Source organism: Acidobacterium sp. FHG110202_01, from assembly GCF_059115305.1.
In genome coordinates this window covers 1-57,671 of the sequence record NZ_JBZYWJ010000008.1, presented here as the reverse complement: position 1 = coordinate 57,671, position 57,671 = coordinate 1, and the positions used below count along the sequence as shown (strand labels likewise).

The following is a 57,671-nucleotide window of genomic DNA, read 5'->3' as shown; positions in this document are numbered from 1 at the left end:
CCGAGTATCTGAGCTCCTACGTCTACCGCCAGGCCTTTGAAGAAAACTACGCCGTCGCCATCAATTCTGAAGTGAAGTCGCAGCTCTTCGGCATGCACGCGTTGAATGGTCTTGCCGAAAGCCTTCGTTTCGACCGCTACCAGAGCTTCCAGAACACGACCACCAACGCGGAAATCCGTCTCATGCACCTGCCCAGCCTGCAGCTCGAAGCTGAAGATCACTATGTTGAAGGAACTCCGCTGATGTGGGGAGGCATCGCCTCCGTCGCTGCCCTGTCGCGCTCCGAGCCTTCGAACAGCGCGAATACCACGACCTTCCACGCGCACTATGTGCCGCGCGTCGATCTTTATCCGCATCTCGCTTTGCCTTTTCATCTTGATGGCTGGACCTTCCGCCCTGAAGTTGCCGTGCGCGACACGTTTTATGGCAAGAGCCAGAACCCCGCGCCTCTCGGCATTGTGCCCAGCGTGCGCGATGCGAGCCTTGACCGCAAGGATTTTGAAGCCGGCATCGACGTCCGCCCTCCCGCAGTCATGCGCGACTTCAGCGCTCCCTGGCTTGTCCGGATCTTCGGCGGCGATCTGCGGCATTCGATCGAGCCGGATTTCCAGTACCACTACGTCACCGGCATCAACAATTTTGATTCCATCCTGCGCTTCGATGACGTAGACATCGCCAGCGACACCAGCGAGCTCGACTACTCCGTTACACAGCGGCTCTTCCTGCGCCACTTGCATCCGCACCCTTGCAAAGGCGATGAAGCACTTGGCCCGGACGACCTGTGCGGCGGAGGCACAGTTGACTGGCTTTCATGGCAGCTTGCGCAGAAATACTTCTTCAACAACTTCTTTGGGGGAGCCGTCACCACCGGCACGCGCAATGTGCTGGCAAGCACGGTTGACCTGACCGGCATTGCCTTTCTTACCGGGCCGCGTACCTTCTCGCCACTGATTTCACGCCTGCACATGCGCACCACATCAGCCACAGATGTGGAGTGGGACCTCGACTATGACCCTCGCCTGGGCCGCATTACCGCGAGCAATGTCTACGGCACATACAAGAAGGGCAACTATACTTTCAATCTCGGCGACTACCACCTCAATGCGCCGGAAGGCTCTGCATCTCCTTCGCAAAGCCCGTCGTCGAACATTACCTCGAATTACAACCAGCTGCGCTTCACCGGAAGTTATGGCAATTCCACCAAGCTGGGCCTCGGCGCGGGTGGCACCCTCGGCTATGACTTCGTGCAACACCAGGTGCAGTATGGAGCGGTACAGGCAACCTATAACTGGAACTGCTGTGGCTTGAGCTTTGAGGTGCGCCGTTACTCGCTGGGAGCAGTGCGCGATGACACGCAGTATCTCTATAATTTTTCACTGGCCAGCGTCGCCTCCGCCGGAAGTCTGCGGCGCGTCGAGCGCATCTTCTGATCCGGCTGCAATGAGATAATCAAAAGATAGATTTCTCCCACTCGGGAAAGGTGGTTTTCTTGTATCGAGCCCGTTTCTTTTTTGGCTGCCTCGTCGTGCTTCTGGCAGCCGGGTGCAAGGCGCAGGACAATTCCAATAATCCCAAGATCGACCGCCGCATCGAAGTTCTGGTGCGCTCGCAGCTCAACGTTCCTCAGGACTGGCAGGTCAGCATCGGCGCACGCACCAAGAGCGACATCACTGGGTTTGATACCGTGCCGATTACATTCTCGTCATCGTCTGACCCGACCAAGCAGCAGACGCTGAACTTCCTGCTTTCAAAGGACGGAAATACCCTGGCGCGTCTCTCCAAATGGGACCTCAGCAGGAACCCTTCCGATCTGATCTCGACTCTCAACCGCCCCATGCGCGGAACCGCAGAGGCTAAAGTCACCATCGTCAATTTTGACGATCTCGAATGCCCTTACTGCGCCAGAATGCACGCGCAGCTCTTTCCGGACACCATGAACCGTTACAAGGGCCTGATCAAGATCATCTACAAGGACTACCCGCTGATTGAAATCCATCCCTGGGCGTTGCGCGCCGCTATCGACGCCAACTGCATTGCTGTGCAGAACCCTACGGCCTATTGGAACTATGTCGACTACCTGCATACGCACGGCGACGACGTCACCGGGCCGCAACGTGACCCCGCTAAGTCAGCCGCTACCCTTGATAAGCTTGCCCGCGACGAAGGCCAGCGTAGCCAGCTCGATTCCGGCAAGCTCGATGCCTGCCTCACAAAGCAGGACGATTCCATCGTGCGCGCCTCGCTGAAGGAAGGCGACTCTCTCGGTGTCGACGGCACGCCAACATTGTTCATCAATGGCGAGCGGCTTTCCGGCGCTCTGCCTGAATCTCAGGTATGGATGGCGATTGATCGCGCACTGAAGGCGGAAGGCGTTACGCCGCCCGCTCCGGAGAAACCGGCGGCCTCTGCCGACAGCAAAGGGCAGGGCAAATAGATGCTCAACTTTTCAGTCGCAGGTACAAAGATTATTCTGAAATTACTGGCAAGCGCGCATTCCGCCTCGCCAAGGAGATAAGTGTTGCAATTTTTATTGAACGGCGCCCGTAAACCCATTCACTCCACATTTTCGTTTCAGCAGATTGCCATTCTCGGCGTTGCTGCTCTGTCAGTGGCCGGAGTTGCCGGCTGCCATCGCAGCCATGGACCAGATGTGGTCGCCACCGTCAATAGCAAGCCGATCATGCGCTCGGAGATGAATACGCTCTATCAGAACAACCTCGGCGATTCGCAGCAGCAGCCGCCTTCCAAAGAGCAGGCTGACATTGTGCGCATGAACATCATCCGCCAGCTCATTGACGAGGAAATCCTGGCCCAGCGCGCCGCCAAGCTGAACCTTACCGCGTCCGATGAGGAAGTGGACAACCAGATCAACGAATTCAAGGCGCCTTTCACGCAGGAAGAGTTCAACAAGCGCCTCGCCGACAAGCATCTGACGGTTGACGACCTGAAGCGCCAGATTCGCCGCTCGAAGACCGAAGAGAAGCTTCTCAACCGAGAGGTCAATTCCAAGATCAACATCGCCGACGCCGACATCACGAACTACTATAACGCGCATAAGTCGGAATTCAACTTGATCGAGCCGATGTACCATCTCGCGCAGGTTATCGTGACCGGCCAGCCCCTCCCGCCGCAGCAGCAGACAGGCAACCTGCAAAACAGCAAGGCGACGAACGACGAGGAGGCAAAGAAGAAAATTGAGACCCTGCACAACCGTCTCGAGAGCGGCGAGGACTTCGGTCTGCTGGCGCAGAACTTTTCCGAGCGGCAGGACACCGCTTCCAACGGCGGTGATATGGGTTTCGTTTCCGAGTCGCAGCTGCACTCAAATCCTGAAATTTATGCCGCGATTCAGAAGATCAAGCCGGGACAGATCACCGACGTAATCCCGATGTCCGATCCGCAGCACAAAGTTGTGGGCTACGCCATCTACAAGCTGCTCGACCGCGAAGCTGCCGGCCAGCGCGAGTTGAACGATCCGCGCGTGCAGCAGAGCATCCGCGGCCAGTTGCGCGACGCACGCCAGCAGTTGCTGCGCAACGCATATCTTGAAATGCTGCGCGACCAGGCGCGCGTAGAAAACTACTTCGCAGAAGATATCTTCAAGAACGGCGAAAAATAATTCGGGGGGGATGCTGCCACATGATCCGCTACGGAATCCTCGGCTTCGGCCATCATGCCAGCAAGCGGCTCATGCCCGCATTCGTTGCAACGCAGTCATCCACCGCAGCAGGCCTCTGGCGGCGCGATCCCGCCAAGGCTGCTGCGAATGCCCGCGACCATCACATCCCGCACATCTTTCCCTCGGCGGAAGCGCTCTGCTCTTCACCTGAAATCGACGCCATCTTCGTCGTCTCGCCCGACGCGCTGCATCTTTCGCATGTCCTGCTGGCCGCGCAACACGGCAAGCCTGTTATCTGCGAAAAACCTCTGGCGATGAACGCAGCAGAAGCTGAGAAAATGCTCTTCGCCACCCGCGCTGCCGGCGTTGTCTTTGGAATAGCGCAGAACATGCGTTACAACGCGAGCGTGCAGCTCATTCGCGAATGGATCACCGAAGGCCGCATCGGCGCGCCCGTGCTGGCGCATTCGCAGTTCTCCTACAACACGGAGCGCAGTCCGCGCGCATGGATTTACGACCCGACGCTCGCGCTCGGCGGTCCTATCGGCGATGTTGCCATCCACTGCCTTGATGCGTTGCGCTTCGTATTCGGCACAGACATCATCAGCGTCAGCACACTGGCGCACAAGGATGCGAAGTCGGGCGCGGTTGAATCGCATGCTATCGTGGCGCTCGAATTCGGCAATGGCGCGATGGGTTCTGTTTCAGTCACCACGCGTGCCGAATATCGCAGCCTGATCGAAGTCACCGGCGAAACCGGAATCATCGTCTGCGAGAACGGGCTCACAGTCGATCACCCTGTCGATGTCGTTCTTTACCGCGAAGGAAAAGTGGCTGCGCACCAGCGCGTCTCGAATGCCGACGCCTACAGCCGCATGCTCGACAGCTTCTCTGCCGCAGTAGAAGGCCGCGGCGACTACCTTGCGTCCGGCGAAGACGCGCTCCACAACCAGCGCGTGCTCGACGCAGCATATGCAAGCTGGCACAGCGGATCGAAGCAAATCATTCCATAATTATTGGAGCCGGGAACGATGCTGGAATCGCTCCCGGCACTACAGCTTAGAACGACAAGCTGATCTGTCCTGTAATCGCCCTTGGCGTCACATAGTGCGTTCCGCTGAAGGTCGAGAGAAAGTTATAGAGCGCGTATTTGTTGGTCACGTTGACTGCCGTGACTCGCGCCCCCCACTTGAAGCGGTCGCCGCCAAAGAGATTATCGTCGCCCATCGCCATATCGAACAGGCTGCGCGGCTGGATGCGCGGCGGGTTCTTGTCGTCATTCTCCGTGCCCGGCGCAGGTATCTTCACCAGATTCGATGAATACTGTGACGGCGCGCACGAGGTCAACGGCGCCGAAAGCGTCGCCTTCACGCCGGCACACATCAGTCCCGCCTGTTGCTGCTGGTCCGCCGTGAGTCCCGTCAGATCGACCGGCGTAGTCGTGTCTGTGGCAAACGGAACAGACCCGGCGACGAGGCCGCTGTCATATCTCCAGTTGAAGCTGTACCAGGTAGTCTTGCGCCACGGCATCTGGTACTGGATGTGCGTCGTCTGATTGAAGCGCTCGTCGTGATCGATGCGGAAGGGCGTGCCGCTCTGCCCGACAGTCGCACCTGCGCCTGCAATCTGCGGCGGGAAGAAGCGCGCGGCCACCGAAGACATCACCACAAACGCGCTGATGTTATGGAAGTTCGGTACATCCGCGCGCAGAGTGAAGCCGGGGATCTTCGAGTTGTGCCAGTTGATGGGGAAGGTGATCGGTGTATTGCCCAGCACGCCGAAGTCAAACGCATTGTGCGTGTACTTCCAGATATACTCGCCGCTGATAACAAGATACTTGCCAAAGGCCTGCTGCAGCCCGGCATGGAATTCATTGCGGAAACCTGGAGTGAGCCTGCCTATGACACCCGGCGTGCAGGCAAGCAGCGGCGAGAGCACCGCGTCTCCACATCCGATGCTCGAGAGCACAAGGTTTTCATTAAACGGAGTCTCCAGCGTGCGTGCATACGAGATGCGTAGCACTGTGTTTGAAGGCTTGATGTTGTATGCAATGCCTGCGCGGGGCTCCGCCTGGCGTTCGCGCGTCAGTCCGTTATACAAATCACCGCGCATGCCCACACTGAAGATCCAGTTTCCCTTCGTGATCTGGTCTTCCGCATACAGGGCCAGCTCTTTCACGTCCGTATGACCAAAGAAGCGGTAGAGGCCTCCTCCGCGCGTCAGATCATAAGGCAACAGGTCAGAATCGAAATCAGGATTCGGCTGGTCACCCGCAGCCGTGCACTGCGACGGATCGCTGAACCCGTTCACCGGATTTCCATCCGCATCAAAACACGGTGCGTTGAGCCCGGCATCTACGATACCCAGGTTGTCGTGCTCGCGCAAAAAAGTATGCTCGTACACCACACCTGCTTTGAAGTTATGAATGCCCTTCACATACGAGATGTCCGAGTGTGCGCCTGCATTCAAGAGCGTCCTGTACTGCCCAATGCTCTCCTGCTGGATCGGCCCCAGGTCGGCAAAAGGATTGCCGCTGGGATAGTAGTTATAAGCGTCCTTGCGCACGTAAGCGCCAAGGTTAAAGACAGAGTTATTGCTCACCAGACGTGTATATGTTGGTGAAATGTTGAATGTCTCAATCTTCGACTTCTGATCGGTTGCGCCGACGTTGTTTCCATCCTGATCAAGCACATTCAGGTTGTCGTAGGCATTCGGCGTCTGGAACCACGAACGCGAGTAGTTCAGGTTCAGATGAACTGAATCCGCCTGCGTCAGACTGTAGTCCACGCGGTCAAAGATATTTTGCTCGTTGCCTCTATCGTGAAAAACCTTGAACTCCGGCGGATCAAGAAAACGACTTGTATTCAACCCATTGGCCGAAATGAAGTTTCCCCAGTTGTCTCCGCCATATCCGAGATCAAAGCCGCCGTTCACGGAGCCGAAGGTTCCATAGGAAGTATTGATACTGCCAGTTGGCTTCTTCAAGCCCTGTCCCGAGCGCGTCGTGACTTTGATCACAAGGCTTGTCTTGCCACCGTACTCGGCTGGGGGAGCGCCGTCGATCACTTCCAGTGACTGCACCGAATCTGATGGAATCTGGTTGGAGAACACCTTGCTCTGTTGATCGGTAATGGGCTGCCCGTCTACCGAAAACGAGTTCGAAGCGTGATCGCCAAGACCGTGGAAAAGGCCGTTCGAATCTGCCGCAACACCGGGAGAAGCGAGCGTCACCAGCGAGCTGACCGACGACGACTGGCTTTCGAGCGGAAGCTTCTGGAAGAGACCGCGGTCGATATCAGTGTGCATGGTCGTATCGTTCTCAACCAGGTCTTCACCGGTCACTGTCACCGTCGTGCTCGAAGCCTCGCCGAGTGACAGGCTGAAGTTCGCGCTGACAGGCACGACCGAATTCACGTCCACATCTTTCGAAGCATTGGCAAAGCCGCTCACCGTAACCGTAAGGTGATAGGGATTGAAGGGGACGTTGGGGAATTGAAAATGACCAGCCGTATCTGTTGTTGTCGTGCGTTCATATTGGCTCACAGGGTTATGAATCACGACTGTGGCGCCGGACACTACCGCGCCCGACGGATCGGTCACAGTGCCATTGATGGTGCCCGAATTGCCCGTTGACTGGGCCCGAGCCACACAGAAAAAGACTGAGAGAAGAAGAGTAAATACAACGCTACGCCCAAAAGCGTGCATGGAATACGACCTCCGGAGATGTTATGGGACCTGGGTTAAAACCTGCTTAGGCAAAAACAGGCGATACAGGCGGAGGCCGGTTGGCCAGCTTCAAAAGAAAGCGCTGGCGCGGGAGATCAGTATTTCTTTCTGCGAAGAAAAGATGAACAACCTGCTGAATAAAAACAGCCAGTATGACCAGCGCAACTGCCTGCACCACATGGTGCGCCGTGACGCACAGTGAGCAGCCTTCGCGGTCTACCTGGCCACTGGGATGCGTGTGCACGACCTGGATGAACCCGGCCAGCAGTACAAGAGCAATGCAGAATACCCCGAGCCAACGGGCCCAGGAAGCCTGCGAACGCACTCTTGATTGAAATACACGCATTTAGCATGAATATAGAGCAGAATGCGTTTCTTAGCAAAAAATGAACGAAGTTTGAGGCAGTTGAATGAGAGATAATTCAGACTTTCGTTACCGCAAAACCGGAAGGAACACCCTTCGGCGCGGTTTGTTGCGCCGAAGGGGCCAGACTACTGATTTGCCGTAGTAAAGGTGGCAGTGGACGAGAATGTCGTCCAGTGGTTGCAACCGCTGAAGTACGACACAGACCATGCCTGATAGTCGTAGGTTGATCCCGGAGTCAAACCGGTCAGCGTAAACGAGTGTGCCGTAGAGACCGGCACCACCCAGGGGGTCTTGCTGCCGAAGGCAGTGGTCAGTCCATAATTCACTCCGCCATAAGTAGCGACATTGCTGGTCCAGCTGATGGTCACCGAGGTGGATGTGATGTTGGAGACAGTAACCCCTGAGATGACCGGGGCGCTCGGCGTTGTATTCAGGCCGATCTGGCAGGACAGGGAACCAATATAGTTGCTGTCTCCCGGATAAAAGGAATAGAAGTACTGACTGCTTCCTGCGTTGATGTGTGTTGCGGTTGCCGTCGCTGTCTGTCCGGATGCGTTCAGCGATACACCTACATTGCCATTTGGCTGGATGGCAAAGTTCAATAGAGCGAGGTCCGGATAGCTATCCCCATTGAAGTCGCCGACACTGTATACGCTGCTGTCGAACACGCCATTTGTTGGAACGATCGTGCCCTGGAAGGTACCATCGCCCTTGCCCAGGAACACATCCACCTGGCTGGGAGGGGTGCGTACGTCGGACGGCAAAACTGTTGTGAGCATATCCAGTATGCCGTCTCCATTGAAATCGCCCAGGTACAGACCTGAAACTCCATAAGTGGAGCTGTAGGACACCTCGTTCTGGAAGGCGCCATTACCATTGCCCAACAGTACGCCTAAGGCAACTGATCCGGACTCATATACAGCCAGGTCTGTCTTGCCGTCGCCATTGAAATCGCCCGCAAGCAGACGGGTCGGCGATCCCACCGCAGTGTTAACTGGGCTTTGAAAAGTGCCATCGCCATTGCCCAGCATGACTCGTAGAGTATAGCCCGGAGGGCTCACCGGAGGCTCGGTCAGAAAAGCTATATCCAGCTTGCCATCGCTATTGAAATCGCTTACTGCTATTGTCCCTAGCACACCGTCACTGGTGGTATATATTGTCTGCTGGCTCTGGAAGGTGCCATCGCCATTGCCTAAGAGAATGCTTACACCCTGCGTACTGCTGCTTGTGTCAATCACATCTGTAACCAGATCCGGAATCCCATCACCGTTAAAGTCGCCGACAGTGACGTAAGTATGACCGCTGACGGGATATGTTACCTGGTTCTGAAAAGTGCCATCGCCATTGCCCAAAAACACACCCACACTGCCCTGGGAGCTAGCAGAGGTCGGATTTAATACGGCCAAATCCAGTTTGCCGTCGCTGTTGAAGTCACCGGCTGCAATAGAGCTGGCGTCAATTCCCGTGGCGTAAGTCACTGCCTGTTGGAAAGTGCCGTTGCCATTGCCCAGCAGCACGCTCATGCTTCCTGCTGTATTTACCTGGTTCAGCACTGCCAGATCCAGCTTGCCATCGTTATTGAAGTCACCGGTTACATTTGCTGCAGGAGTACTGCCGGCAGCAGTGGACGCTCCCTCATTGCCAAAACCAAGAGCCGGAGTTGATGCTCCCAGAGCCGCATTGCCCAGCACTCTGTTATTCATTGCATCCAGGAAGTACACATTCCCGCTTGGGCCTGCAGAGGGATTACCGGCGCCGGCCACGGCAGCAGACAAGGTGTAATTGCCCGAGCTTCCCGAAACAGAGATCGTCGACGTGGTGGAATTTTTCCCGGTGACCGTCAGCGACTCGGCATTCGAGCTGCTGCCCGCTATCGCATTGGTTCCAGCAAAGACTGCCTTGATGGAATGCGTGCCGACGCCCAGCGTCAGCTTGATCGACGCTGTTCCGGCTGAGGTCAGCTGCGCCGTGCCGAAGATGGCTGCATCTTCGCAACGGGCAGCCGCGGCATTGCAAAAGAGCACCTTGCCGGGCGAAACCGTCTTGCCCCCGGAATTGACTGCGGCGGTAAATGTCACCGCAGCATTCTTCGCGACCGTAGAAGGTGAAAGAGTGAGCGTTGTGGTAGAGGGTGACGGCGTTGCTGCCCAGCCGGCGAGCGGCGCAAGCAGCAGACTAGAGATAAGAGCGCAGGTACGTATGGAGATCACATTGGCCTCCTGGGGGTTAGAGAAAATGATCACGTCAGCACAAGCGAGTATGTGCCTTCGCCAGATCCCTACCATAGTGCCGAAATCGTAACGTGCAAGTTAAGCAAATAACATCGACCGTAAGCGATCGGCGTTCTTCCGCTACAGCAAGAACCTCGCTCGCGGTTACAGCCCTGTCCAGATTGTTATTACCGAAAGCAGATAAGAGAAGAACCCTTCGGCGCGATTAGCTGCGCGCCGAAGGGGATAGGGCTACTGATTTGCCGTGGTAAAGGTGGCAGTGGGCGCGAATGTCGTCCAGTGCGTGCACCCACTGAAGTACGCCACAGACCATGCCTGGTAATCGTAGGTTGATCCCGGAGTCAGACCAGTCAGTGTGAAGGATTGAGCCGTGGAGATTCCCCCCAAGGGCCAGGGTGTCTTGCTGCCGAAGGCAGTGGTCAGTCCATAATTCACTCCGCCATAGGTGGCGAAATTGCTGGTCCAGCTGATGGTTGCCGAGGTGGATGTGATGTTGGAGACAGTAACCCCTGAGATGACCGGGGCGCTTGGTGTTCTATTCGTATTCAGGCCGATCTGGCAGGAATACGAACCGATGTAGTTGCTGTCTCCGCTATATACGGCATCGAAGTACTGGTTGAATCCCGGCTGGACGTTCGTTGTTGTTGCCGTTGCTGTCTGTGCGAACTGATTCAGTTCCGCATACACAGTATTGGCATTCCAGTTGTCCGTCACAGCGAGGTCCGGATTACCGTCATCGTTGAAGTCACCGACTGCGAACGCAACAGGAGACTTCAGAAGGGTGCCATATGTTACCTCATTCTGGAAGGTGCCATCGCCGTTGCCCTGCAGGATGCCCACCGTATTGTTCGTGGCGCCCCTGCTGGGATTTCCGATCAGATTCAGCGAGGCCAGATCCAGCTTGCCATCCCGGTTGAAATCACCCACTGCAATGTAGGAGGAAGAGGAACCTAAACCATAGGTCTTCTGGCTCTGGAAAGTGCCATCACCATTGTTCAGCAGTACACTAGTGCTCGAACCTGAGAAATTCCATACAGCCAGGTCCGGCTTGCCGTCCCCATTGAAGTCCCCTGTCACAACAGACTGCGGTTCCACGCCGGTAGCGTAGTTGACCCCGGTCTGGAAGGTGCCATCGCCGTTGCCCAATAAAACGCTTGCGCTGCCGTCGGCGGTTGTGGATGCAGAGCCAACGATGGCCAGATCCAGCTTGCCGTCCCCATTGAAATCGCCTGCCGCGAGGGACACTGCAATCGAGGGAATATCAGATTGCAGCTGGCTTTGGAAAGTGCCATCTCCATTGCCCAGCAATATGCTCAGCAGACTCGATGTGACTGAAGTGCCGCTAAGGTTCTCTTCTACCGTAGCCAGGTCCTGCTTGCCATCTCCATTGAAGTCGCCGACAACAACCTGTGCAGGGCCACTGCCCGTGGCATACGTGACCGGGCTTTGGAAGAGGCCATGGCCACTCCCCAGAAACACGCTTACGGTATTGCTTCCATAATTTGTGGCCACCAGATCCGGTATGCCATCTCCGTTGAAGTCGCCGACTGCAACGGAGTTTGAACCGGTACCGTAAGTCACCTGGTTTAGAAAGGTGCCATCACCTTTGCCCAATAGCACACTGATAGCACTGCCGGTAGCCACAGCTATGTCAAGCCATCCATCCCGGTTGAAGTCACCCACTGCAACGCAATTTGGAAGCCCGCTGAGGGCATACCCTGTACCAGGAGAAAAGTTCAGCTCAGGTGTCGATGCTCCCAGCGTTGCGGCGCCTATTTCAGTACCATTAGGAACGCTCAAAAATGAGACCTGTTCGGTGGGTCCTGCAGTCAAGCTGCCGATGCCCGCCACAGTCGCGCTCAATGTGTAACTGCCCGAACTTCCGGAAACAGCGACCGTAGTCGTGGTTGGATATTGTCCTGTGACACTCAGCGGCTCGGCATTCGAGCTGCTGCCCGCGATCGTATTGGTTCCAACAAAGACGGCCTTGATGGAATGCGTGCCGATTCCCGGCGTCAGCTTGACTGCCGCCGTGCCTGCGGAAGTCAGTTGCGCCGTGCGCAGGATGGCCGAGTCTTCGCAATAGGTTGCTGCGGCATCGCAAAAGAGCACCTGGCCGGTTGTGACTGCCTTGCCGCCGGAACTGACCTCAGCTACGAGTATTACCGCAGTATTGTTCGAGACTGAAGAAGAAGAAAGCAACAGCGTCGTGGTAGAGGGTGACGGCGTAGCAGCCCAGCCGGAAATCGGCGCGAGCAGCAGACTGAACATCAGGGCGCAGGTACGTGTAGAGATCACGTTGGCCTCCTTGGGGATAGAGGGAAAAATGAGCACGTCAGCACATGCGAGCATGCGCCTTCGCCGAAATTATGGTCCCTACCGTACCGAAATCGTAACGTGCAAGTTAAGCAAATGGCAGCAACTGTAAACGACGGGCATAATTCCGCTGCAACGAGAACCCCGCCCGCAGTTACAGCCCTGTCCAGATTTTTATTACCGAAAGCAGTCAGAGAAACATGCTTTGGCACAGTTGGCTGCGCCGAAGGGGATAGGTCGTTAGTTTACCGTCGTGAAGCTGGGCTGTGGGTGAAAATGTGGTCCAGTGTGTGCAACTGCTAAAGGACACGGACCATACTTCATAGCCGTGATCGTAGTATCGAAATCGTTAACAAGGCAAGTTAAAAAATGACAGCAGCCGTGAGCGCCGGATATCAAGCACTTACTCCACCACGGCAAGCACTTCACCCGCAATCACGGTCCCGCCGGCTGTGGCGCGTAGCTCAATCACCTTGCCCGCCTTTGGCGACTTCAACTCATTCTGCATCTTCATTGCTTCAATCACCACGATCCCCTGATGCGCCTCAACCGCATCTCCTTTGCTGACCAGCACGCGCACCACTCGACCCGGCATGGGAGCGGTGACGGACTTCGGGCCATCATGGCCGCCCGCGCGGCTGCGGCGCGACTTCAGCGAACGCGGATCATCCACCCGATAAGGAATGCGCGCGCCGGCAAAGTGAATGGCCGGCCCCTCGGCGCTCTCTTCGAGCACACAGCGGTAGGATCTTCCGGCAATCTCAAGCGAAAGCACTCCGGGCCGCAGCACATGTGCTTGAATCGCTATCTCCGGCCCATCCTCAACAGTGGCTCGATAGACACCGTCAATATCAGAAGCGATTAACTCAATCCGGCGCAGCTCGCCGTTCATCTCGATCTCAAGCTTCATGCGCGCAGACCCTCGCGGCGCGCAGCCTGCTTCCATTCGCTCGATCTGTCGTGGTTCGCGGAAGCTTTGTTCCCGTTACCATTCTTCGGTCGCAGGCTTTCAAATAACGCAGCCGCGATCACGGCAATCTGGTCTGTATCCGAGGATAATTCCTGCGAGGTTTTATCCGCGGCCAGCAGCCGGTCGAGATAACCCGTATCGATACATGCAGCCTTGAAATCCGCGTCACGAAGGATGCGGCGAAATAAATTCAGATTCGACCGGATACCACCAATCACATACTCATCGAGCGCACGCAGCAGGCGTGCTATTGCTGTCGAGCGATCAGGAGCGTAGGCAATGAGCTTCGAGAGCATCGGGTCGTACTCCATCGGCACTGTCCAGCCTTCGTAAATGCTGGAGTCCTCGCGAATCCCCGGCCCTCCCGGCTGCAGCAACCGGGTAATCTTCCCCGGAGAAGGAAAGAAACCGTTATCCGGATCTTCGGCGTAGATGCGGCACTCCATCGCATGGCCGCGCAGGTGAATATCTTCCTGTCGGAATGGCAGCGGCTCGCCCTGGGCAATTCGTATTTGCAGATGCACCAGATCAAGCCCTGTGACCAGCTCCGTCACCGGATGCTCCACTTGCAGGCGTGTATTCATTTCAAGGAAATAGAAGTTCCGCTCTTCATCGACCAGAAACTCCACCGTGCCCGCGTTCGTGTACCCTGCGGATTTCGCCAGCCGCACAGCAGCCTCACCCATCCTGCGGCGCAGGTCTTCATCCACCACCGCCGATGGAGCTTCTTCGATCACTTTTTGATGGCGTCTCTGTACTGAGCATTCGCGCTCACCGAGCGACACGCAGTTCCCGTGTTCATCAGCCAGTATCTGAATTTCAATATGGCGCGGCTGCTCAATCAGTTTTTCCAGATACACTTCGCCTGAACCGAAAGCACGCTCGGCTTCGCTTGCTGCTGTCGTGAAAGCCGATGCCATCTCTGGCTCAGAAAACACTGCGCGCATGCCTTTGCCGCCTCCGCCTGCAGCAGCCTTGAGCATCACGGGATATCCAATTTGTGCGGCAACAGCGCGCGCTTCATCAAGCGAGGCCAGGCCGGTCACCGATCCAGGAGTGCGCGGCATCTTCGCTGCATCTGCTGCCTGCCGCGCGCGCGTCTTCGATCCCAGGGCGCGCATGGCGCTTGAAGGCGGCCCAATAAACTTGATTCCGGATTGTTCGCATATCTCTGCGAAGTCTGCATTCTCAGAAAGAAAACCATAACCGGGATGAATCGCCTCAGCGCCGGAGTGATGTGCCGTCTCAAGAATCAAGTCTCGCCGTAGATAAGACTCTGCTGCCGGAGCAGGCCCGAGGCGATAGGCTTCATCCGCTTCAAGTACGTGCAGCGCAGCGCGGTCGGCATCGGAATACACCGCGACAGTAGCGATTCCCAATTCGCGGCACGCTCTCACAATGCGGAGAGCGATTTCTCCGCGGTTGGCAATAAGGATTTTGCGGAAGCTCATTCCAGTGTGGATTCTAGAGAAAGGTTGCATAAATGCGAAAGCCCCCAAACCAGGGGGCTTTCGCATTCACTTGTCCGATCAGGAAGAACTTACTTCATATTGCCCTGGCCATCCATAACGATGCCGCCGGGCGCGTTGTTCTTCTTCTCTTCGTTGGTCTTGCGCGTGCCGATGGCCTTGGAGCTCCACTGCACTGCCTGGTCTACGTCTTCCTTGCGGGCCTGTTCATTGCCGCACTCAAGATCGGCCTTGCGGCGGTACATCAGGTTCATGTACGCCATGGCGTCGTCATAGTTGGGGCGAATGTCGAGCGCTTTCTGCAGGTATTGCATGCCTTCAGTGACCAGCGGTGTATTCTGCACCGAAAGCTTCTTGCAAACATCCTTCGGCATCTTGGGGTTGCCATCACCCTGGTCCTGCTGGCCGACTGCAGCGAGTGCCTGCACAGCATTCCTGTGGGCAATGCCCCAGTTGATCACGCCGATCGTATAGGCAGCTTCCGCGTCCTGCGGGTCGACAGCCAGCACCTTCTGCTGCCACTCCTTGGCCTTGTCGAATTCGTCGATCTGGAAATAGAGTCCGGCTATGCCCTTGAGACTGCTGACATCTTTCGGGTCCTTGTCGAGCACTCCCTGAAAGCCCTGAATCGCAAGGTTCGCATTCTTCAGGTTTTCAGGCGTTTTGAGATCGGGGACGACCTGCTGGGCATACGCTGTTGCCAGGTAAAGGCGCGCCATCGGCAGCGAGGGGTCAAGATTTACCGCACTCTGAAAATGGCCGATTGCCTCTTCATATCTGGCATTCTTGTAGGCGGCGACGCCCTTGTTCAGATGGTCGCGCGCCTTGAGGCGGTCACACCCGGTCATCATGGTCAGCATCGCCAGGAACGCAGCCGCCATTACCGGAAAACGTGCGATTCGATTCATTCTGTCTCTCATCTCCTTTAATCGCCTGATCGCCAGCGTGCGGCCGGCACTGCAAAAATCAGTACTGCTCCCCTTACCCATTTCCCCCGGCATCAGGCCGGCGTGCGTAGCGGAACACTTTGCGCGCTGTCCATCATCCTGTTTCCGCTCGAAACCGCGCATAGCCCTGGGATGTGTCGAAAAGTCTCTGCGCTGTGATTGTAATTGGTTTCCGCCGTATGACAAGCGTCAAGCGGCGGGCCGATACCTTACTGGCCCGCCTCGATCTTCGGCGTGATCAATCCGATATGGTCGACACCAATGCCGCGTGCAATGTCTACAACTTCCGCCACCGGCGCATAGCTCAGATCGGCATCGCCCTTGATGAACAGGACCTTTTCTGCGCGGATCGAGAAAATGGCATTCAGGCGGGTGCTTAGATCATTCTTTGCGACATCGTCCTGGTTGATCTTGTAGCTCGGCGGCCCGCCGGCATGGCCAAGAACCTGTACCACGATCGTGAGATCATTCGGGTTCTGCTGCTGCGGATTCTTCGGCGGCTGCGGTACCTGCGCCTCAAGGCCGTGCGGAGTGACCGGCACAATGACCATGAAGATAATCAGCAGCACCAGCAACACGTCAATCAGCGGAGTGACGTTAATATCGGCATTGAGTCCACCTGGACCCGAACCACTTCCCATTGCCATAAGTCAAAATCCTCATTTCTCCGGCAGCGTAAAACTCCCGGATTATTGTCCGCCACCAACCGCATTCGAACGCTGCTCCGTCAGCAGGCCAACCTGCTCCACTCCGGATGTGCGCACAGCGTCAATCGCATCCATCACCGTGCCATAGTGTGCACGCGAGTCAGCGCGGAAATAAACCATCTTGTTGGTCTTGTTCTGCAGCATGTCGGACACCCTTGTGCCCAGATCAGCCATCTGGACGCGATCCTGGCCAAGGAACACCTGGCTGTCGCGCGTCACGGCTACGACCACTGCATCTTCGTGGTCGGCGTCAGGCATGGCGATTGCATTTTCCGTTCTCACCATGTCTACAGACACTTTGTTCTGCAACATGGGCGTGATGACCATGAAGATGATCAGCAGCACCAGCATCACGTCCACCATGGGCGTGACGTTGATGTTTGAATTAACTTTAGCGCCTTCGTTTCTCTTAACTAATGCCATCTTCTGCTCCGTCGATCGGGGTCTTCCTCAAAAGCCTTACCGCAACCATCCGGAAAACCGCTTCCAGCAGGGCGGCCATTTTACCGCCCTGCGGAAGCACAGGATTCCCGCAATGAATCGCCGCCGTGATTAGCGACGGCCGCTCTGCTTGAGGAAGTAGTCGATCAGTTCGCTCGAGGAGTTGTCCATCTCGACGTCGAAGGCTTCCACTTTGTTGGTGAAGTAGTTGAAGCACATAACGGCAGGGATGGCGACCAGCAGACCGAAAGCGGTGGTAACCAGGGCTTCAGAAATACCGCCGGCCACAGCACCAATACCAGATGTCTTCTGGGTAGCAATCTGACGGAACGCGTTCAAGATACCGACGACCGTTCCGAAGAGTCCGACGAACGGAGCGGTGGAACCGATCGTGGCAAGACCGCCCAGGCCGCGCTTCAGCTTGGCGTGAACGATGGCCTCGGCACGCTCGAGGGCGCGCTTTGAGCTCTCGATCTGCTCTTCAGTCACAGCGCCGCCGCCGCCAAAGCTGCGGAACTCCTGCAGGCCGGCCGTGACCACTTCGGCCAGATGCGATTTCTTGTTGCGGTCAGCAACCTTCACTGCTTCATCCAGCTTGCCTTCCTTGAGTGCTCCGGCAACGCGCGGGGCGAACTCACGCGACTGCTTGCGGGCTGCGCTGAAATAGAGCCAGCGGTCGATAATCACAGCCAGCGACCAGATCGACATGATGAACAGGATGATCACCACGCCTTTGGCCAGTGAGCCCATGTTGCCCCAGAGTTCGAGCGGGCTGAAGCCGACCGTCGGCTGATCCTGGAAAAATGCCAGGGAAGTTGGATGAAATACTGCTTGTGTAAGTTGAGCGAGAATCACTGAATCGTTCCTCCTGCGGAGATTTCTTGGGCGCGATCTTCCGCGCCGGCAAATTTTCGGTTCGCCTCACTGGATGGCACGCTCATGCGCATAGCTGGCCAGCGAGGCCGGACAAAGAGCGTAACGGCTGAATCAGCCACCCAGAGTGAAGACTACGTTGACCTGCGTTTCCACCTCCACCGGCTCGCCATTGAGCAGGTAGGGCTTGTAGCGCCAGGTCCTTACAGCATCCATAGCTGACTGCTGAAGCATCGGCGGACCGCTGAGGACGCGCAGGTTTTCGATGGTCCCAGTCTTGGAAATCGTTGCCTGCAGCACCACAGTTCCTTGAATGCGGGCTGCCTTGGCAATCGCCGGATACTGTGGCGATGTCTTGACCAGAATGTTGCCCTGCATCACGCCGGATGACACGGCGACCTTCTTCGGCGCAGCAGCTTTTACTACCGGTGCAGGCCCGTTGCCGATGCCGCCGAGCACGCCGCCGAGAACACCACCAGCGGCGCCGCCACCCATGCCTTCCATGCCGGCTACACCGGTATTCGGCGGGGGCGGAGCATCTTCATGCACCATTTTGACTTCTTTAGGAATCTTGGTGAATGTCATCTGATTGTTCATCAGCTGAGAAACCACCTTGTGCACCACAGGAGCCGCAGGCGGCGGCGGTGGCGGCGGCGGTGGTGGCGGCGGCGGCGCGACCAGCAGGGTCGCCATCGCTGCCTTTGGCAGCGCTTCAGGGTAGATCAGCGGAATCAGAATCATTGCTGCAAGGATTCCGCCATTCAGGACAAAACCAATGATTGTAAAATATTTACTCTTGGTCTTGATCTTGCCGCCCGATTCCATTAAGGCATCTTCAAACATGACCCTACCTCTTCCAAGCAGAACTCGTTACCACCTATAGACACCGCATAGGTGTCTATTTGTTCCCGGAGTATTCCAATTTTTTTGGAGCGTTCGGAATAATTCGAAAAAGTCGAGTGACAAAACCTATATCACATACGGCCGATTTCTGAAAACGTTTCATACCTTAAACCTTCGCTTTTTTTGCTGCAGGCAAAACCGCTGCCTTGCCACGCCGCTGCCGCCACTCCTGATAAGCGACCAGCATTGGCGCCGCCACAGCAATCGAGGAATAAGTTCCAATCAAAATACCAACCACCAGCGCAAACGAAAATGGATGAAGCACTTCGCCGCCAAATAAATACAGAGCCAGCACCGTCAGGAACGTCAGCCCTGAGGTCAGCACTGTCCGGCTCAGCGTCTGGTTGATGCTCCGGTTCACCAGATCCGGCAGAGCCTCGCGCCGCGAAAGCCTCAAATTCTCTCTGATGCGGTCAAAGACCACAATGGTGTCGTTCATCGAATAACCAACCAGCGTTAAAATCGCCGCGATGACCGTCAGCGAGATCTCCTGGTTCGTCAAACTGAATGCGCCAACGGTGATCAGCGTGTCATGAAAGACCGCCACTACTGCTGCCACGCCGTAAATCAACTCAAAACGGAACCACAGGTACACGAGCATGCCAAGTAGTGAGTATAGAGTCGCCAGCAGTGCCTGGTTCCTCAGCTGCGCGCCAACCTGGGGCCCGACGATTTCCACATTGCGGATCCCAAACCCGGAGAGATAGGCATCCTGCTTCAGCTCGCTCAATACCGCCGGAGTGACTGTGCTCGAAAAACCGTCAATCGAATCAATCAATCCACTTCGTGCGTCCCGGTATGCAAGGATGGCCGTCGCCTGCTGGCTGTAGTGCTGCTGCGCCGCATCATTCGAGCCCATATGCTCGGGATCTTTCTGTACCAGCCAGTTCGCGAGCGTTCCCTGTCCCGCGTTGTCAAGATCAAGCTTGCCTTGATTGGATGCGCCGTTCGCTGCATAATTGTTTTCGAGCGCCTGCAGAATCGTCGCGCGCCCCTGGTCGAGCGACGATTCGCTCGTCTGCTTCTGCGCAAGCGAAATCAGGACTTCATTGTTCGCCGCCTGACCGCCGATAATATTCTGGATGCGCGGATCCTTGAGGCCGGCCTTGTCCGCCGCCGCGCGAATGCGGTCGAGATCCGGCTTCTGGTCGAAACGGACGCGAACCACTGTACCGCCGCGAAAATCCACATCCAACGGCAGTCCATGCCAGAAAAACAGCGAGAGCAAGCCCGCCACGCTGAAGATCAGCGAGAAGCCCAGGAAATACCATTTCTTCCCAAGCCAGTCGATATTTACATCACGAAACAGTTCCACAGAATTCCCTCAAAACCAGCTAAAGCACCGGTCAGCAATAAAGCATTGAGCTCAAAGCCGGATGGCTCGGAAGCGGGTGGCCAATCTTGCCCCCCGTTTCTTGGCTAACAGCTTTTCGCTAGCCGCTTTTCAGCTGCCTTTCTAAATCGACAGCGCTTCGCCCCGCTGCTTCTTGTTCAAATGCGCATCGAAAATCACGCGCGACACAAACACCGCCGTAAACAGGTTCGCGAGCAGGCCGAACGTCAGCGTCACTGCAAATCCGCGCACCGGTCCGGTGCCGAAAATAAACAGGATAGCCGCCGACACGATCGTCGTCACGTGCGTATCGATAATCGTCGTCCACGCATGCGCAAAACCCTGATCCACCGCCGCCGAAGGCGACTTGCCCGCGCGCAGCTCTTCGCGGATGCGCTCAAAAATCAGCACATTCGAATCCACGCCCATGCCGATCGTCAGAATCACGCCGGCAATTCCGGGCAGCGTCAGGGTCGCATGCGCATAGCCCATGAATCCCAGCAGGATCACCAGGTTCAAAAAGAGCGCCAGGTCGGCATTGATGCCCGCTCTGCGGTAGTAGATCAGCATGAAGACCATGACCGCGACCATGCCGACAATCGAAGCCAGCACGCCTTGATGGATCGAGTCCGCTCCCAGCGACGGCCCTACCGTGCTCTCCTGCAGGTAGTGGATCGAAGCCGGTAGAGCGCCGGTGCGCAGCAGCATCGACAGGTCTTTCGCGCCCTGCTCCGTAATGCCGCCGCCCGAGATCGTTCCTGTATCGCGAATCTGGTCGCGGATCGTCGCCACTTCCTGAATCTTGTTGTCGAGCACGATGCAGAGCGATTTGCCTTTATTCGCTGCCGTAAACTCACCGAAGTGGTTGCCCGCAGCCGCGGTCAGATAAAAGACCACCTCCGGCTCATTCGTGTTGGGATTGCGCTGCGGCTGTGCATCGCGGATATCGGTGCCCGCTACTTCCGGAACGCGCCTGATCTGGAAGACCTCGTTATTGCTGCTCGGTCCTACTGCACCCGGAACCGCATGCAGCAGCAGAGAATCATAAGGAACAGAGCCGCCTATTGCCTGCAGCGCTGCCTGTTCGTCGGGCCACGGACCGCCCTGCACTTCATGAATCTCAAGCCGCGCCGTCGACTGGATCACGTCCTTCACGCGCGCCGGATCGTCCATTCCAGGCAATTCCACCAGGATCTGGTTGCTGCCCAGGTTGTACTCCTGGATCGTGGGCTCGGTCACACCCAGAGAGTTCACGCGCTGCGTGATCACCTCGATGGCCTGAGACACAGCGCGCTTCTTCAGGTCAGAGACGGCTGTCGGCTTCATCGTGAGTGTGAAGGTATTGTTCGCGCCGGATGCGACGTCATACTGGTTGCCGTAGCGCTGGCTCAGCACCGAGCGAATATCGCCCGCACGGTCAAGCGGCGCGCCGGAGATATTGATCGTCTCAGGATGCGCGGAATCAGGCTGCGCCGAGCCAATGGTAATGCCGTTCTGCTGCAAATCTGTCACGACGCGCGCAGCATCATTGGTGGTCTGGGCATTCACCGCCTCATCCACCATCACCTGCAGGATCAGGTGCGTGCCGCCTTTGAGGTCAAGGCCAAGGCTGATGCGGTTGAGAATGGCATCCTTCAGCGCCGTTCCGCTCAGGCCCCTGGGAATCCCGAAGATTCCAAACAGAAAGACCAGCAGTACCGCAACAATCAGAATCGTTTTTTGTGTGAGGTTCTTACGCATGGATATTCCAGAATAGAGAGCCCGGGCCTACTTCGCCGGCTCGTCGGTGGTGACAGAGGCGATCGCACTCTTCACGACTTCAATCTTAATGTTGTCCGGTGGCACGCGGAGCTGGATGGCGTCTTCTTTCAAGGAAAGGATCACGCCACGAATACCGCCCGTCGTGGTGACTTTGTCGCCAGGCTTCAGGCTGCTGAGCATTTGCTGCCACTGTTTTTGTTTGCTCTGCTGCGGACGGATCAGCAATAGATAAAAGACCGCGATAATGGCGACAAAGGGCAGAAACGAAACCACGCCCGGCGGAATTGCGGCCAGCAAGAGAGTCGATGTCAACGTGCAATCCTTTTCTTGAACCCGCTTCCAGGCGCAACCTTCCACGCCACGGCAACAGGCAATTCATTTGTATCCAAGGAAGGGAATTATGAGCAGCGCGAGTTGAGCAGCTGCTTCCTCCAGGAACACGAGGCCTATTTCCAGCCAGCCCGCAAAACACCGCGCCCCACAGTGACAGGCGCGTCTATACAGACCAGAAATGCCGGAAGAGTCCTGGCTGATAGCTTTTCAGCCCAGGATGGATTATGTCAAGGCTGGATCGAACCATCCGGCCTTATGCTGCTAGCATGCGCCCCTTGTGGACCCCATGCCTTCTGTTCACCCTTGCTGCCCTGCCTGCCCTTAGCCAGACGCCCGGCCCGATTCATCGTCTCGACGGCACAACTATTTCCGGTGCCGCAGCAAAGGCCATCGCCGCAGAAGAGCTCAAGATGAACCATGTCACCGGAGCGCAGTTAGCCATCCTCAACAGTGGCCGCGTCGTCTGGACTTATGCATTCGGCCTTCGCAATGTTGAAAAGCAACTGCCTATGACAGAAAACACCAACCTCTGGGCAGCCTCGATCACCAAAAGCGTCTTCGCCACCTGGGTTATGCGTCTCGTGGAGCAGCGCCGCATCGACCTCGACCAGCCCATCGCGCAAATGCTCCCCAGGCCACTCAACGAATATCCAGCCTATCGCGAAGCAGCAGCCGACCTCGTGCGCGATCCCCGTTGGCAGCGTGTTACGCCGCGCATGATGCTCACGCACTCCTCCGGCCTGGCTAACCTGATCTCCCTTGAGGAGGACAAGAAGCTCCACTTGCATTTCCCGCCGGGAACGCGTTACGCCTACTCCGGGGCTGGACTGAACATCCTGCAGCTCGCCATCGAAGAGAAGCTGCATCTGGAGCTGGGCGCCGCCATGCAGCAGGATATTTTTGCACCACTCGGAATGACTCAGACCGGCATGGTGTGGCGTCCATCATTCGATGAGAACGCCGCTCTGCGCTACGACGCCAGCGGCAAGTTCATCGCCGCGACACATCGCGTAGCTGCTTTCGGAGCAGGCTCGATGACCACCAGCGTCCATGATCTTTCCTTGTTTCTCGAAGCCTTCCTCGCCGACAAGCTCATCAAGCCGTCAACCAAAGCGCAGATGCTCTCCTCGCAGATCGCCATTCACTCCGCGCATGAGTTTCCATCGCTTGACCCCGCAATTGGTTCCGATGGCGAGAAGGTTGGGCTGTCTTATGGCCTGGGATGGGGACTCCTGACGCAAACCCTTTACGGTCCTGCGTTCTTCAAGGAAGGCCACGGCGATGGCGCGGAAAACTACCTCATCTGCTTCACGCGCGGCAAAACATGCATGGTCCTGCTTACCAACAGCGATAACGGCGAGCTGGCCTTCCGTCCGCTTCTTGAAAAATTGATCGGCGACGACGTCACGCCCTGGGAGTGGGAAAGCTACACGCGCGAAGCCATCCTGCGCAATGAAGAGCACACTCGCCCACAGTGAAAACGCCGGAGCGAAATGCTCCGGCGTAGCTCAATGGAAGCAGTTGGCAATGAGGGCTACCGCGGAGAAGCGGCCGCGGCTGCGACGACCGAGGCGATGACCCCGGTAGCAACAGCAGCCATGACATAGTTGCCGTCTACCTCGCGCCACTCATAACCGCGCGGAGGCCTGCGGAGACGATAGCGACGGTAGTCGACTCGCTGACCCCGGCCCCAGTCATTCTGTTGCATCCTGTATCCCTTTTTCCATTCCTGGTGGCGAACATAACCCGGAGGAGGGCCCCCACGCCCAGGGGGAGGGCCTTGCGGACTCAGCGCAAAACCAGCACTTCCAGGAATAAGCGTTGAAGCGAGCATAGAGAGAGCCAGGGCTCTCCGAAGATAGTTCATGAATCCTCCTGCGTCTTGGATGTGAGATCGAATAAGGAACGTTGTTTCACCGGAACTTTCTTCGCCGGAATTCATCTTGCAGCAAACATGCGTACCCTGTCTATCATCCTCACCTGCAAAAGTTTATTTCCGTTGAACCATCTTCTTTTACTGGATGGAATTGCCTGATAAATGTGCCGCGACCCTTTTCTCGAACTACGTAGCCTTCCAGGCGCAGCTCGTAAAAAGCCTGCCTGACAGTCGCACGGCTCACCCTCAGGGCCTCAGAAAACTGTGCTTCCGATGGAATCACATCTCCCCTGGACAATTGTCCTTCTTCGATCTTGTTCATGAGCCAGTTCTTGATCTGCTGGTAGAGAGGAACAAAGCTTGTGCGATCCATCCTGCAATCTATCGATAAGCTTTCCTTGCCTCTACTCGAAGAACGCGCCATCTTTTCTCCTTGAACCTTTGCCGCCATTTTCATTCACCACGCACTGCAAGCATGGGATCCGTCATAGACGCGCGCCGCGCCGGCAACAGCGAGGCTGCAAGCGCCAGCAGCAGCATGGCGGATGCAGAAATGCCGAGCACCACAGGATCAAATGGGCTCACTCCGAACAGAAAAGACCGCAGAAGATGGGATACAGCTGCTGCTCCAAGCAGCCCAAGAATGCAACCAGCAGCCGCCAGCTTTGCTCCGGAGGCGAGCACCAGTTGAAGGATTCGCGTGCGCTGGCAGCCCAGCGCCATGCGAATCGCCATCTCCTGTTCGCGGGTCGCAACCGTGAACGCAATGACGCTGTATATCCCCAGGACACCCAGCAGTACAGCCACTATGGCAAAGGATGAGATGAGCGCCGTGTTGAATCGTCGTGGAGCTTCACTGTCTGACACAGTCTGCTCCAGCGTCTGCATCTGGTGAAGCACCAGCTGCGGGTCGATCTTCTGCACCACGGCACGCATTGCATTTTCCATTCGCTCAGGAGGAACGTTCGCGCGCAGCACAATCCATCCGTAATATCCCATCAGCTCTCCCGTTGAGGCCAGCACGCCTTCTGAGGCGACAATCTGAGTTGCCGGCTGATAGAACTGCTCCGCGGTCCTGCCATCGGCAGAGCCCAGCTTCACATCGCCGACTTCGCCCACAACCGTCAACCACGGCGTTGACGTTTCCGGCATGCCCCGGCGCAGGCGCTTGCCGATCGGATTCTCGCCCGGCCAGTAGTGCTCCGCCAGTTTGCGGTTCACGATCACCACCAGTGGAGAATCTGCCTTGTCGGCTTCCGTGAACAGCCGGCCATGCAGCAGGCGAATGCCCAGAGCCTGAAAGACATCCCCCTCGACCTGCGATGGCGCCGCCATGTGCAGGCCTGCGCCTTTGGGTGAGATATAGCCTTCCGGGATAATCGAAACGCCAAAGCTGTCTCCGGCAGCAGGCAGTATGGAGGTAATGCCGGCCGATGCCACTCCGGGCAATTGCCGCAAACCATCGAGCAATCTTTGATCGAATGTGTCAATCAGTGATTGAGTCGTATACTGCTTCTCTGGCAGGACGTAGAACGCGGCCAGCGTATGATCAGGCAGAAAACCCACATCGACCAAACGCATCTTCTCAAAACTGCGCAACAACAGGCCGGAGGCAGTCAGCAGCACCAGGGCAACCGCAATCTCTCCTATGACGAGCGCCGAGCGCAGACGCGTATGGCCGCTGCCTGAGCTTCCTGTGCGTCCGCCTTCTTTAAGCGTCTCGTTGACGCTTGTCCGGATCGCGGCGAACGCCGGCGCCAGCCCACAAATGAAGCCTGTGAACAATGCCAGTCCCAGAGCGAAGCTCACCACCGGCCAGTCAAGGCTGATCTCGCGGATGCGAGGCAGCGTCTCCGGCAGCAGACTTATTCCCACTCGCAGCGCGATGCCGGCCAATGCCAGTCCTACAGTGCCTCCGGCAATGCTCAGAATCATGCTTTCAATCACGGCCTGGCGCAGCAGCATTGCCGCACGCGCGCCGAGGGCAAGGCGGACTGCAATCTCTCTTCGTCTGCGAATGGAGCGCACCAGCAGAAGGCCGGCCAGGTTCGCGCAGGCAATCAGCAGTACCACGATCACGGCAAAGAAAAGCGTGCGCACCAGCGGACGCGCCTGGTCGACCGTGTCTTCTTGCAGCCCCTTTACAACCGCGTGAATCCGCAGGCTGCTCATGTAGGCCGGATAGCTCTTCATTGTCTCCACGGCCACCCGCTGCGCATCGCTCTGCGCCTGCTCCGGCGTAATGCCGGGCTTCAGACGGCCGAGCATCCGCTGGTTCCACGACGCCGCAGCGCCCGCCAGGAACTCCCACGGTTCAGGGCTCAACGGAACCCAGAGCTCGCTCTTGTTCACGTGGCCAGGTATGAGGGGGAATTCAAAACCGCGCGGCATAACACCGATGACAACGTATGGCTTCCGGTCAAGAAGAATCTTGGAACCCAGAATCTTCGCGTCGCCGTGAAAGCGGCTTCGCCACAAACCGTAACTGAGCACAGCCAGCGGCTGATGTTGATCGTCCTCCTGCTGCGTGAATACCCGCCCCAATAGCGGCGCAACTCCCAGCGCAGAGAAAACCTCTCCACTCATGCGCGACGCATCCACAGCCAGCGGCTCGCCACTGCCCGACAGCTCGAAGCCGGTTCCTTGATAGCCTCCCAGGTGAGTAAAGCTGTGCGTATCGCGCATGTAGTTGCGAATATCCTGGGCAGTGACCCGGGACGCGCAGGGAGTACAATTTTCACCTTCCAGAACATCGCCCAGCGTGACCAGGCGGCTGGGATCAGGAAACGGCAATGGACGCAGCAGAACTCCTTCGACAATCGAAAAAATTGCAGTCGTCGCGCCGATTCCCAACGCCAGCATCAGCACTGCAGTCAGCGTGAACCCCGGAGTTTTGCGCAATTGTCGCAGGGTATAGCGAACATCCTGCGCAGTCTGCGCCAGCCCCGGATAGGAGCGCTCATTGCGATGCAGCTGCTTCGCCTGCTCGACGCCGCCATAGGCGCGTCTGGCGGCTCTGCGCGCTTCATCAGGGCTCATGCCTTTGCCCCGGAATTCATCCTCGAGCAATGCAAGATGAGCGGCAATCTCCCGTTCGAGCTCGGCTTCCGTCTTCTCATTGGTAAAGAGGCTGAATACTCTCAGAAAAAGGCGTCGCAGATATTTCATGTCTAGGACTCCTCAAGCAAAAGCCGTTCCACCAGGCCTGCCATCTTTCTCCAGCGCTCGGTCTCCTCGCCCAGGGCTTTCTGCCCCGCTTTCGTGATGGCGTAATACTTTGCTTCGCGATTGTTCTCGGTTTTTCCCCAGTTACCCTTGATCCATCCGTACTGTTCCAACCTGACCAGCGCCGGATAAAGCGTGCCCTGATTGAGATTGAGGAGGCTGTCGGAAATCTGCTGGAGCCGCGTAGCAATCTGATAGGCATGTTGCGCCCCCATCATGGAAAGCGTCCGCAGCACAATGAGATCGAGCGTGCCCTGCAGCAGCTGGATTGGTTCTTTTTCTTTACTAGACATTCAAGTGAAATCCCTTGCCTAGCAGCATCACCCTGAATTCACTTGTTTGTCAAGTGGAAGTGTTTTTCTGCCAGAACTAAAGTGCGGCTACGCAGCGAACAAGGTACAGTGAACCGTGTGTGCGGATAAACAACGGATAGAGCGCTGATGACCCATCATCTCCCTCTGATCACCACCATAGCCTCGGCCCTGGCGCTGGCTCTCGTGTTCGGCTTCCTGGCGGCCCGTATCCGGCTGCCTGCCCTGGTCGGCTATCTTCTGGCCGGCGTCATGATCGGCCCGTTCAGTCCGGGCTTCGTGGCCGATGTGAACCTGGCCCATGAATTGTCAGAGATCGGCGTCATGCTGCTGATGTTCGGCGTCGGACTGCACTTCTCTCTCAAAGACCTGCTGGAAGTGCGCAAGATCGCCTTGCCGGGAGCAATGTTGCAGATCGCCGTCGCCACTGCGCTCGGCGCATGCGTTGCATTCCTTTGGGGCTGGGGAACAGGTGCAGCTCTCATATTCGGGCTGGCCCTGTCCGTAGCAAGCACCGTGGTGCTGCTGCGCACCCTGGAAGCACATGGCGTGCTGAACTCGACAAACGGACACATCGCCGTTGGCTGGTTGATTGTCGAAGACCTGGCGATGGTGCTGGTCTTGGTGCTGCTGCCGCTGGTGTCGCCGTGGCTGGGCGGAGGTGGATCGGCGGAGGGCGGAAAGCTGTGGAGCACCCTGGGGCTCACACTGCTGAAATTGACCGCATTCATCGCGTTGATGCTGGTCGTCGGGCGCCGCGTCTTTCCCAAACTGCTGTGGCAGGTAACCAGGACCGGCTCGCGCGAACTCTTCACCTTGTGCGTGGTGGCCGCCGCCGTCAGCATCGCCTACGGAGCGGCTGAGTTGTTCGGCGTCTCCTTCGCATTAGGAGCTTTCTTCGCCGGAATGGTCATGCGGGAATCCGAATTCGGTCATCGCGCCGCCGAGGAATCACTCCCGCTCCGCGAAGCATTCGCAGTATTGTTCTTCGTCTCGATGGGGATGCTGTTTGACCCGAAAGTGCTGGTGAAGATGCCGCTCGAGGTACTGATTGTGGTCGGTATCATCGTTGTGGGCAAATCGGTAGCCGCTGCCGCTCTGGTGCTTCTTTTTCGCTATCCGCTGAATACGGCTCTGACTGTGTCGGCCAGCCTCGCACAGATCGGTGAGTTCTCGTTCATTCTCGCGGGACTCGGCGTAAACCTGAAGCTGCTGTCGCCGGAAGGGCAGAGCCTGATCCTGGCCGGAGCGTTGATTTCCATCGCTCTCAATCCTCTGATCTTTGCGAGCGTGCAGCCGCTGCAGGTGTGGCTCCGGTCGCGTTCGCGGCTCGCGCAAATGCTTGAGCTGCCTTCCGACCCTCTGGCGGCGCTTCCAGCAGCAACGGATACAAATCGCTTGTCGAGCCATATAGTCCTGGTAGGTTATGGGCGCGTCGGGCGGCGCATCGGCGAGGCGCTTGCCGAAAGAGGCATCTCTTACGTCGTTGTAGAGCAGAATCGCGAGGTGGTGGAGCGGCTGCGAGCCAAGGACATTCCGGCTATCGCAGGAGACGCGTCAGATCCGGCAGTACTGGCTCAGACACATATCGCTGGCGCCCGCATGCTGGTGATCGCCACACCCGATACGTTTGACGTGAGGCAGATGATCAAAAGCGCCCGCACACTCCATCCCGGAATTGAAACCGTCGTTCGCACGCACAATGAGGAAGAGGCCGGACTGCTCGAGAAGGAAGTGGCAGAGAAGGTCTTTCTGGGAGAGCAGGAACTGGCCACCGGCATGAGCCGCCATGTTCTCGACCGATACCAGAACGCGCTGTAAGCCTTAATAACCCCCTCTCCGGAACACAATCCTGAACAGCATGTGCCCTCTGGCCAGACAGTAGGCAGTTGACTACGACCACAACAGTCTTATATTAATAAGGACTGAATTAGTCGTATATCTACGCGCTGTCACTGCACAGGCAATCAAGGCATTGCGTGCCTTGGAAATTCTGACAATTAAGGAAGTCTTCATGGATTTACAGCAGTCTCCGCCCACAGTTTCTTTGCGGGTTCTCCAGATTGGCCTGTTCACGCTCCTTCTTTCTTTAGGAACAGCCAGCTATACCTGGGCTCAGGATGGAAAGGCGGACAGCCCATCCGGCGATACCCCGGTCTCGGAAAACATGGCTGCCTCCTGCACCCCGACGGATGGCCCAGTCAGGAAACTCTCGGGGGTAGTGACTGACCAGACCGGAGCAGGCATCGCCCAGGCTCAGGTCACGCTGACGTGCGGAAGCTTTCACGCGACGGCAACGACGGATGCCGCAGGCACTTATTCGCTGGCTGCGCCTGTGGGCAGCTATCAGCTGATTATCGAGGCGGCGAACTTCGGCAGCATGAGCGAGGAAGTCACCGTGACGGATGCCGAATCGGGCACGGTAGTAAATCCTGTGCTGCGGCTCGGGCAGGTAAAGAATACGGTCACGGTTACGGCGGGAAATGAGTATGCCACAACAGTTAGCAGCGGCGGCACCAAGACCGAGCTGCCGCTCAATGAAGTTCCGCAATCAATCACGGTTGTAAACCGCGACCTGATGAATTCGCAGGATGTGGTGAAGCTCGACGATGCGCTCAAGAATGTAGCTGGCGTGATGCCGGGCGGCTACTACGATGGCTGGGACTATTACCGCATCCGCGGCTTCGATGCTTCGTTCAACACTTATATCGATGGCCTGCGCGGCGGCAACGGCATGATGGAAGAGACCTGGGGCCTCGAGTCAGTCGAGGTGCTGAAGGGGCCTTCGTCAGCGCTCTATGGACAGAGTGTTCTGGGCGGCCTGATCAACATCGTCACGCGCAAGCCTGTGCCTGAGAGCTTTGCCCATGTGCAGGTGACAGCAGGCTCATTTAATTTTGTCGATCCCGCGATCGATGTCGGTGGATCGCTGAACTCCTCGCACACCGTATATGCGCGCCTCGCTGCTCTCTATCACAAGGCGGATACGTTTGTGGACTACACGTACCGGCACCGCTACTACCTTGCGCCGTCGCTCACATGGCGTCCTGACCCATCTACTTCATTAACGCTGATCGGGCGCGTACAGCGCGACAACGGCCGCCAGGGCATGCCGCTGCCGGCAGTTGGCACGGTGCTGCCCGATCCCAACGGCGTGTTGCCGATCAGCACATACAACGGCGAGCTCGAGGCCAATGCCAACCAGTTGGCCCAGGCTACCCAGCAGATCGGCTACCAGTTCCGCCACGACTTCGGCGAACATCTGGCGATGCGCCAGAATGCGCGCATTGCCTGGTATCAGCAGGACTGGAACCGCATCTACTACCCGGGCTTTCTCGGCGCCGATCAGCGCACGCTCTATCGCTATCCGCTGAACTGGCATGGCCCGTGGCAGGATCATGCAATCGACACCAGTTTGCAGGGCCACGGCAGCTTCTGGAAGATGGAACACGATGCTCTGCTCGGTGTCGACTTCTTCCGCGAGCGGTCCAGCTCGCAGGGCTACTCAATCGATTTCTCTGACACATCGCGATATGAGCCTCTGGATCTGTACGCTCCCGTCTATGGCGCGAACCCGGTGCGTCCGCTTGCGCTTTACACCAGCAGCAATACAGTGACGCAGTACCTCGGCATTTACCTGCAGGACCATATCCGGCTGCCGGCGCGCTTCACTGTTACAGCCGGCGGACGCGTGGACTTTGCCAAGAACGAAAACAAGGGCTCGGCGAATCAGAATGGAACGGGGCTGACGCCGCGCCTCGGCGTTACCTGGCAGGCGGTTCCGTCGACCAGCCTCTATGCAAGCTTCAGCAAGTCGTTCACGCCGCAGTCCGGCCAGGTTTTCGATGGCTCAACCAGCGGAACCTACATCGCGCCGGAACGCGGCCAGCAGTGGGAGGGCGGCGTGAAGTCTTCGTTCTGGGGAGGAAAAGCGCTGGCCACCGTCGCCGTCTTCCAGCTCGACCGCAACAATGTCGCCACGACTGATCCGTCGCATCCGAACTTCTACCTGGTAACCGGTCAGCAGCGCAGCCGCGGCGTGGAATTTGAAGCGACGCTGCATCCGGTCATGGGCTGGAATGTGACTACGGCATACTCTTACATCAATGCCGAAGTCATACACGATACGACGCTCGCTGCGGGCACGCCAACGCTCAATGCTCCGAAGAACATCTTCAACGTCTGGTCAACGTATGAAATCCCACGTGGCGTTGTACACGGCCTTGCTTTTGGCATTGGCGGACGCCACTATACCGACCAGTCCGGCGACCTGGCCAATAGCTTCCAGCTGCCCGGATACGGCCTTGTCGATGCATCGGCCACCTACCATCGGGGACCGGCGCAGTGGCAGGTCAACGTCAACAACCTCACAAACGAGCGCTACTATAGCGGCTCGTACAACAACCTCTATGTGAAGCCGGGAGAACCCCGCGTCATCCGCGGCACCGTTTCCTGGAACTTCTGATGCTGCGTACGCTTCTCCATCATCCGCGAAAGCTCTGGCTGCGCCGGGCGCTGTTCCAGGTCCATCTCTGGCTGGGCGTCCTGCTTTCGCTGTATGTCATGATCATCGGCCTCAGCGGATCGATACTCGTTTTTCAGGATGAGATTCGGCAGGCCTCCATGCAGCGTGTGCCTTTCGATGAAGCGCATGTCGCTCCAATCGGCACAGTCATCGAGCATGCGCGGAGCAGCTTTCCGGCATTGCGGCTTACATTCATTTCGCCGCCGCAGAAGCCGAATCCGTGGTGGGTATTCTACCTCGAAGACCCACACGGCAGAGACCAGACAGTCTACGCCGATGCCGTTTCGGGAGCGCCGCTGACGGAGCAGGGAAAGCTATTCATCGATTTTGTGCTCGATCTGCATGTGAACCTGCTGATGGGCAGGACCGGCTTTATCGTGAACTGCGCCGCGGGCATCGGACTGCTCGTGCTGGCCATCAGCGGCACAGTGCTGTGGTGGCCGGGCGTAAAGCTGTGGACGCGCCGACTTTTCGTGTCACTGCGGCATGGATGGAAGAGGATCAACTATGACCTGCACAACGCTGTCGGTATCTGGACACTTTTTATCGTCAGCTGGTGGGGTATTACCGCGGTCTACTTCCTGTTTCCCGCCAGGGTGAGTGCTGTTGTCGATGCCATATCGCCGCTGGTGGGCATGAAGCAACCGCAGCCTGTCGATCCGCCCCCGAGCCAGGCAGTCGCGCGGCTCGAGGACATTCTCGCCAATTTGAAGACAATTTCACCGGGCTATGTCAGCAGCATCGGATTGCCGGACAAACCGGGCGGCAAAGTAACGGTCTATATCGATCGCTTCAGTCCAGGTGACTTCTCGCATCGCGATATCGACACGTTCGACGGGCATACCGGAAAGTTGCTTACCGTGTGGCACTACGGCGAAAACAAGTCGCGGGGCGACTGGTTCCTGTGGCTGATGTATCCGCTGCACTTTGGCACATTATGGGGAATGCCGGTAAAGGTGCTGTGGGCGCTATTGGGGCTGAGCCTGCCGGTTTTGAGCGTTACCGGATTGCTCATGTACTGGAACCGGTACCTGCACAAACGGTGGCGTGCGCTGCATTAGCATGCAATGTCATCCCGGAAGGGTCTCAGTACGTTTGCGGTCGTCGATGTTCTCGACCAGGCCATACCAGGCCTGGATCTCGCCATTGTCCCCGCGGTGCGCTGAGGCCCGCGCATGCATCCTGCCCCACGAACCGTCTGCTTTGCGGGCGCGGAATTCCGCTTCGAATGGCTCTCCCGTGTGAAGAGACGCAGCCCACTTCCGGCTTGTAGGTCCAAGGTCATCCGGATGAAGGAGGCTCTGCCAGCTGTCGCTCAGATGCTTGTTCATCCCGACTCCAGTCATTCCTTCCGGCCCCACCCACACGATATTTCCCTCCGGATCGGCCTTGAAGGGATAGTTCGCATTCAGCTCGATGCTGCGGCGGTAATCGTCTTTGTCACGCTCAGCCTGCTCCAGTTGCTTGCGCGAAGTAATATTCATCACCGCGACAGAAATGCCCGTAACTTCGCCGGCCTCATCACGGACCGGCTGAAGAGAGACCAGCAGTGTGTCTGTCCCCATCGGCGAGCCGGGTTTTTCAGTATGGAACTCCAGTTCGGAAATAGCTTCTCCGTTGAGCACTCGTTTCAGGTAAGGCTCTGCCTGCAGGAAAAGCGCCGGATTCACCTCCTTGAGTGTCTTGCCCATGCGCGGCGGAAAGGGCGCCCGGACCATCTCCACCAGCCGCTGGTTCAGGCTCACGTATCGGAACTCCGGGTCAAGAAAACACAGGCCGACAGGCGCTCCATCGTAGATCGCCTGAAGCTGCGCCAGGCGTACTGCCGGAGAAGCCTCCAGATGAAAAGCCATGTCCCGGCCCAGCAATGTGGAACCCGCCGATGGCCCCAGCGTTCCCTTCGCCATGATCGCCGGCACATCATCCGCAGGCGCGGGCTTTCCATACAGGTAACCCTGCCCTAATTCGCACCCCAGAAAGAACAGCATGTCGGCATGTTCTTTGGTCTCGATCCCCTCTGCCACCGTCTTCAGGCCCAGGCTGTTTCCCAGACCTACAATCGCCGCGACGATCTTCCGGCTTTCCTTCCGCTCTGTCATCGACTGGACAAAATTCTGGTCTATCTTGATCTCATCCAGTGGCAGCGAATTCAGCCGCTGCAGCGTGGAATAGCCGGTGCCGAAATCATCGAGCGCGATCCTCACTTTGTGGCGCTTGAGCTCTTCGGCAATGGCAATTGCTGTTTCCAGATTGTCGAGAAAGGACGTTTCCGTAATCTCGACTATCAGCTGGTCCAGAGGAAAACCAGTCTTCTCAGCGGCTTCAAAGATTTTCTCCGCGACCTCGCGGTCCCGCATCTGCGTAGGCGCGACATTGATGGATAGGGTCTTTCCCTTTGAGAACCCCGCGGAAAAGATCTGGAAGGTCTGTTCGGTGGTTAACTCGCACAGCTGCTCGATGATCCCCGCATTTTCCGCAAGATTGATGAACTGGCCAGGGGCAAGAATGCCCCGTTGCGGATGGCGCCATCGCGACAGCATCTCGAACCCCCACAGCTGTCCCGAGCGCAATTCTACAATCGGCTGGAAGTAGGGAATAATATCGCGACATTCAATGGCAATCCGCAGGTCATCCAGAGAATTGGACTCTGCATCCATTTGAGTGCATTGTAGCCTGAATCCATAAAATACAAAGCCGACGCTTTGCCAAAATAGAAACTACAAACTGTTTTCCTGTCTGTTTCCTATTGGGCATCCGGCAACTGTGCCCATAACACCGGCTGATCTTCTAAAATAGAGATTCACAATCCCAGCCATGAGCGCCCTTCGAGAGGGAATCAGGGCGAAAACACCTTCACCGGAAAAGGAAAAAGCATTGCCTCTGAATTGCGGGATCGTTGGTCTGCCCAACGTCGGAAAGAGCACCATCTTCAATGCGCTGACCTCGGCCAAGGCCCAGGCCGCAAACTATCCCTTCTGCACCATCGATCCCAACGTCGGCGTTGTCACTGTTCCTGATGAGCGCCTCGACAAGATCACCCAGTTCGTCAAGCCCAACCGCACCGTCCCCACCACCATGGAATTCGTCGACATCGCCGGCCTCGTCGCCGGAGCCAGCAAGGGCGAGGGCCTGGGCAATCAATTTCTCGGCCACATCCGCTCCACCGACGCTGTCGCCCATGTCGTCCGTTGCTTCGACGATCCCAATGTCATCCATGTCTCGGGAAAAGTCAGCCCGCTCGACGACATCGACGTCATCAACACCGAGCTGCTCCTCGCCGACCTTGAGACCATCGAGAAGCGCTTCGCCAAGGTAGAAAAGCTGGCCAAGAACTCGACTGATTCAAAAGTCAAAGCCGAAGCGTCAGCCCTCGCCAAGCTGCTTGAAGCCGTGCAGGCAGGAAAGCCCGCGCGCACCGTCGAATTCACCGACGAAGAGAAGCCCGCCGCGCGCGACCTCCAGCTCATCACGGCAAAGCCCATGCTCTACGTCGCGAATGTCGATGAAGCCGGCCTGCAATCCGGAAACGAGTGGGTCGCTGCCGTCGAAAAGCGCGCTGCGGAAGAAAACAGCCAGGTCGTGCGCATCTGCGGAGCGATGGAAGCCGAGATCGCACAGCTCGATCCGCCGGAGCGCGCCGAGTTCCTGCATGAAATGGGCCTCGAAGAGCCGGGCCTGAACCGCCTCATCCGTTCTGCTTACAAACTGCTCGACCTGATCACCTATTTCACCGCCGGAGTGCAGGAAGTCCGCGCCTGGACCATCAGCCGCGGCACCAAAGCGCCGCAGGCCGCCGGCGTCATCCATTCAGACTTCGAGAGAGGATTCATCCGCGCCGAGGCTTATCACTGCGATGATCTCTTCGCATTAGGCAGCGAGCAGGCCGTCAAGGAAAAAGGCCTCTACCGCTCCGAAGGAAAAGAATACGTCGTCCGCGACGGCGATATCCTCTTCTTCAAATTCAACGTGTAACGCAAATAAGCGCCGCAGGTCTCAAGCAGTCCTGCGGCCTCGCAGACAGTTTGCCGATCGAAAAATTAACCGATCAAATTACAAAAATTCATTTGAGCCCTTCGCAAAAGCGGACTACTATCCTCTCGCCGCACGAATCATAGCTGGTCGTCTGCTCATCCCTGGTTAACTCTGGCTCTCTCACCAGGACAGGAGAGTGTCTATGCCCCGGATAGCCCGTCTTTTTGCTGCCGTCATCTTCGTCACATCGAGCGCCGTTGCCGTTTACGCGGCTCAGTCCACCGTCATTACTCTGGCCGCCTCGCGCAATTCCGTGTACGAGGGAACTGCAGTCATGCTGACAGCAACTGTGACCTCGAATGGAGCACACGTCACTCCTGGGCAGGTCCTCTTCTGCAACGCTGCTGTCCCGCGCTGTGAAGACCAGGCAGTTCTGGGCCTGGCGCAATTGACTGCGAACGGCACTGCCGGCATCAAGCTGGTGCTCGCTCCCGGCAGGCACGACATCTATGCCGTCTTCAAAGGAACGACAACCTATTCAGGCAGCAGCACCATGCCCACAGTCCAGACCGTAGATGTAAGCGGCAAAGCGCACACCTTCGCCACAATTTCAGCAGCAGGCAGCGCCGGGGATTATTTCCTTCAGACAAACCTGACTGCTTTCGGTCCTGTCGCGCCAACAGGAACCATCTCGTATCTCGATGCCTTCGACAACCACACAATCGCAGCAGTGCCCTTGAATCCAACTTCAGCTCTTCAGCTTTCTCCGGCAACTTCATACCCGATGCCGGCCCCGCCGCCAAATACGCAGTATCAGCTGCCGGAAGCAATCGCTGTGGGTGATGTCAACGGAGATGGTGTGCTCGATCTTCTTACAGCTCGGGACTCCATTCCCTTCAGCATCTCTGATCCGAGTACACCTGAGCTCTTTGTATACTTCGGCGATCCCGTCCACCCGGGGCAATTGCTCCCGCCAATTTCGTACCTGCTCGGAGCTGCCGGTGACATCCCGACATCAGCCGCGTTGGGGGATTTCAACAGTGACGGTCTGCCTGACCTGGCGCTGACGACTCTGACCAGCGTGAACATCCTTCTCAATGACCCGGCTCATCCAGGGCACTTCCTGCCGGGCGTCATCTATCCTCTTCCATTTCCATTCACTCCTGTCTCCATTGCTGTAGCTGATTTCAATGGAGATGGCATTGCTGATCTCGTCGCAGCAGACAACGCCAGTTCTTGCGAGGGGGCTGCATGCCCGCCGGATATCCCGAACAAAGCAGGCATCCTCTTGGGAGATCCAGCGCACCCCGGGCAATTTCAACCCGCAGCGATTTACTCCACTGCGAGCGGGCAGTTTGGCAATACGCCTGACTTCGTGGTTGCTGCCGACTTCAACCATGATGGATTGCCTGACGTCGCAGTAGCACAGGAGAATGGAACCACCAATTCAGTAAGTGTGTTATTGAATGATCCCACGCATCCCGGCACGCTGCTTTCGCCCGTGGAATACCAGGTGACGACCAATTCTGTTCTTCTGTCTCTGGCGGTTGGAGATTTCAACGCGGACGGACTGCCGGATCTCGTTGTGTCCAGTGTTCCGCCTTCTCGTGACGTTCTTCCTTTCAGGCTCTCTCTCAACGTATTCCTCAGTAATAGCTCAAACCCGGGGCACCTGATTCAGTCGGGAGTGTACTCAATGAGCGCGACTGACGCGTTTGGCAATCCAGGCAGCCCTGCGGTAACCATTGGGGACTTCAATGCTGACGGAGTGCCGGATCTCGCGGCAGTTGGGAACGGCCTCGGTTTGCAAATATCTTTGGGCGATTCTGCGCACCCCGGGCAATTTCTGCCGCCGGATTCCTACGATGAGCCCGCTTCGAATCGTATCGTGGCAGGAGACTTTAATAATGATGGGTTGTCTGACGTAGCGGTGATCAATCAGCCCGGTGGCAATGCCTCAGGCGCGGCTGCGACAGTGGGCGTCATGCTGGAGCGCTTCGACCAGATAGTGACCGCCACCAATGTTAATCCCGGCAACACCAGCTTCTTCTATGGCAACTATTCGGGTGACAGCAATTACTGGGGCTATCAGTCCTGCGAAATCAGCCTGACGAACTCGCCGGCTTCGCCAAAAATCACCGGCGTCACCGTCTCAAGCATCACCGCCACTTCGGCGGCCATCAACTGGACAACAAACGTTCCCGCCTATGGCGGCGTCAATTACGGAACTACGCTCAATTTCGGCAGCAACACCCCATGGGTCAATCCTGTATCCACCACGCATTCTTTTGTTCTTACGAACCTGGCTCCCGGGACCACCTACAACTACCAGCCGTGGTCGGTGTCCTATTTCTCCGGCTGCAGCCACTGGACTGCATTCGCAAACACAGGTACATTCACAACCGCAGCACAGTGAAAACAAGGCAGAAAAGCTCAGAGGCAAGTTAGTATTTATCCAATATCTCAATCGCCCCGTAAAGATAATTTAAGTAAATTTTCACTTCCATCGTTTCCTTATCTCTGGTTATTCTTCTCGTAGCCAGAATAGGGAAGCTTTGCCTTTGATTCATGGGAACGCGGCGGCCTCACCAGTCCGCCCGTTGCTTCCACTTACGCCTCACGACTGATTTACCTTCGTTCCTTCAAATCTCTGTTCGCGCACCCATAGCATTTCCAAAAATCGCTGTATCCCGAAGCCATGCCATGCAAGTTGACGCGACCATTCAGAGAGCGGCAACCCCCGGCGCAGTTTCTCAAGGACACAGCTTCTTTGGAAATGCTGTAAGTCAGACTGGAGCGTGTTATGCATCTGTTTACCCCCAACAGCTGCCCACGATTTGTGAGCCTTTATCGTCTTGGCCGAAAGATTTCCCTGCTTCTCTTCGGCATGAGTGCAGCCGCCCTGCACGCCGCCACCCAACCGACGACAACCACCCTGGCCGTTTCCTCCAGCTCTGTAGCTGCAGGAAAACCGGTCACCTTCACCGTTACCGTGAATTCGAACGGCTCCGCGGTCTCGCCGGGCCAGGTCGCCATCTGTGACGCCGCTGCACCCCACTGCGAGGATGTTCACATCCTGGGCACAGCACAGCTCACGAGCAACGGAACCGCGACCGTCAAGCTTTTGCTGCCCCCCGGCAAACAGAAAGTCTATGCCGCTTTCACGGGAACAAGGTCTTTCGCCAAAAGCTCTTCATCGTCCCAGCCCACGCCGGTCGATGTTGGCGGCCCGCTGCACAGCACCGCTGACATCTCACGCTCAGGCGCCGCGGGCGACTACACCCTTACATCGGCAGTCGGCGGCGAAGGCCGCGCTCCCGTCACCGGCACTGTGTCATTCCTCGATGCCCTCGACAATCACCCCGTCGCATCAGCGCCGCTGACCACTCCAGCGGCTACCCTGACGCAGCCGAAAATTTATCTGCCCAACGCCATTCCCGGAGCATCCGCCGGCACCTATCTTCAATCAGCGGCAGGCGATTTCAACGGCGACGGCATACCCGATGTCGCCGTCATCGGCAGCGGCTCAGTGAACAGCTCCGGCGTCTTTCAAGCCTCTCCCGGAATCGCCGTGCTTCTGGGCGATCCAGCGAATCCCGGACAGTTCCTCTCCCCGACTTTCACGCCTGTGACCGCTCCCTACATCGGCACATTGGTCTCGGCTGACTTCAACGCCGATGGACTGCCCGATCTCGCATTCATTACCTACCTCTCCGGTCCCGGAACCGGCGAGGTTACCATCCTTCTGAACGACCCGGCACATCCGGGCCAGTTCCAGCAGCCCTCCACTCTGACTCTCGGGCAGTTCAATCCGCAGTCTCTCGCAGCGGGAGACTTTAACGCCGACGGCGTGATGGATCTCGTCACCGTAAACAACAACAGCACCGCGACAATTCTGATCGGGGGCGCGCCTTATACCGGCCAGTTTCTTTCGCCGGTAACCTTCAGCATCGGAACTTTCACTTCGAACGCAACCTGGGTGGCTGTAAATGACTTCAACAACGACGGCCTGCCCGATTTCGTCGCCAGCTTCCTCAGCGGCCCGCTGGCCATCGAGTTCAATGACCCTTCAAATCCGGGCAACTTCCTCCCGCCCGTCAATGTCTCGACCGGCGGCGGCGATCTCAATTCAGCCCTCAAAGTGGGCAGCGGAGACTACAACAATGACGGCCTTGCTGACATCGTCGTAGCCAATTCCTCCGGCTCCATCGGCGTCATTCTGAACAGCAGCTCAAATCCGGGAACATTTCTTCCTGCAACCCAATGGGCTCAGTCACCGACTGGTGATGCCATCAATGCAGCCGCCGGCGGCGACTACAACGGTGATGGAGTCCTCGATTTTGCCGTCGCTTACAACACCAGTCCGATAAACAAAATCGGCCTCGTGCTCGGCGATCCCAACAACCCCGGCTCCTTCGCGTCACCTATCTTCGTTTCCAATGGCGATACCGTTCAGGACTCGACCGCCTTCCTCATCGCCAAGGATCTGAACGGCGACGGCCTGTCCGACGTTATCGAATCGAACAAGTTCATCAACACTGACACAGCCAGCACCGCCACCAGCACCGGCGACCTGGGCATCCTCTTCGGACAGGTCACACAGATTGCCACTGCTTCCCACGTCAACCCCGGCAGCACCAAGATTGTCTATGCCAGCTACCCGGGCGACAGCAACTACTACGGCTACCAATCCTGCGAGATCAGCCTCGACGGTTCATCCCCGGCGGCTCCCGTCATTACTGGCATCAGCGTCTCGAACCTCACCGAAAACTCTGCAACCATCAGCTGGACCACGAATATCCCGTCCTACGGCGGCGTGTATTACGGCACCACCCTCACCATGGACAACTCGACGCCATGGACCACCCCGGTTTCCACCACGCATTCCTTCACGCTCACCGGCCTGACCGACGGAACCGCGTACCACTACAAGGTGTGGTCTTCCGGCTACTTCAGCGGATGCTCGCATTGGACGAATTTCGCTTCCGACACCGCAGCCTTCGTTACCCGGAGCGCTGCTCCCCCGCCGCCGGTCACCACGACGGCTCTGTCTGTTTCGGCTAACACAGTGGAGCAGGGAACCCCGGTCATCCTGACTGCAACCGTCACCTCCAACGGCACGCCGGTCACAGCCGGAGAAGTCCTCTTCTGCAAAAAGACCGGGCCCAACTGCCAGGACACAGACCTGCTGGGCATGGCTCACCTCAGCAGCACCGGAAACGCCATGACCGGACTCCTTCTGCCTCTTGGAAGCACAAACATCTACGCCTTCTTTGAAGGCACTACTTCTTACGCTCGCAGCTCTTCGCTGCCCAATTTGAGCACCGTGCAGGTAAACCCTGCTCACACCTACTCGACTGCGGATATCTCGAAGTCAGGCAGCACGGGTGACTACACTCTCACTTCCGTCGTTGAAGGAATCGGCAAGCTGCCTCCATCCGGAACCGTCACCTTCCACAATGCCACCAATAACAAGCCCGTCGCCACCGCGCCGCTGGACAGCTCCACCTTGACCTATGGCGTAACGGCGCCCGTCGACCTGAAGATCGCCAACACGCTGACCACGAACTACCTCGCCCGCGGCGATTTCAACGGAGACGGCATTGTCGATATTGCTGCGGTTCGCGACGGCGGCAAAATCGAAATCCTCTGGGGCGACACGAAGCACATCGGCAGCTTCAATGGATCGGCGCAGTTCTATCCCGACCCATCGCAGACTGCTCCCGCTCCCACCATCAACTGCATCATAGCGGCTGATTTCAACGCTGACGGCATCCTCGACATCGGGCTCTGCCTCAACTACTCCACCTCTGCCGTGCTCGGCGTCCTTATGGGAGACCCGGGCCACCCTGGTCAGTTCCAGCCCATCCAGAAAACGTCCGAGGCTCACGGTCTCACCAATCTGGCCGTGGCTGACTTCAACAAGGATGGATTGCCTGATCTGGTCTTCGTACCCACGGACACAGACGGCTTCTACATCCAGCTCACCGATGCCTCGCATCCCGGCCAGTTCAGTGATCCGGCCTGGTATGCCACCGGCGCCTATGGCGATCCGGGCGGCGGAGGCACAAAAGCCCTCGCCCTTCAGGTTGCCGATTTCAACGCCGACGGCGTGCCCGATGTTGCTCTCTTCCTCATCAATCAATCTATTGACGTAGTGCTCAGCAATCCCGCGCGGCCTGGAGAAGTCCTTCCGTTCACAAACTACCCCATCGATGGCACTGACGTTGCCACCATGGCCAACGTAGCCGTGGGCGACTACAACGGAGACGGCCTGCCTGATCTGGTCGTCACCAGCCAGAACGCTGGTGTCAGCAGTCTGGCCGCGCTTCTCAGCAACTTCTCGAATCCCGGGACGTTCCTTAAGCCGACCACTCTCTACACCTATCCGCAAAACAGCGCGGCCTTCTCGATTTGGCCCGGTGACTACAACGGAGACGGCGTGCTCGATATCGCTGTTCCTGAATACACCACAGGCAACACTACGACCCATGATCTCGCCATCTTCTTCGGCGATGCATCCCAGCCGGGCAAGCTCACGCGCAAAATCGTCTCCAATGATTACTTCACGGTTCTTTTCGCAGGAGACCTGAACGGAGACGGCCTCACCGACCTCGTGACGAGCACGCCCTCGCCTCTCAATACCATTCCCAATAAAGTCATCGCGACGCAGTTCGCCTCGGCCAAAGTTACGGCCACGGCAGCGAATGTCGCGCCTCCCTCCGGTACGCAGTATGTCTATGCCAGCTACTCCGGAGACGACCGTTACTTCGGCTATCAGTCCTGCAGCATCAGCCTGACAGCCTATGGCCCGTCGGCGCCGGTCATCAGCGGCGTCACTGCTACCGCGATCACCGCAACTTCGGCCACCATCAACTGGACGACCAACGTTCCCACCTATGGCAACGTAGCCTACGCCATCTCCGGGAGCCAGAACACCCTGACACCTACGTCAGGCCAGGCTTCCACCACACACTCCTTCACACTCACTGGTCTGACTCCGGGAACGCAGTACAACTTCCAGGCCTCAGCCGTCGCCTACTTCAACGGCTGCTCGCACTGGACCACCATCTCCCCGGTCAGCAACTTCACCACCGCAGCAAAGTAGTAAGTTACCCTAACTTAGGATCTTCGGCGCGAATAACATCGCGCCGAAGATATCACTTAGATAGACGCGTCTATGTGGAGTTTTCCCTAAGCAGCGAGATAAGTTATTTACAGACCTTGCACTTGATTTCTAGTGGCTGAACCCAGCGTAATTCCTGTTTGAACAGCAAATCATCAACAGATCCGCACTTATCTAAGTAACTTCCGCCACTTACCGCAGCTCTGCCTACCTGCAAAGAATTAATACAAATTTTTCTTCCACAATTTCCCTATCGCAGGGTATGCTTTCGCCCACTCCTGGGCAAGTACCAGTTACTTTCCAGGTGTACCGCTATCCGAAACCTGGCCATCAGGCCTGGTCTGTTTCACTTCTCATTTATGTCCGACTACAGGAGAGTTGCTATGCATCTGTTATCCCTCGACAGTTGCCCACCATTGGTGAGTCTGTATCGTTCTCGCTTTAAGATTTCACTGGCACTGGCCTGCTTCGGCCTGAGTGCAGCTTCGCTGCACGCCGCTCAGCAGCCTACGACAGTGTCATTGGCTGTCTCTTCGAGCTCCATTACCGCCGGAACCCCTGTCACTCTGACAGCGTCGGTAAAGTCCAATCAGTCCGGAATCAACATCGGTCAGGTCGCCTTCTGCGATGCTGCCGCAGCGTACTGTGAAGATGCGGCCCTTCTTGGCACAGCGCAGGTCAATGGCGGAACCGCCAGCCTCAAGCTGATCCTCCCCGCCGGCAGGCAGAGCATTTACGCTTTGTATCAGGGAACAACAACCTATGCCGGCAGCTCCAGCCTGTCCACACCCGCAACGGTAGATGTCGGCGGGCCCCTGCACAGCACGGCTGATATTTCAGCAACAGGAAATACAGGAGACTACACGCTTACCTCCGCGGTTTCCGGACAGGGCAGGGCTCCCGTAACTGGAGCCGTATCGTTTCTCGACGCTATCACTCACCACACCCTTGCTTCTGCGCCTTTGGGCTCGACTGCTGCCTCTTTCACAGAGCCCAAGGTTTACCAGGCAAACGGCATACCGGGTGGAACCTCCGGCCACTACATGCAAGTCGCGCGAGGCGACTTCGACGGCGACGGCGTGCCTGACCTGGCCGTCATCAGTGATGGTGTTCCAGACAACGCCGGCACTGTCCACGACGTCTCGGCCATCGGCATTCTTCCCGGAGACCCAAAACATCCCGGCCAGTTTCTCTTTCCACATTATGTATTCACACCCGGCAACACCAGCGTGTACCCTCCTGTGATTACTTTGATCGCTGCCGGAGACTTCAATGCAGATGGGCTGGACGACATTGCATTGACCTATGTCGAGCCCTTTGCCAGCACCTCCCATGTCATCGTTCTGCTGAACGACCCGGCCCATCCGGGCCAGCTCCAGCAGAAGACTCCGGAATACAATCTTGGCGCTAACACCCCCGTGTCTCTGGAAGTTGCCGATTTCAATGACGATGGCGCGCTCGATTTGCTGGTGTGCGGCAGCAACCTTGCCCTGTTTCCCGGTGATCCGGGTCATTCCGGGCAGTTTCAGTCTCCGCTGACGTTCAGTTTGGATGTCAGTGCCCCTTCCCCGAATTCATTTGCCATTGCCGACTTCAACCACGACGGACTGCCCGACATCGCTGGCGTCCGCGTTGACGGCTCCGTAATTGTGGCTCTCAACGACCCTTCCCATCCAGGACAGTTTCTCGCAGCTGTCAGCGTAGCGACCGGCGGTGGAAGTCCAAACTATTCAAATCACAGCGTGGTTGCAGGCGATTTCAATGACGACGGTCTGCCCGATATCGCCGTAGGGAATCAGTCAGGCTCCATCAGCCTCGTTCTCAACAACAAAACCAATCCCGGACACTTTCTTTCGGCAACGCAGTACACACTGGGTTCTGACCGGATCACTGCGGTGGCTGCAGGTGATTTCAACAGTGACGGAGCTCTTGATCTTGCCTTCACCGGCGACGGCTCCTTCGCAAATAAAATAGGACTTCTGCAGGGTGATCCGGCTCACCCGGGACAGTTCCTGCCCGCTGCCTTCTATGCCGACGGCAACAATAGTAACTATCCCTTTCGCTGGTTATTCGGCGGCGATCTGAACGGCGATGGCCTGTCCGACCTGATCGTGCAGTTCAATCCTGACTATGAATACGGAGGCTTTCAGGTCTTCTCCGGCCGGATTACGCAGACAGCCACCGCAACCCATGTCAATCCCGGCAGCAGCAGATATGTGTACGCCAGCTATCCAGGAGACAGCAACTATTACGGCTACGACTCCTGCGAGATCAGCCTTGATGGTGCGGCGCCTGCCGCTCCTGTCATCAGCGGCATCGCTGTCTCCAACATCACTGAAACCTCGGCGACTATCAGCTGGACCACCGACATCGCCAGCTATGGCGGCGTGAATTACGGCCTCACCCAGACCATCGACAGCGCTACGCCCTGGCAGGAGCCTGTCTCCCGCAGACACTCCGTCATCATCAACAACCTTAGAGAAGGAACCGGATACTACTATCAGGTATGGTCCGCCGCTTATTTCAACGGCTGCTCTCACTGGACTTCCTTTGCTTCCAATAATGCCTCGTTCGTCACCAGAAGCACAGCCCCCACAACTCAGTCCACTGTCACCGCTTTGTCCGCTTCAACAGGTTCTGTGGAGCAGGGAACCCCCGTCGCTCTGACTGCAACCGTCACCTCCGGCAGCACTCCTGTCACCGCAGGCGAGGTCATTTTCTGCAAACGGTCCGGCATCAACTGTCAGGATTCGAATCTGCTCGGCACGGCCCATCTCACCACAGCAGGAAAGGCAACCGCTAAGCTGTTGCTGCCTCCTGGCAATCAGGAAGTCTATGCCTCCTTCCAGGGAACAACAGCTTACGCCGCGAGCACTTCGTTGCCCCGGACAAGCAGAGTGAGCGTCGTTCCCACGCACGCTTCCAGCAGAGCCGACATCTCGAAATCCGGCGAGCCCGGCAATTACACCCTCTCTTCCATCGTCTCTGGAATCGGCATGCTTCCGCCGACCGGGACCGTCTCTTTTCTTGACCTGGTCACAAACCAGGCTATCGCCACCGCGCCCTTGAACAGTTCCACCTTGAGCTTTGGCCTGGCTGCTCCCACCGATTTAAGAATCGCCGATCGGTTTGGGAACCTGGCCGCCCGCGGTGACTTCGATGGGGATGGAATCCCCGACCTTGCCGCTGTCCGCGGCAGCTCGATCGAAATCCTGCGCGGAGACCCGCACCAGCCGGGCCAGTTCCTTCCATCACAGCCCGTTGAGGTCAACCCGGTCAATCCTTCGTTCCCGATTACGTGCATCACCGCAGGTGACTTCAATGGCGACGGGTTATTGGACCTCGCTGTTTGCATCACCACCGATTCCCAAACGTATGCACTTGGCATCCTGATGGGCGATCCGGCTCACCCAGGGCAGTTCCAACCGGTAGTACAGATCGAAACTCCCCACGGAATCGCCAGCATCGCGGCGGCTGACTTCAACAAGGACGGCCTTTCGGACCTGGCCTATCTTCCCACCGATTCGGATGGCTTCTTTGTTCAGCTTTCCGATCCCTCACAGCCGGGCAGGTTCCTGCCGCCCGCCAAATATCCCACTGGCACATACGGCAACCAGGGCACAGGCAAATGGGCTGGCTCTCTTCACGTTGCAGATTTCAACGCCGACCAGGTGCCCGACATAGCCCTCTTTGTCGCAAACGACTCCATAGCTGTTGCTCTCGGAAACCCGGCGCATCCGGGCGAGATGCTGCCAACCGTCATCTACCCCGTAGGCGCTACGGACTACACTGTTGACGTTCCAGTTGCAAACATGACTGTTGGCGATCTCAATGGAGACGGACTGCCCGACTTCGCAGTAACGGATCAGAACGCGCTCATTGCACTGTACGGAGACAGGGCCAATCCGGGGCGCTTCCTTTCCCCGGAAACCCTGTATTCCTATCCCGGAAACGTCAATTCTCCACCTGTCTATGACACGGATTACCCCGTCTCACTCTGGTCAGGGGATTTCAACGGCGACGGCGTACTGGACCTGGCAGCCCCTGAGTTCAAATCTTTGAGTGACGGTAAAACCAACACCACTGACTATGATTTCCAGATCTTCTTCGGCGACCCGAAGCATCCCGGCCAGTTAACACCACCTCAGACTGTCGCTTCGAATCAGTTTGATGTCCTCCTCGCAGAAGACCTGAATGGCGACGGCATGGCCGATCTCGTCACCAGCACACCCAGCCCGCACGCCAATCCCGATCACGTCATTTCTACGCAGCTTGCAGCAGCCAGGGTCGCCGCCACCGCAACCAACGTCTCTCCCTCAACCGCGACAGATTATGTGTATGCCAGCTACTCCGGAGACAATCACTATTCCGGTTACCAGTCCTGCGAGATCAGCCTGACCTCAACGAATCCCGCTGCTCCCGTCATCTTGAACCTCTCCCGCTCCAACGTCACATCCACCTCGGCAACCATCAGCTGGACCACCGACATTTCCTCTTATGGCACGGTGGATTATGGCTTTGACTCCCAGAATCTGGACAACCGGACTCCCTGGGTCAATCCGGTTTCCAAATCACACTCCTTCGTTTTGAGCAATCTGACTCCGGGACGGAGCTACTACTACCAGGTCTCTGCCGTGGCTTACTACAACGGCTGTGACCACCGGACCACACTCTCAGGCCTCAACTTCTTCGATACGCTAAACCAGTAAACTCTTCACTCCTCGCGTTAGAGTGCCCTGCACTTCGTCCCGTGAAAAACGGACGAAGTGCGGGCTGCGGGATCCCGCTCGAAGTACACAATATCCTTGTCAGCGACTCACTGCCGTCAACCCCAGAGCCTGCACATACCCGGCATTTACCCGCGTATTCGCAAACTGGATCTTCTTGAGCAGATCATCGAACGCCTCCTGCGCCTCTTCCACTGAAGGCCGCGCGGCAATGCGCTTCTCCGCATTCCCGGTCCCCGGAGCCAGCTTGGCGAACGCAATAATCGCGTCCCAGTGCGCCGGACGTTCAAAGGTCACGACCGACGAAGTCGCGTCCATCTTCTTGTACGGCCAGAAGCACCAGCCCACATGATTGGCTTCAAGCGTCTTGGTGAAGGCGGCAATCCACTCATCCTTGTTCTCACCCGACTCGCCCAGCCAGAGGGGCACATGGTACTTGTCGCGAAAATCAAGATACTCCTGAATCACGCTCACATCCGGCGCTGTCCAGTATTTGTGGAAGGTGTACATCACATTCGAGTCAAATGGAGAACTAAAGACCTTGAAGTTCGAGTCCCACTGCGCGCCGCCGAGAATCACCACATGGTTGTGGTCCACCTCGCGTACCGCCGCCACCAGCTTGCGGTACACCGGCTCAAGATCATTGTCATATTGCCGCAGCTGCGGATAGTGCGGGATCGGCTCATTCAGCAGGTCGTACCCCAGCACCATCGGCTCATTCCTGTAATGCGCTGCCAGCCGCTTCCACACAGCCGCCGCATGCTCCTGCGCCGCCGGACTGCGATATAGCCACGGATAGCCCCAGCTGTCATCAATGTTCGTGCCCGTCTGTCCGCCCGGAGCGCAGTGCAGATCAAGGATGACGTAGACCTGGTCCTTGCGTGCCCACTCCACCAGCCGGTCAAGCAGTCTGAAGCCCTCGCTGTTGTCGCTCTCAAAGAATTTCCAGTGCAGCGGCACACGCACTGAGTTGAATCCGCTCTTCTTGAGAAGATCAATATCGGCCTGTGTGATGTAGCTCTCGCGCCACTGCTTCCAGAAAGCGTCCGCTTTCTCTGGCCCGATCAGCTCATAGCTCAGCTCTTCAATTTCGCGCGTCGACTGCGGCCCTCCGTCGAAGTGAAACATATAGCCTTCGGGCTCGAACCAGTTGCCCAGATTGATGCCGCGCAGCATCAGGGGCTGCCCCTTGGCATCCACCAGATCAGCGCCTTTTGTATGGACAAAGCCACGCTGCGCAAAAAGCACAGGGCAGAGAAAGATCAGCAGCGCAAAAGAGAGAAGAGACCGCTTGCAGATTTTCATGGTGGCGCAAGGATATACCAAAGACCAACGTTTGTTTACTGGCCCCGCACCACATTCATGAAATCAACACTCACTGGGCGCTCGACCGCTCAGGCAACGTCGGTCCAGTCCAGAATGACCTTTCCCGTCTGCCCGGAAATCATGGCATCGAATCCCGCCTGAAACTCCCGGTAGCTGTAACGGTGCGTGATCACCGGAGAAATATCGAGACCGGATTCAATCATCACACTCATCTTGTACCAGGTCTCGTACATCTCGCGCCCGTAGATGCCCTTGATGGTCAGCATATTGAAGATGACCGCCCGCCAGTCAATCGACATCGGCTTCGCGGGAATCCCGAGCATGGCAATCTTCGCTCCATGACTCATGTTCGCGACCATCTCCTGCATGGCTGCAGGATGGCCCGACATCTCGAGCCCCACATCAAATCCTTCGCGCATGCCGAGCTGTTTCTGCACTTCCGCGAGAGGCGTTTCCTGCGTATTCACAGCAAGAGTCGCGCCCATCTTGCGCGCCAGCTCCAGGCGGAAAGGATTCACATCCGTGATCACTACGTGGCGTGCGCCCGCATGCCGCGCCACTGGAATTGCCATGATTCCGATCGGCCCTGCGCCGGTAATCAATACGTCTTCGCCGAGCACCGGGAAGGAAAGAGCCGTGTGCACCGCGTTCCCGAAGGGATCGAAGATGGCGGCGACTTCCTGGTTGATGCCCGGATCATGCCGCCAGATATTGCTCATCGGCAGCGCGATGAACTCAGCGAACGCTCCTGGCCGGTTGACTCCCACGCCCGATGTGTAGGCGCACAGATGCCGCCTGCCTGCAAGGCAATTCCGGCAGCGTCCGCAGGTGACGTGCCCCTCGCCGCTCACAATGTCGCCGGGGTAGAAGTCGTTTACGTTCGATCCAACTTCAACAATCTCTCCGACAAACTCATGCCCGATCGCCATCGGCACAGGAATGGTCTTCTGCGCCCACTCGTCCCACTGATAAATATGAACGTCTGTTCCGCAAATGCCCGTATAGCGCACGCGGATCAGTACATCATTGATCCCGATCGTGGGTTTTTCGATATCGTCCAGCCACAGCCCGCGCTCGGCGCGGCTCTTCACCAAAGCCTTCATGAATTCCTCAACCAGGAATTCGTGTCATGTTCTGTAACCATAAATCAATCGTAACAGTGAGGCGTCTTGAGTTGAAAATCAGGCTGCGCATCAGGACGTAAGTCAGTTTTCTTTCACTACTCCGATCGCAGCGCTTCCACAGCATTGACTCGCGCTGCGCGGGCGGCCGGCACCGCTGACGCGATCACCGCTGCGGCCAGAATGACGAAAGCGGACAGGATGAATACAAGAATCCCCGGCTGGCGCACTTCCGTTATGTATCTGGTGATGCCGCGCGCAAAGGCAATGCCGAATACAACGCCCGCGCCCACTCCGATGCCGGCGATCGTCAGCCCCTGAAGCAGAACGTCGGTGAGAATGTTTCGTGGTTGTGCGCCAAGAGCCATGCGGATTCCAAACTCGCGCGTGCGGCCGCTGACCGAAAATGCAAGCACGCCGGCAACACCTACGACAGAGATCAGGAGCGCTACAGCCGCAAATCCACCGAAGACAACGGCATTGAGCTTGTCCGGTGTCATCACCTCCGCGCGAATATCGTTCAAGGTACTCACCTTCTCTACCGGCTGATCGGCTGAGATGTCATGGATGGTGCGCGTAATGGCCGGAGTCAGCGAATACGGATCATCGCCCTTTGCGCGAACAAAGAGACGTCCCTGCCAGCCTTCCTGATCGGTGGGCTGGTAGACAGTCATGGCCGGCGAGGGGATGATGTTCTCGTCGTCGATGTCGGGGACAATGCCGACAATGCGCCGCGGGTCATAGCTGATGCCGGCGAACTTCATCACGCCGTCCGTCCAGTGCAGCTCACGGTTGAGCGCGTTCCCGTTGGGAAAGAGTGTTTTGGCGAGGCTCTGGCTTACGATAACCACGCGCTCGGAGCCGGCCTTGTCCGTATCTCTGAAGTCGCGGCCTTCGATGAAAGGCACGCCGAGCGTTCCAAAGTAGCCGGGCGAGATGGAGCGGAACTTCGCGCGCCAGTCATCAACGCCGTTTTTGCGTACCTCGCCCGGCGCCGAAAAGGCGAAGCTGATGTTCAGGCCCTGATCGTCGCGCCAGGGAACGCTGAAGCCAGTGGAAACATGGGCCACGCCGGGCAAAGCGCTCACGCGGCGCTGCACGTCATGGTAGAAGTTCTGGATCTGCTCGGGCGTTCTGCCATACGTCAGCACCGGCAGATTCACCGCAAGCACGTGCGAAGTGTCAAACGGCGGACGCGTGTTTTCGAGAGTGTAGAGCGTGCGCATGAGCACAGCCGCGCCGGTCAACAGCAGAAACGAGGCTGCAATCTGCATGACCGCGAAGATGCGCAATCGCCGGTTGCTGCTTCCCGTGCTGCTGCGTGATCCGCTGCTGGCGAGGCTCGTGCCCAGTTGTGCGCCGGCTGAAGGCAGACGGGGAATCAATGCAAGAAAAACCGCTGCGGCTAGCGCCAGTCCGATGCCGAACCATACGAGATTGAAGTCGAGCGTCAGGCCGTCAGCGCGTACCGAGAAGCGTGCCGCATAACGTCCGAGCACATAGACCATAGGCCATGCCAGGAGCAGAGCTGCTAGAACTCCGCTGCCGCAGAGCACCAGGCTTTCGGCCAGCAGCGAGCGCCGCAGCGATGCTGTACTGGCTCCCAGCGCCGAGCGTACCGCGAGTTCCGATTCGCGTCTGACTGTGCGCGCGAGCACCAGGTTGGCGACGTTCGAGCACGCAATGACAAACAGCAGGCCCGCAGCGGCAAAGAGTACCCATAAGACAGTGTTGGCGCGGGCGTTGATCTGCTCGTGCATGCGCTTCACGTCAATCTGGTAATGATTGTCAGGTCTGTAAACGTCAGGATGCGCAGCCAGCATGGAAGCGTAGCGCGTGCGCAGCTCCGCGCGTGCGGCATCCAGCGTAGCGCCCGGTGCGAGGCGCGCAAAGACCTCCGTCATGCGATGCTCGCGGCCTGTGACCATGGTGGCGGAGAGATGATGCGGGCTGGTCACGACGTTGGCGATGATCTCAGTGGCGACGGGATAAGGCACCGAAGGCTCAAGCACTCCGACGATGGTGGCATTGCGCGGACCGCCGAAGCTTTCCAGATGTACTGCCTTGCCCAGCACGCCTGGGTCGCCGTGCAGCGATTCTTTCCAGAAACGATAGGTCAGCACGATGGCTCCCGGTGCGTTGGGGCCGTCATCGGATGTCGCCAAAAGGCGGCCCAGCACCGGGCGCAATCCCATGACTTCAAAGTAGTGGCCGTCAACAACACCCGCGGGAATCTCGCGCGGCGTGCCCAGGCCGATGATCGTGAAGTCCACAGTGGAGAAGGTGCCAAGCTCGGTGATGGTCTTCAGGTCCTTGCCGAGATCATCGATTTCAGGGATGGAGAAGTTCGCATTCTGCTCTCCGAGGCCCGGCGCGCTCTGCCGCACATAGAGCAGGCGGTCTTCGTCGCGATTCGCGAGCGGGCGCATCAACACCGCGCGCACCACGCTGAAGATGGCAGCGTTGGCGCCGATTCCAAGGGCCAGCGTGATGGCGACGGTAAACCACAGCGGGCGTACGCGCCAGAGGGAGCGCACAGCAATTTTCAGATCACGAAGGAATGACATTGAGCTTCTTCTCCTGGTGGAAATCAGCAGCACAGTCTTGCGCGCTGGATCGTTTGACTTATAGTCGTCCGGCGTGGAGGAAAATCGACAGATGACCCGATTTTTTTACCTCAATCCTACAGCTGCGCCGCCGCGAACCGACGTTCCGACTCATGCTCTCCAGATTTCGCTGCATTGATTCGCCGTTTGGTGTTGTGCCCTGCGGGTGGGGTCGGTGTGCGGCTTGACAATTTACGTTGATATCAACATATTAGAATGAGTGTCAAGAGGAAAATCAGTTCCGTTCGCAACTACGCTGTATGTGCGCGACTGCTGTCTCTGCCTGCACGTGCAGAGAGCGGCGCGCTCTCTGGCCCGGCGCTTCGATGATGCTCTGCGGCCTCTGGGACTGACGAACGGTCAGTTTTCTCTGTTGATGTCACTGAATCGACCCGAGCCGGCCAGCATGGCTTCGGTAGCCGAACTTCTGGCCATGGACCGAACGACACTTACCGCAGCACTGAAGCCGCTCGAGCGGCGCGGACTGGTGAAAGTGGTTGCCGACCGGACAGACCGGCGCAGCCGGAGGCTGGGTCTCACTTCTGCAGGTGAGAAGCTGCTGGCTTCAGCCGTGCCGGTGTGGGAGCAGACCCATCGCGAAATAGAAGCGCTGATCAAGGATATTGATCCGGCTCAACTGCGGAGCGCGTTATTGGCCTTCTCCTAGCCTTTCCCGCGCTTACCGTCAAAGGCAGAATCCTGTCAGCGATCCTTCGCAACATTTGCATGGGCTCGTTGACTGAATTCAGTTGGCGCAAAATCGCTGACTCGCTCATGCATCCTTGATCAATAGCACAGCAGCAAATTCAATTGACTCGAAATTCCTTCCTTCTAATGTCAACTTTCGTGATGCATTTTCGTCTTCCTGATAGAACTGTCTGGCGAGGCACAACGGATAGAGCTACATGAGCTGTCACTGAAGCGCGCGGCTGTACAAGTTCATTTTGATATTCCGGAAAACAGCACATAGTTGGCAAACTATGCAACTTTTAATCTCCGCTTAACGTCTAAGTTTCGAAACGCATTAGGCAGGCTGATAGTGAAAAAGCGCGTATTGATTCCCCTATTCTGCGCTATTGAATTCTTCGTTCTCCTGATCGCGCTTGAGCAGCAGGCTCACGCGTACGTCGATCCCGGTTCCGGCCTGCTTATGTTCCAGGTAGGCGGATCCATGCTGGCAGGTGCGGTCTTCATGCTTCGCAGAAAGCTGCGCCGGCTCTTCCGGCTGGATCATTCCGTGAAAGAAGACGCTTCACAGGGAAACCAGGCCATCCCCAGCGAGGCGCGTAGCGGTGAACCAGACTCTTCGCATTGAGAGCGACCAGTTTCAGACATTTCGTGATCCAGCCAGCACGCTCCGCATCGAAAACGGCAGAGTCTTAAGAAGTGTTCGCCGCGAGTACGCCGACACTATTCTCAACTTCATTCACTCACAGGTAGGCGAGCGCTGGGTCGATTCCGGACGTCTCGTCTCGACAGAAGTTGTGCCGCAGCACGAAGACACATCCGTGCTGCTCGAGCACCCGCGTATCTTCTTCCCGTCGTATCCGTGGGAATGGACGCCCGGCCAGTGGGCCGCTGCCGCGGAACTCACGCTCGACCTCTGCGAAGAAGTGCTCGATCAGGGCCTCATCCTCAAAGATGCAACGCCATTGAATGTTCTCTTTGATGGCCCGCAGCCCGTCTTCGTCGATATCTCGTCGGTAGAAGTGCGCGACACCGCAAGCCCCATATGGCTTGCTTATGCACAGTTCGTGCGCACATTCCTGCTGCCTCTAGCTGCTTTTAAATATCTAGGCTGGCCTCTTGCAGCAAGCCTGCAGAAGCGCGATGGCTACGAGCCCGCTGATCTCTATCCGCACCTCTCGCCATTGCAGCGCTGGAGAAAACCCTTCCGCTCTCTCGTGACCATGCCGTATCTGCTCGAGAAGCGTAAGAGCACTGCCGATTCCGCGCTTTCACGCAACAGCTGGAAGCAGCCTCCAGAAGCAGCTACTGGAATCCTGCGCCGCAACCTGCGAGCGCTGCGCAAGACTCTCCATTCGCTCCTGCCGGAAAATCAAAACTCCCGCTGGAGCGATTACCCGGAGAGCGCCGGCCACTACAGCGTGGAAGATCACGAAGCCAAGCAGGCATTCGTGCGCGGCGCGCTTGAGCAGGCGCATCCGTCTACCGTGCTTGATCTCGGTGCGAACACCGGCGCCTACTCGCGCATCGCTGCCGGTCTCGGAGCGCGCGTCATCGCGTGGGACTCGGACATTCAGGCCTGTGAGCGCAACTGGCATGAAGCGCTCGCGCAGAAGCTGCCTGTCCAGCCGCTCGTGGCCGACCTCGCGCGTCCTACGCCCGCAGCCGGATGGCGCAACGCGGAAGCACTATCATTGCTCGACCGCGCACGCGGAGGCTTCGATTGCGTCATGATGCTGGGCCTGATCCATCACCTGCTGCTCGCCGATCAGATTCCGCTCGCAGAGATTGCGCGGCTCATGCGCGAGCTCACGCACAGATGGCTCATCACCGAATGGGTGCCCGCTTCTGATCCGCGTTTCATCGACCTGCTGCGCGGGCGCGATGACCTCTACGGCCATCTGAATGAAGAAGAGTTCCTGGGCGCATTCAGCAATGATTTCTCCTGCTCGCTCAGGCAGCCGCTCGGAAACGGGCGCATTCTCTTCCTCTTCGAAGCACAATCTCAATGAAGGCGCGCCTGTTCTTTGAAGGCGCAGGCGCGGCGATCCTTCTTCTTGTCGTTTCCTTCTGGGATTTTCTGTCTCCCTACCATCTCATCCTCTATCACAACCCATGTCCGCTCTCGACCGTCGCCGCCGGGTTCGCCATCGATCTCGTCGCTGCCTCAATCCTCGGCGCTCTGCTGTTTTATTTTCTCGACCGTTACGACTTGCGCAAAACAAGCCTCATCTGGGCTGCCATCATCATCTGGCTCATCCTCAGGATCACCAGCCTGGTCATCTTCTTCCTGAGCTACTACGACACAGAAATTCTCAGCGGTCACAAACCGCGCACCGTCATCCGGATCGCAACTTATGTAGGCGTTCTCCTGCTGTGGTGGCGAGCTCGCGCGAGTTTTCAGAAGTGTGTGCAAGGTGCGAGAGTTGTCTTCGCCCTGCTCGGCTGCTCGATTCTATGGATGCTCCCGCAGCTCATCCTTTTCGCAGCGCGCACTCCGCCAAGAACAGTCTCAGCCTTCACCAAAACAGATTCTCAGCGCACATCCACATCACAGGACAGAATCGTCTGGATTCTCCTCGATGAGCTTTCCTACGATCAGGTCTTCGATCACCGGCAGCCCGGCATCAATCTTCCGCGCCTCGACCAGTTAAAAAATGAGAGCGTCTCCTTCGCAAACGTGCAGCCTGCCGGCTACTACACAGACATCGTCATCCCATCACTGCTTCTCGGACGTACGCTGAACGGCATCCGCAGTGGATTCGACGGCAGTCTCTACATGCACGAAGCAGGAACACCCGGCTGGCATCCATTCGACTCCAACGCAACGCTCTTCAAAAACGCACAGGATCAAGGCTGGAACACAGGCGTCGCCGGCTGGTTCAATCCCTACTGCCGCATCCTCGAAAATGTTCTCGACTCCTGTTACTGGCAGTACATCACGTTCTTCCAGATGCATATGTCCGATCAGAAATCATCGTTCGCCAATGCACTCGCATTTGCCTCCCGCACAAAAGACAACGTGAACAGCGAGCACGCCGAGGAATACAAAGACCTGCTTGATCCCTCCATCACATTGCTCAAGAACGAATCCATACGCTTCGCATTCATCCATCTTCCCGTTCCGCACCCACCGGGAATCTACGACAGAAGAACAAACACGTTCAGCAGGCGGGGAACATATCTCGACAATCTCGTGCTCACCGACCAGGCATTAGGCACGCTGCTCGATACGCTCGGGAAAACCGCATCGGCATCGCACACAACGCTCATCGTCTCATCCGATCATTCGTGGCGCGTCGGCATGTGGCGCAGCGCCGAAGGCTGGAGCAGGGAAGAAGAACAAGCCTCAAATGGAAAATTTGACCCGCGCCCTGTTCTGCTGATTCATTTTCCGCAGGAAGCCAGCGCAGAAACCAGATCCGCACAATTTCCAGAGATCAGGATGCATGAGCTGCTCCAGTCCATGCTCAAAAGCGAAATACATTCGCAATCCGACCTCGACACCTGGCTCGCCAACCAGTGATCCAAGCGTTCACCGATAATGTCATCAGTATGCAAATCCGGCACGTACAACCAGGCGATATCTCCGAATGGCTGCGCATGCGCTGCGCGCTCTGGCCGGAGGGCTCTGCCGAGGAACACGAAAAAGAAATCAGGGAATATCTCACGCGCTCTGATATCGCTGTCTTCGTCGCTGTCAGGCCAGACGGATACCTCGCCGGCTTGGCCGAAGCAGGCTCGCGCCCTTTTGCCGACGGCTGCGACACAAGCCCGGTCGCTTATCTTGAAGGCTGGTATGTCGATCCGGATGCGCGCCGCCAGAAGATTGGAGCGGCGTTAGTCGCTGCTGTCGAAGGCTGGGCACGCGAACAAGGCTTTCAAGAATTCGCATCCGACGCGCTGCTTGAAAATATCGAATCGCACCACGCGCATGAGGCCCTGGGATTCGCCGAGGTAGAGCGCGCCGTCCGCTACCGCAAAGTCCTGTAAAGCAGGTTCAATTTCAGTCTGGTTGAATGAATTGTCATCCCGACCGAAGCGATCACAGGGAGCGCAGCGGAGGGACCTGCAGTTTTGCTCCGGACCACAGGTTTTGCTTCGAACTACAGTTTTGCTTTGGACTGCAGTTTTGCTCCGGACTACAGTTTTGCTCCGGACTGCAGTTTTGCT

General features: G+C 57.4%; 39 protein-coding genes (1 of these 39 running past the window's edge). 17 read left to right on the top strand and 22 right to left on the bottom strand.

Annotated features, from left to right (window positions below; all coding sequences use genetic code 11):
- From AC5S16_RS17010 to AC5S16_RS16995, 4 genes are all read left to right on the top strand, one after another.
- Positions 1 to 1,430: the 3' portion of an LPS-assembly protein LptD gene (locus tag AC5S16_RS17010; protein WP_493931296.1), read on the top strand. It extends 964 nt beyond the left edge of the window; only the last 1,430 of its 2,394 coding nucleotides appear in the window; the start codon falls outside the window, past its left edge; its stop codon occupies positions 1,428 to 1,430.
- A gap of 50 nt (positions 1,431 to 1,480) precedes the next feature.
- Entirely contained in the window at positions 1,481 to 2,434 is a 954-nt protein-coding gene (locus tag AC5S16_RS17005; protein WP_493931295.1) for a DsbA family protein, read from the top strand.
- Positions 2,435 to 2,518: 84 nt separating this feature from the next.
- Positions 2,519 to 3,619, top strand: coding sequence for a SurA N-terminal domain-containing protein (locus tag AC5S16_RS17000; protein ID WP_493931294.1), 1,101 nt, complete (start codon positions 2,519 to 2,521; stop codon positions 3,617 to 3,619).
- A 20-nt stretch (positions 3,620 to 3,639) separates the two neighbouring features.
- Positions 3,640 to 4,632 carry a Gfo/Idh/MocA family protein gene (locus tag AC5S16_RS16995; RefSeq protein ID WP_493931293.1) on the top strand — a complete coding sequence of 331 codons (993 nt, stop codon included), beginning with the start codon at positions 3,640 to 3,642 and terminating at the stop codon, positions 4,630 to 4,632.
- A gap of 46 nt (positions 4,633 to 4,678) precedes the next feature.
- On the opposite strand, the gene AC5S16_RS16990 is transcribed toward AC5S16_RS16995, so the two are convergent.
- The 14 genes from AC5S16_RS16990 to yajC form a co-directional block, all read right to left on the bottom strand.
- Entirely contained in the window at positions 4,679 to 7,324 is a 2,646-nt protein-coding gene (locus AC5S16_RS16990) for a carboxypeptidase regulatory-like domain-containing protein (RefSeq protein WP_493931292.1), read from the bottom strand.
- 46 nt (positions 7,325 to 7,370) lie between these two features.
- Positions 7,371 to 7,691, bottom strand: a complete 321-nt coding sequence (locus tag AC5S16_RS16985) for a hypothetical protein (protein ID WP_493931291.1) — start codon at positions 7,689 to 7,691, stop codon at positions 7,371 to 7,373.
- 146 nt (positions 7,692 to 7,837) lie between these two features.
- On the bottom strand, positions 7,838 to 9,922 hold the full coding sequence (locus AC5S16_RS16980) for an FG-GAP-like repeat-containing protein (protein ID WP_493931290.1): 2,085 nt from the start codon (positions 9,920 to 9,922) through the stop codon (positions 7,838 to 7,840).
- A gap of 252 nt (positions 9,923 to 10,174) precedes the next feature.
- Positions 10,175 to 12,241, bottom strand: coding sequence for an FG-GAP-like repeat-containing protein (locus AC5S16_RS16975; RefSeq protein WP_493931289.1), 2,067 nt, complete (start codon positions 12,239 to 12,241; stop codon positions 10,175 to 10,177).
- 421 nt (positions 12,242 to 12,662) lie between these two features.
- Positions 12,663 to 13,169 (bottom strand): acyl-CoA carboxylase biotin carboxyl carrier protein subunit, encoded by a 507-nt coding sequence (locus tag AC5S16_RS16970; RefSeq protein WP_493931288.1) that lies wholly within the window; start codon positions 13,167 to 13,169, stop codon positions 12,663 to 12,665.
- Complete coding sequence (gene accC / locus AC5S16_RS16965) at positions 13,166 to 14,680, bottom strand: acetyl-CoA carboxylase biotin carboxylase subunit (protein ID WP_493931287.1); 1,515 nt, start codon at positions 14,678 to 14,680, stop codon at positions 13,166 to 13,168. Before accC ends, AC5S16_RS16970 begins: the two co-directional genes overlap by 4 nt.
- Positions 14,681 to 14,769: 89 nt before the next feature.
- Positions 14,770 to 15,606, bottom strand: coding sequence for a tetratricopeptide repeat protein (locus AC5S16_RS16960; RefSeq protein ID WP_493931286.1), 837 nt, complete (start codon positions 15,604 to 15,606; stop codon positions 14,770 to 14,772).
- Positions 15,607 to 15,854: 248 nt separating this feature from the next.
- Positions 15,855 to 16,292 (bottom strand): ExbD/TolR family protein, encoded by a 438-nt coding sequence (locus AC5S16_RS16955; protein WP_493931285.1) that lies wholly within the window; start codon positions 16,290 to 16,292, stop codon positions 15,855 to 15,857.
- A 42-nt stretch (positions 16,293 to 16,334) separates the two neighbouring features.
- Positions 16,335 to 16,775 carry an ExbD/TolR family protein gene (locus AC5S16_RS16950; RefSeq protein WP_493931284.1) on the bottom strand — a complete coding sequence of 147 codons (441 nt, stop codon included), beginning with the start codon at positions 16,773 to 16,775 and terminating at the stop codon, positions 16,335 to 16,337.
- Positions 16,776 to 16,904: 129 nt separating this feature from the next.
- Positions 16,905 to 17,648, bottom strand: a complete 744-nt coding sequence (locus AC5S16_RS16945) for a MotA/TolQ/ExbB proton channel family protein (protein ID WP_493931283.1) — start codon at positions 17,646 to 17,648, stop codon at positions 16,905 to 16,907.
- 132 nt (positions 17,649 to 17,780) lie between these two features.
- Positions 17,781 to 18,509: an energy transducer TonB gene (locus tag AC5S16_RS16940; protein WP_493931282.1), complete on the bottom strand. Its 729-nt coding sequence runs from the start codon at positions 18,507 to 18,509 to the stop codon at positions 17,781 to 17,783.
- Between the two features lie 166 nt (positions 18,510 to 18,675).
- Positions 18,676 to 19,884: a protein translocase subunit SecF gene (gene secF / locus AC5S16_RS16935; RefSeq protein WP_493931281.1), complete on the bottom strand. Its 1,209-nt coding sequence runs from the start codon at positions 19,882 to 19,884 to the stop codon at positions 18,676 to 18,678.
- Between the two features lie 141 nt (positions 19,885 to 20,025).
- Positions 20,026 to 21,642, bottom strand: coding sequence for a protein translocase subunit SecD (gene secD / locus AC5S16_RS16930; RefSeq protein WP_493931280.1), 1,617 nt, complete (start codon positions 21,640 to 21,642; stop codon positions 20,026 to 20,028).
- A 27-nt stretch (positions 21,643 to 21,669) separates the two neighbouring features.
- Positions 21,670 to 21,975: a preprotein translocase subunit YajC gene (gene yajC, locus AC5S16_RS16925; RefSeq protein WP_493931279.1), complete on the bottom strand. Its 306-nt coding sequence runs from the start codon at positions 21,973 to 21,975 to the stop codon at positions 21,670 to 21,672.
- A gap of 245 nt (positions 21,976 to 22,220) precedes the next feature.
- Here yajC and AC5S16_RS16920 point away from each other — a divergent pair, with 245 nt between their 5' ends.
- Positions 22,221 to 23,474, top strand: coding sequence for a serine hydrolase domain-containing protein (locus tag AC5S16_RS16920; RefSeq protein ID WP_493931278.1), 1,254 nt, complete (start codon positions 22,221 to 22,223; stop codon positions 23,472 to 23,474).
- Between the two features lie 56 nt (positions 23,475 to 23,530).
- On the opposite strand, the gene AC5S16_RS16915 is transcribed toward AC5S16_RS16920, so the two are convergent.
- The 4 genes from AC5S16_RS16915 to AC5S16_RS16900 all read right to left on the bottom strand — a co-directional run bounded on the left by AC5S16_RS16915 (position 23,531) and on the right by AC5S16_RS16900 (position 27,390).
- Complete coding sequence (locus AC5S16_RS16915) at positions 23,531 to 23,704, bottom strand: RcnB family protein (protein WP_493931277.1); 174 nt, start codon at positions 23,702 to 23,704, stop codon at positions 23,531 to 23,533.
- 268 nt (positions 23,705 to 23,972) lie between these two features.
- Complete coding sequence (locus AC5S16_RS16910) at positions 23,973 to 24,323, bottom strand: GntR family transcriptional regulator (protein ID WP_493931276.1); 351 nt, start codon at positions 24,321 to 24,323, stop codon at positions 23,973 to 23,975.
- Between the two features lie 2 nt (positions 24,324 to 24,325).
- Positions 24,326 to 27,040: an ABC transporter permease gene (locus tag AC5S16_RS16905; protein ID WP_493931275.1), complete on the bottom strand. Its 2,715-nt coding sequence runs from the start codon at positions 27,038 to 27,040 to the stop codon at positions 24,326 to 24,328.
- A 2-nt stretch (positions 27,041 to 27,042) separates the two neighbouring features.
- Entirely contained in the window at positions 27,043 to 27,390 is a 348-nt protein-coding gene (locus tag AC5S16_RS16900; RefSeq protein ID WP_493931274.1) for a PadR family transcriptional regulator, read from the bottom strand.
- Positions 27,391 to 27,537: 147 nt separating this feature from the next.
- Here AC5S16_RS16900 and AC5S16_RS16895 point away from each other — a divergent pair, with 147 nt between their 5' ends.
- From AC5S16_RS16895 to AC5S16_RS16885, 3 genes are all read left to right on the top strand, one after another.
- Complete coding sequence (locus tag AC5S16_RS16895; protein WP_493931273.1) at positions 27,538 to 29,229, top strand: cation:proton antiporter domain-containing protein; 1,692 nt, start codon at positions 27,538 to 27,540, stop codon at positions 29,227 to 29,229.
- 193 nt (positions 29,230 to 29,422) lie between these two features.
- Positions 29,423 to 31,873, top strand: a complete 2,451-nt coding sequence (locus AC5S16_RS16890; protein WP_493931272.1) for a TonB-dependent siderophore receptor — start codon at positions 29,423 to 29,425, stop codon at positions 31,871 to 31,873.
- Complete coding sequence (locus AC5S16_RS16885; protein ID WP_493931271.1) at positions 31,873 to 32,994, top strand: PepSY-associated TM helix domain-containing protein; 1,122 nt, start codon at positions 31,873 to 31,875, stop codon at positions 32,992 to 32,994. The genes AC5S16_RS16890 and AC5S16_RS16885 overlap by 1 nt, the downstream gene beginning before the upstream one ends.
- A gap of 9 nt (positions 32,995 to 33,003) precedes the next feature.
- Here AC5S16_RS16885 and AC5S16_RS16880 read toward each other — a convergent pair whose 3' ends face one another.
- Positions 33,004 to 34,590 carry a sensor domain-containing phosphodiesterase gene (locus tag AC5S16_RS16880; protein WP_493931270.1) on the bottom strand — a complete coding sequence of 529 codons (1,587 nt, stop codon included), beginning with the start codon at positions 34,588 to 34,590 and terminating at the stop codon, positions 33,004 to 33,006.
- 217 nt (positions 34,591 to 34,807) lie between these two features.
- Here AC5S16_RS16880 and ychF point away from each other — a divergent pair, with 217 nt between their 5' ends.
- The 4 genes from ychF to AC5S16_RS16860 all read left to right on the top strand — a co-directional run bounded on the left by ychF (position 34,808) and on the right by AC5S16_RS16860 (position 47,740).
- Complete coding sequence (gene ychF / locus AC5S16_RS16875) at positions 34,808 to 35,905, top strand: redox-regulated ATPase YchF (RefSeq protein ID WP_493931269.1); 1,098 nt, start codon at positions 34,808 to 34,810, stop codon at positions 35,903 to 35,905.
- Between the two features lie 202 nt (positions 35,906 to 36,107).
- On the top strand, positions 36,108 to 38,321 hold the full coding sequence (locus tag AC5S16_RS16870) for an FG-GAP-like repeat-containing protein (RefSeq protein WP_493931268.1): 2,214 nt from the start codon (positions 36,108 to 36,110) through the stop codon (positions 38,319 to 38,321).
- Positions 38,322 to 38,708: 387 nt separating this feature from the next.
- A complete protein-coding gene (locus AC5S16_RS16865; protein WP_493931267.1) occupies positions 38,709 to 43,013 on the top strand; it encodes an FG-GAP-like repeat-containing protein in 4,305 nt (1,434 codons plus the stop codon).
- A 401-nt stretch (positions 43,014 to 43,414) separates the two neighbouring features.
- Complete coding sequence (locus AC5S16_RS16860) at positions 43,415 to 47,740, top strand: FG-GAP-like repeat-containing protein (protein WP_493931266.1); 4,326 nt, start codon at positions 43,415 to 43,417, stop codon at positions 47,738 to 47,740.
- A gap of 99 nt (positions 47,741 to 47,839) precedes the next feature.
- On the opposite strand, the gene AC5S16_RS16855 is transcribed toward AC5S16_RS16860, so the two are convergent.
- From AC5S16_RS16855 to AC5S16_RS16845, 3 genes are all read right to left on the bottom strand, one after another.
- The gene (locus tag AC5S16_RS16855) at positions 47,840 to 49,063 is read right to left on the bottom strand and encodes a glycoside hydrolase family 5 protein (RefSeq protein WP_493931265.1); all 1,224 of its coding nucleotides are present in this window, start codon (positions 49,061 to 49,063) and stop codon (positions 47,840 to 47,842) included.
- A gap of 89 nt (positions 49,064 to 49,152) precedes the next feature.
- A complete protein-coding gene (gene tdh, locus AC5S16_RS16850) occupies positions 49,153 to 50,187 on the bottom strand; it encodes an L-threonine 3-dehydrogenase (protein WP_493931264.1) in 1,035 nt (344 codons plus the stop codon).
- 116 nt (positions 50,188 to 50,303) lie between these two features.
- Positions 50,304 to 52,772, bottom strand: a complete 2,469-nt coding sequence (locus tag AC5S16_RS16845; protein ID WP_493931263.1) for an ADOP family duplicated permease — start codon at positions 52,770 to 52,772, stop codon at positions 50,304 to 50,306.
- Positions 52,773 to 53,031: 259 nt separating this feature from the next.
- Here AC5S16_RS16845 and AC5S16_RS16840 point away from each other — a divergent pair, with 259 nt between their 5' ends.
- The 5 genes from AC5S16_RS16840 to aac(6') all read left to right on the top strand — a co-directional run bounded on the left by AC5S16_RS16840 (position 53,032) and on the right by aac(6') (position 57,491).
- Positions 53,032 to 53,478 carry a MarR family winged helix-turn-helix transcriptional regulator gene (locus AC5S16_RS16840; protein ID WP_493931262.1) on the top strand — a complete coding sequence of 149 codons (447 nt, stop codon included), beginning with the start codon at positions 53,032 to 53,034 and terminating at the stop codon, positions 53,476 to 53,478.
- A gap of 372 nt (positions 53,479 to 53,850) precedes the next feature.
- Complete coding sequence (locus AC5S16_RS16835) at positions 53,851 to 54,126, top strand: hypothetical protein (RefSeq protein WP_493931261.1); 276 nt, start codon at positions 53,851 to 53,853, stop codon at positions 54,124 to 54,126.
- The gene (locus tag AC5S16_RS16830; RefSeq protein WP_493931260.1) at positions 54,104 to 55,510 is read left to right on the top strand and encodes a class I SAM-dependent methyltransferase; all 1,407 of its coding nucleotides are present in this window, start codon (positions 54,104 to 54,106) and stop codon (positions 55,508 to 55,510) included. Before AC5S16_RS16835 ends, AC5S16_RS16830 begins: the two co-directional genes overlap by 23 nt.
- On the top strand, positions 55,507 to 57,024 hold the full coding sequence (locus AC5S16_RS16825; protein ID WP_493931259.1) for a sulfatase-like hydrolase/transferase: 1,518 nt from the start codon (positions 55,507 to 55,509) through the stop codon (positions 57,022 to 57,024). Before AC5S16_RS16830 ends, AC5S16_RS16825 begins: the two co-directional genes overlap by 4 nt.
- A 29-nt stretch (positions 57,025 to 57,053) precedes the next feature.
- Positions 57,054 to 57,491 carry an aminoglycoside 6'-N-acetyltransferase gene (gene aac(6'), locus AC5S16_RS16820; RefSeq protein ID WP_493931258.1) on the top strand — a complete coding sequence of 146 codons (438 nt, stop codon included), beginning with the start codon at positions 57,054 to 57,056 and terminating at the stop codon, positions 57,489 to 57,491.
- Positions 57,492 to 57,671 lie beyond the last annotated feature (180 nt).

Excerpts from the sequence above, each read along its gene's own strand:
- AC5S16_RS16880 (WP_493931270.1), bottom strand. The coding sequence starts at position 34,590 with ATGGATGCAGAGTCCAATTCTCTGGATGACCTGCGGATTGCCATTGAA.
- AC5S16_RS16970 (WP_493931288.1), bottom strand. The coding sequence starts at position 13,169 with ATGAAGCTTGAGATCGAGATGAACGGCGAGCTGCGCCGGATTGAGTTA.
- AC5S16_RS16890 (WP_493931272.1), top strand. The coding sequence starts at position 29,423 with ATGGATTTACAGCAGTCTCCGCCCACAGTTTCTTTGCGGGTTCTCCAG.
- AC5S16_RS16825 (WP_493931259.1), top strand. The coding sequence starts at position 55,507 with ATGAAGGCGCGCCTGTTCTTTGAAGGCGCAGGCGCGGCGATCCTTCTT.
- secD (WP_493931280.1), bottom strand. The coding sequence starts at position 21,642 with ATGCGTAAGAACCTCACACAAAAAACGATTCTGATTGTTGCGGTACTG.
- tdh (WP_493931264.1), bottom strand. The coding sequence starts at position 50,187 with ATGAAGGCTTTGGTGAAGAGCCGCGCCGAGCGCGGGCTGTGGCTGGAC.
- AC5S16_RS16995 (WP_493931293.1), top strand. The coding sequence starts at position 3,640 with ATGATCCGCTACGGAATCCTCGGCTTCGGCCATCATGCCAGCAAGCGG.
- AC5S16_RS16985 (WP_493931291.1), bottom strand. The coding sequence starts at position 7,691 with ATGCGTGTATTTCAATCAAGAGTGCGTTCGCAGGCTTCCTGGGCCCGT.
- AC5S16_RS16855 (WP_493931265.1), bottom strand. The coding sequence starts at position 49,063 with ATGAAAATCTGCAAGCGGTCTCTTCTCTCTTTTGCGCTGCTGATCTTT.
- AC5S16_RS16845 (WP_493931263.1), bottom strand. The coding sequence starts at position 52,772 with ATGTCATTCCTTCGTGATCTGAAAATTGCTGTGCGCTCCCTCTGGCGC.
- AC5S16_RS16950 (WP_493931284.1), bottom strand. The coding sequence starts at position 16,775 with ATGGCATTAGTTAAGAGAAACGAAGGCGCTAAAGTTAATTCAAACATC.
- AC5S16_RS16915 (WP_493931277.1), bottom strand. The coding sequence starts at position 23,704 with ATGCAACAGAATGACTGGGGCCGGGGTCAGCGAGTCGACTACCGTCGC.
- AC5S16_RS16910 (WP_493931276.1), bottom strand. The coding sequence starts at position 24,323 with ATGGCGGCAAAGGTTCAAGGAGAAAAGATGGCGCGTTCTTCGAGTAGA.
- AC5S16_RS16900 (WP_493931274.1), bottom strand. The coding sequence starts at position 27,390 with ATGTCTAGTAAAGAAAAAGAACCAATCCAGCTGCTGCAGGGCACGCTC.
- AC5S16_RS16920 (WP_493931278.1), top strand. The coding sequence starts at position 22,221 with ATGTCAAGGCTGGATCGAACCATCCGGCCTTATGCTGCTAGCATGCGC.
- accC (WP_493931287.1), bottom strand. The coding sequence starts at position 14,680 with ATGAGCTTCCGCAAAATCCTTATTGCCAACCGCGGAGAAATCGCTCTC.
- AC5S16_RS16885 (WP_493931271.1), top strand. The coding sequence starts at position 31,873 with ATGCTGCGTACGCTTCTCCATCATCCGCGAAAGCTCTGGCTGCGCCGG.
- AC5S16_RS16860 (WP_493931266.1), top strand. The coding sequence starts at position 43,415 with ATGCATCTGTTATCCCTCGACAGTTGCCCACCATTGGTGAGTCTGTAT.
- AC5S16_RS16960 (WP_493931286.1), bottom strand. The coding sequence starts at position 15,606 with ATGAATCGAATCGCACGTTTTCCGGTAATGGCGGCTGCGTTCCTGGCG.
- AC5S16_RS16955 (WP_493931285.1), bottom strand. The coding sequence starts at position 16,292 with ATGGCAATGGGAAGTGGTTCGGGTCCAGGTGGACTCAATGCCGATATT.
- AC5S16_RS16940 (WP_493931282.1), bottom strand. The coding sequence starts at position 18,509 with ATGTTTGAAGATGCCTTAATGGAATCGGGCGGCAAGATCAAGACCAAG.
- AC5S16_RS16990 (WP_493931292.1), bottom strand. The coding sequence starts at position 7,324 with ATGCACGCTTTTGGGCGTAGCGTTGTATTTACTCTTCTTCTCTCAGTC.
- AC5S16_RS16905 (WP_493931275.1), bottom strand. The coding sequence starts at position 27,040 with ATGAAATATCTGCGACGCCTTTTTCTGAGAGTATTCAGCCTCTTTACC.
- AC5S16_RS16865 (WP_493931267.1), top strand. The coding sequence starts at position 38,709 with ATGCATCTGTTTACCCCCAACAGCTGCCCACGATTTGTGAGCCTTTAT.
- AC5S16_RS16870 (WP_493931268.1), top strand. The coding sequence starts at position 36,108 with ATGCCCCGGATAGCCCGTCTTTTTGCTGCCGTCATCTTCGTCACATCG.
- AC5S16_RS16895 (WP_493931273.1), top strand. The coding sequence starts at position 27,538 with ATGACCCATCATCTCCCTCTGATCACCACCATAGCCTCGGCCCTGGCG.